Here is a 57671-nt window from a genome sequence, read left to right as displayed (position 1 = left end):
CCGGGCAACCCCGGGAATCCCGGCAACCCGGGCAACCCCGGGAACCCCGGGAATCCGGGCAACCCTGGGAACCCTGGGAATCCGGGCAACCCCGGTCAGCCTGGGAACCCCGGTGAGCCCGGCAACCCGGGGAACCCCGGCAACCCGGGTGAGCCCGGAAACCCCGGCACTCCTGGCAACCCCGGCACTCCCGGTAACCCCAGCACCCCCGGCACTCCGAACGAGCCCACCGGGCCCAACACCCCGGAGACCCAGACCGACACCCCGCAGAAGGACGACGAGCTGGCGCTCACCGGTGCCGCCCCGCTCGGGGCGATCATCCCCGCCGCCGGGGCGCTGCTGCTCGGTGGCGCGGTCCTCTACCGGCGCGCCCGCCGGGCCGCGTAACCGCCGCACCCGGGCCGCCGCACGCGCTCCCGCGCCCGGCGCCCCCACCGCGCGCCATGACCGTCCGCGCGCCCGGCCCTGCGGGGCCCGGCCATGAAGCGGGGCGGCCCTGAACCCAGGGCCGCCCCGCTTCCGGTCTCCGGTCCTCGTCCGGGCCTCCTCCGGGCCCGATGTCCGCGTTCCCCCGGTTCGCTGTCCTCCCGGCTGAGGGTCCGGGGCTACCAGGTGGCCCGGACCTGGCGGATGATCCGCCGTCGCAGGCGGACCCGGCGGCTGCCGTCCCGCATCAGGCTCAGGCGGTCCAGCTCCCAGTGTCCGTACTCGGCATGGTCGGTGAGCAGACGGGTGGCATCCTTGCGGGAGACCCCGCGAGGGACGTACACGTCGACGAATTCGTATTCCGGCATCGCATCTATTGTGCGGCCACCCGCCCGGTACGGATAGCGTCTGCACTATGTCTGATGCTGCGCAGCCCACCGCTGCCGAGGTACGTGCCGCCGCCGAGGCGGTCAAGGCCGCACTGGACCGGCACCTGGAGGCGGTGGAGAACCGCACCGGTGAAGACGACCCGGCCGTCCACGCGGCCTTCAACGCCCTGGCCGCCGCGGCCGAGGCCTACGACGAGCGCCTCTACGACCGGTACGACGAGGTCACGCCCTTCGAGATCCCGGGCGTGGAGGACTCCCTGCCGCCCTACCAGGGCCCGACCGAGCCGAACGCGCTGACGGTGCTGATCCGGCGGGACTACGCGGTGGTGGAGCCGCAGAGACTGCTGGCGCAGGCGCAGCGCGTCGCCGACCTGGACCGGGGTGAAGAGGACGAGGGCGCGGACGCCGTCGCCATGGTGGGCGCCAGCACCCACGCCGCGCTGGGGGTGCTGTTCGGCGAGTTCGAGCCGGACGAGATCGCCTCCCGGCACGCCGAGTTCGGCTTGGAGGAGGGCGACTCCACGCTCTGGGTCGCCGCCGCGGACGAACTGCCCGAGCCGGGGGAGTGGCTGAGCACCCCGTTCGACCAGGCCGAACCGGGCCGGGTGATCTGCCGGTTCGACGTCAGCGCGGTCTTCGACGAGGACGACTTCCAGGACACCCCCGGCCTGGCCCCCCGCCGCGATTCCGCCTGACGGCTCTCCTGCGACCGGGCCGCGGCCCTCACGGCGCCGCCGTCCCCATCGCACACCCCCCCCGGCCCGCCGCCCCGCCCAGGGGCGGCGGGCCGAGTCATGCCCGGTGCCGTGGCGCGCCGGAAGGGACCGCGTCGGGACCGCCCCGGCCCGTAGCCCCCTGCCCGTAGACCCGGGACCGAGGGCGGGCGAGCCCGGGGCGGGGTCCACCGGGGGCCCGGGCCCGTCTGTTCCCAGGGCCCGGCGGGTCGGCCGGGGTGGGCGTCAGTCGTCGGTCGCCGGGGCGAGCAGTCGGGTCAGCAGTTCGGTGAGCCGGGTGGTGCGAGGGCGGGGGAGGATCTCGGCGACCGCGCGGGGGAGGGCCTGGTCCACGCCGTGGACGACCGAGAGGTGCCGCTCGCCGCGGCCGAAGGCGGTGTAGACCCAGGCGCGGTCCAGCCCCGGGGCGGCGTCCCCCGGGAGCACCACCACGGCGGCCGGCCAGCGCGTCCCGGCCGCCTGGTGGGCGGTCAGGGCCCAGCCGTGCCGGACCGAGGACTCCACGGCGTCCTTGGGGACGGTGGTCCGGCCGGTCTCGCCGCAGTCCAGGTGCAGCCCCTCCGCGTCCGCCGAGACCACCATGCCCGGCACGGTCCGGCCCGGCGCGGGGGTGTACGCCACCCGGTCGCCCGGGTCGAACCCGCCGAACCGTCCGGGGCCCGGGTTGAGCCGCTCCTTCAGTGTCGCGTTCAGCGCCCGGGTGCCGGCCGAACCCCCGTGCCCGACCGTGATCACCTGGGTGTGCTCGACCGGCACACCGATCGCCCGGGGCACCGAGTCCGCCACCAGCTGCACCGTGCGGTGGACGGCCTCCCCGGCGTCCCGCACCGGGACGATCACCACCTCCTTGCCCGGAGCGGCCACCTGGTTCAGCTCACCGACCCCGATCCCGGAGACCAGCTCCCCGATCGGGCCGTGATCGGGGAGGCGGGAGGCTGCCTTGGGGCATACCCCGGCCGCGAGCACATCCGCGAAGACCCGGCCCGCGCCCGCCGACCACAGCTCACCGGGGTCACCGCTCAGCACCAGTCGGCAGCCGTCCGGCAGCGCCTCCACCAGCATCGCGGCCGTCTCCACGTCCAGCCTCGGGGCGTCCAGCACCACCAGCAGGTCCAGCGCCAGCGCCCCCTCCTCGTCCCGGCCCGGGCCGGCCGCACCGGAGAGCAGCCCGCCCACCGTCACCCGGGCCGCGCCCGCCTCGCCGGAGCCCTCACCGGGGCCGCCGCCGGGACGCGGGGTCCGTCGGACACCGTCGCCCGTGTACGCGGCCACCGTCGCCCGCAGCCCGCGGTCATGCGCCGCGTCGGCCAGGGCCACCGGCTCCCGGCGGGCCTCCTCGCCGCCGGTGTGCAGCACGAGCCCGTGCTCGGCGAGCGGACCCGCCAGCTCGGCCGGGCGCAGCTCGCGCCAGCGCTCCTCCGGGGCGGTGCGGGCGATCCGGGCCAGCCCGTCCGCCAGGCTCTCCTCCGCCATCGCATAGCGGTCGAGCCCGAGCAGGACCCGCCCCGGGGCGCGTCCGCCCTCGTCTCCTCCGGCCTCCGCCGTCTCCTCGCCCTCCGGGTCAGGATCCGGCTCCTCCTCGTGCTCGCCGTCCGCTCCCTCGCGGAAGACCAGCACCGCGCCCTCGGCCACGGTGTGCCGCACCGCCTCGTCCGGGTCGGGCACGCGCCGCTCGGCCAGCGCCGCCCGCACCTCGTCCGCGTCCACGGCGGTGTGCCCGCGCTCGGCGGCCTGCTGGAGCAGCCAGCCGGTGAGCGCCACCGCACGGCGGCCGTCGTCCGGACCGCACTCGGCACCGAGCAGCGCCCGGGCGAAGCCGTCGGCCTGCTCCGGCCGGAGCCCGGGCACCGCCAGCAGCCGCCAGGGGTCCTCCCGCAGGGCGTCCGCCGCCGTCTCCCCCAGCGCCTCGGCCACCCGGGCGGCGAACGCCTCGGGCGCCCCGCCCTCGGCCAGCACCGACCGCACCGCGGCCACCGCCTCCGGGCTGGCGGCGCGCCGGGCATCATGCGGCCGCCGCTCGGGCGCGGGGGCCGTGCGTACCGGCTCGGGGGCCGCCGGCCGGGGCGCGGACCCGCGCGGCGGGGGCGCGGGGGAGTCGTACAGGGCCGCCCCCGTCTGCTCACCGCTCTCCACCGCGCGCACCGCGGCCAGCAGATCGGCCGCGGAGCCGCTGAGCTTCCCGCCCGCCTGGAGCGGACCGCCCTTGGCCGCCTTGCGCTCCTCGATCCTGGCCCGCAGCTCCCGCTGGGCCGCCAGCTCCGCCTGCGCCTCCGACAGCCCCCCGGCCGAGGCGTCCGAGCCGCCCGGCTCCTTCTCGTCGGGCCCGGCCCCAGTCGAGGCCGGTGCCTCCGAGGCCGGTGCCTCCGAGGCCGGTGCCTCCAAGGCCGGTGCCTCCAAGGCCGGCTCCCCTCCCCGCTCCGGACCGGCCTCCGGCTCCGGACCGTCCGCCGACTCCGCCTCCGGCTCTGGACCGTCCGCCGACTCCGACTCCGGCTCCGACTTCTGCTGCGGGTCGGGCTCGGCGGGCGCGGCGTGCTCCTCCGCGGCCTGCTCCTCCGCCGCGGGCTCGTCGTCGCTGTCGCTCGGGTGGCCGGGGGTCTCCCCCCGGGGAAGCGCGGTCACAGGGTGCTCCAGTCCTGGTCGGGGTAGCGGTGCACGGGGGCCGAGACATCGTCCAGCGCCCGTCTGATCTCGTCAGGAAGACTAAGGGCCTCCACTGACAGCGCCGCCGTGAGCTGCCGCGCGTCGCGGGCGCCGACGATCGGGGCGGTCACCCCGGGCCGGTCCCGCACCCAGGCCAGGGCCACCTGGAGCGGGGTCGCCGCCAGTCCGTCCGCCGCGATGGTCACCGCCTCCACCACCCGGGCGGCGTCCTCGTCCAGATAGGGCTCGACAAAGGCCGCCAGCCGCTCCGAGGCGCCGCGCGAGTCGGCCGGGACGCCCTGGCGGTACTTGCCGGTCAGCACCCCGCGCCCCAGCGGGGAGGACGGCAGCAGCCCGACACCGAGGTCCCGGGCGGCGGGCAGCACCTCCCGCTCCACGCCCCGCTGCAGCAGCGAGTACTCCATCTGGGTGCTGGCCAGCCGGGCCCGGCCGCCACCCCCGGCGAGCTGCCAGGTCGCGGCCTTCGCCAGCTGCCAGCCGCAGTAGTTCGACACCCCCACATAGCGGGCCCGCCCGCTGCTGACCGCGATGTCCAGCGCCTGGAGGGTCTCCTCCAGCGGGGTGTCCGGGTCGAAGGCGTGCACCTGCCACAGGTCCACATAGTCGGTGGCCAGCCGGGCCAGCGAGGCGTCCAGCGCCGCCAGCAGATGCCCGCGCGATCCGTCGAACCGGCGGTCCGGGTCGGCCACGCTGCCGGCCTTGGTCGCTATGACCAGCTCATGACGGGGGATCAGCCGCTCCACGAGCTGCCCGAGCAGATACTCGGCCTCGCCGCCGCCGTACACGTCCGCCGTGTCGATCAGCGTGCCGCCCGCCTCCCAGAACGCCTTCAGCTGGTCGGCGGCGTCGTGCTCGCCGGTGTCCCGGCCCCAGGTGAGGGTCCCGAGCCCGATCCGGGACACACGCAGGCCGGTCCGGCCCAGATGCCTCTGCTCCATGGCGGCGAGATTACTGGCCGGAGGCGTACGGGCAGAGAGGCTGTGGACAACCGTGGGGAGAGACCGCCGCACCTTCGGGTGGGGCGCCTGTCCACAGCACCCGGCAAGGAGCGCCGGGGCCGGCTTGGCGGACCCGCCCCCTGACGGGACGGGGAGGGGCGCGCTAGGCTCCGCCCCCAGGACGTTACTGGTCAGTAAACGGTGTGTAAGGGGACCTGTATGCGGCTCGGCATCAACCTCGGCTACTGGGGCGCGGGCATGGACGGCGACAACCTCGCCGTCGCACAGGAGGCGGATCGCCTCGGGTACGACGTGTGCTGGGCCGCCGAGGCGTATGGCTCGGACGCGCCGACCGTGCTCTCCTGGGTCGCGGCCCAGACCGAGAACATCGACATCGGCTCGGCGATCATGCAGATCCCGGCCCGCCAGCCCGCGATGACCGCCATGACCGCGGCCACCCTGGACTCGCTCTCCGGCGGCCGCTTCCGCCTCGGTCTCGGCGTCTCCGGACCGCAGGTCTCCGAGGGCTGGTACGGGGTGAAGTTCGACAAGCCGCTGGCCCGCACCCGCGAGTACGTGGAGATCGTGCGCAAGGCGATGGCCCGGGAGCGGCTCACCCACGACGGCGAGCACTGGACGCTGCCGCTGCCCGGCGGCCCGGGCAAGCCCATCAAGCTCACCGTGCACCCGGAGCGCGAGCACATCCCGCTCTACATCGCGGCGATCGGCCCGAAGAACCTGGAGCAGACCGGCGAGATCGCCGACGGCGCGCTGCTGATCTTCCCCTCCGCCGAGCATCTGGAGGAGACCGCCCTGCGCCCGCTGCGGGCCGGGCGGGAGAAGGCCGGCAAGACCATGGACGGCTTCGACGTGGTGCCCACCGTGCCGCTGGCCGTGGGCGACGACGTCACCGGGCTCGCCGACATGTTCCGCCCGTACACCGCGCTGTACGTCGGCGGTATGGGCAGCCGGAAGCAGAACTTCTACAACCAGCTCGCCCAGCGGATGGGGTACGAGAAGGAGGCCGCCGAGATCCAGGAGAAGTACCTCGGTGGCGACAAGGCCGGTGCGGCCGCCGCCGTACCGCACTCGCTGATCGACCAGACCACCCTGCTCGGCTCGGTGGAGCGGATCGCCGAGAAGATGGCCGCCTACGCGGAGGCCGGGGTCACCACGCTGACCCTCGCCCCGGCCGGCTTCACCCTGGAGGAGCGGATCGCCGCCCTCCGCGCCGGCACCGAGGCCCTGGAGCACGCCGGGCTGGTGGACTGAGAGCGGGAAGAGGGCCCCGGGGCGTGTGCGGCTGACGCCCCGGGGCCGCACCCGGCCGGCCGGACGCGCGCGACACAGCCGGAGACGCGACAAAGCCGGAGACGGGGCACGCCGGAGAAGCGACACGCCGGAGACGCGGCACGCCGGAGACGCGGCACGCCGGAGACGCGCGACGCAGGCGCGGAGTCCGGACAGGTCTGCGGCCGTGGTGGGGGCTCGGGGTCATCCCCGCCACGGCCGTCGCGCTGCACAACGCCCCACTCGCCCCGGGGTTACGCAACCGGGCAGAGCCGATCGGCGCACTCCCGCGCCCGTCCTCGTTGCTTCACCCCTCGTACGGCATGCCGCCCGTCCCCGGCGGAGACGGATGGAAGCACGCAAGGAGACCGGGAAGCCCGGCGGTCCGGGCGTGCGCGTACGGAGGTGGCACCCATGCTGTCGGCCCGAAGCCTGTTCCAGGAGATCCTGGACCACGACGAGTCCTACCGGCTGTTCTGCTCCATCGCGGCCAGCGGGGAGGCCCAGGGCGGCTGGGAGAACGGGCGGATCGCCGCCCTCGTCCCCGAGGGCCTGCGGGAACTGGCCCCCAAGATCGCCCGGCACGGCGCGGACGAGGACAAGCACGGCCGGATCTTCCAGGGGCTGCTGCGCAAGCGGAGCCTCAAGTCCGCCCCCGTCCCCGCGGCCACCGACTACACCATGCTGCTGGAGCGGCGCGGCATCGGCCTCACCCACGACAAGCTGCGCCGGGACCAGCCGCTGACCGAGCGGGACATCGTGGTCTACCTCTGCCACAGCCGGGTCACCGAGCAGCGCGCCGCCGACCAGATGGACATGCTGGTCCGCTACTTCGGCGACCACCCCGAGGTCGGCAAGGCGATCCGGATGATCAGCCACGACGAGGACAACCACCTCGCCTACTGCCACGAGGAGCTGCTGCGGCTGGCCCGCGCCGGGCACGGCCGGTTCATCCTGCGCACCCTGCGCGAGTCCGCCCTCGCGGAGACCGCCGTCTACCGGGACGTCAGCCTCGCCGTCCTGGCGCACATGGGCCGCATCCTGCGCTGGCCCAAGGCCAAGTCGGCGCTGCTCGCCGCCGGTGTCCACGCCCTGTACGGCTACGAGCGGGCCGGCGGCTGGCGGCGGATGACCGAACTGCGGATGCCGGAGCGCCGCGACGCCCTCGGCGGCCCGGCGGAGCCCGAGCGCGAGCCCGCGCACGCCCCCGCGTACTGAACCGCTGCCGGGGTCACAGCCAGCCGCGCCGTTTGAACAGCCGGTGCAGGCCGATCACCGCCACCACCATCAGCAGCACCACCGCCGGGTAGCCCCACTCCTCCTTCAGCTCCGGCATGAACTCGAAGTTCATCCCGTAGACCCCGGCCACCATGGTCGGCACCGCCGCCATCGCCGCCCAGGCCGAGATCTTGCGCATATCGTCGTTCTGCCGCACGCCCATCTGCGCGAGATGGGCCGACAGAATGTCCGAAAGCAGCCGGTCCAGCCCCTCCACCTGCTCGGTCGCCCGGGTCAGGTGGTCGGCCACGTCCCGGAAGAACGGCTGCGCCTCCTCGCTGACGAACGGCACCCCGCCGCTCGCCAGTCGGGCCGTCGGGCCGGACAGCGGATTGGTGGCCCGGCGGAACTCCAGCACCTGCCGCTTGAAGGTGTAGATCCGCGCCGCGGTGTTCTTGGCGTCCCCGCCGGCCGGCTGGAACACCTCGGTCTCCAGCTCCTCCAGGTCCACCTGGAGCTCGCCCGCCACATCGATGTAGTGGTCCACCACCGCGTCGCTGATCGCGTACAGCACCGCCGTCGGCCCCTGCCGCAACACGTCCCGCTCCCGCTCCAGCCGGTCCCGTACCGCCGCCAGCGGGGCGCCCGCCCCGTGCCGCACGGTCACCACGAAGGAGTCGCCGACGAACACCATCAGCTCCCCGGTGGACACGGTGTCGCTCTCCGGCTCGTACACCACCGGCTTCAGCACCATGAACAGCGAGTCGTCGTACACCTCCAGCTTGGGCCGCTGATGCGCCTTCAGCGCGTCCTCCACGGCCAGCGGGTGCAGCCCGAACTCCTCGGTGACGTGCGTGAACTCCTTCTCCGTCGGTTCGTGCAGCCCGATCCAGAGGAAGGTGTCGCCACCGGACGCCCGGGCCGCGTCCAGCGCGTCGGAGAAGTCGTCCGAACCCTCGGTGCGGTGGCCGTCCTGGTAGACGGCGCAGTCGACGATCACAGCGCGTATTCTCCCTCCGGGCGCCGGGCCGCGCACCCGTCCGGCCGCCTACCCTGGCAGCCATGGCCACGTTGATCCTGGTACGGCACGGACGCTCCACCGCGAACACCGACGGCGTGCTGGCGGGCTGGACCCCCGGCATCGCCCTGGACGAGCGGGGCGCCGCGCAGGCCGCCGCGCTCCCCGGGCGCCTCGACGGGGTGCCGCTCGCCGCCGCCGTCTCCAGCCCGCTCCAGCGCTGCCGCGAGACCCTGCGCCCGCTGCTGGACGCCCGCCCCGCACTGCCCGTGCACACCGACGACCGGATCGGGGAGTGCCACTACGGCGACTGGTCCGGCCGCAAGCTCTCCGAGCTGTCCGGCGAACCGCTGATGGAGGTCGTCCAGCAGCACCCCTCCGACGCGGCCTTCCCCGGCGGCGAGTCCATGCGCGCCATGCAGGCCCGCGCCGTCGACGCGGTCCGCGAGTGGAACGCCCGGGTGGAGGCCGAGCACGGCCCGGACGCCGTGTTCCTCATGTGCTCGCACGGCGACATCATCAAGTCGGTCGTCGCCGACGCCCTCGGTATGCATCTCGATCTGTTCCAGCGCGTCCATGTGGACCCTTGTTCCGTGACCGCCATCCGTTACACCCGTCTGCGGCCATTTCTGCTGCGACTCGGCGACACCGGCGACCTCTCCGCGTTCGCCCCGCGCGAGCGGCCGGAGCAGGGACCGGATGCGGGCCGGGACGTCGCCGCGAGCGGGAACGCGGAGGTGGGCGGCGGCGCGGGCGCACCGTGATCCCTTCGCACAGTAGGGTGGACGGGCCCGAGGCGCCGTCGTCGCCTCACCGGCCGCGTATCGCCTCGGTGAGAGCACCGCGTGCCGGAGCACGGCCGGCCGCGAACTGAAGCAAGGGAGAGGGAACGTGTCCCGTCAGGTGTTCCTCTATGACCCACCGGAGCGTTTCGTGGCCGGCACGGTCGGGCTGCCTGGGCGCCGCACCTTCTTCCTCCAGGCGTCCGCGGGCGGCCGCACCACCAGCGTCGCCCTGGAGAAGACCCAGGTCGCCGCGTTGGCCGAGCGCATCGACGAACTGCTGGACGAGGTGGTGCGCCGCACCGGCGGCAACGCCCCGGTGCCCGCCGTCGCCACCTCCGAGGCCACCGACACCGCGCCGCTGGAGTCCCCCGTGGAGGAGGAGTTCCGGGTCGGCACCATGGCGCTCGCCTGGGACGGCGAGGACCAGCGGATGATCGTGGAGGCACAGGCCCTGGTCGAGCTGGAGGCCGACTCCGAGGAGGACCTGGCCGAGGCCGAGGAGCGGCTGCTCCAGGACGAGGAGAACGGCCCGCCGATGCTTCGGGTCCGGCTCACCGGCTCCCAGGCCCGGGCCTTCGCCAAGCGCGCCCTGGACGTGGTCAACGCGGGCCGCCCGCCCTGCCCGCTGTGCAGCCTGCCGCTCGATCCGGAAGGACATGTATGCCCGCGCCAGAACGGGTACCGGCGGGCGTGAGGCCGGCCGGCGACACGGGCCCGGTTCCGGATGCGGTGCCGGCCCCGGACGAGCTGCTGGAGGTGCTCGCCGAGGGCGAGCTGACCGTGCGCGGGCAGGTCCGGGAGGCGTCCAACGCGGTGCTGCTCTGCACCGCCGCGTACCGGGGGCGGGAGGTCGACTGCGTCTACAAACCGATCGCCGGAGAGCGCCCGCTGTGGGACTTCCCGGACGGCACGCTCGCCGAGCGCGAGGTCGCCGCCTACGCGGTCTCCGAGGCCACCGGCTGGGACCTGGTCCCGCCGACCGTGCTGCGGGACGGCCCGTACGGCCCCGGCATGGTGCAGCTCTGGGTGGAGAGCGACCCGGACGCGGAACTGCTCGCCCTGGTCGACGGCGACGAGCCCGGCGACGGCTGGAAGGCCATCGGGTACGCGCAGGTCGAGGAGGACCGCACCGCCCTGCTGGTGCACGCCGACGACATACGGCTGCGGCGGCTCGCCGTGCTCGACGCGGTGGTCAACAACGCCGACCGCAAGGGCGGCCATCTGCTGCCCGCGCCCGGCGGCCGGCTGCACGCCATCGACCACGGCGTCACCTTCCACACCGAGGACAAGCTGCGCACCCTGCTGTGGGGCTGGGCCGGCGAACCGCTGCCCGACGAGGCCCGCGACACCCTGGCCGGCCTCGCCGAGGCGCTCGCCCCGGCCGCCCCGCTCGCCACCCGGCTGGCCGAACTGATCACCCCGGACGAGCTCACCGCGCTCCGCGCCCGGGTGGCCGCCCTGCGCGCCTCCGGCCGCCACCCCGAACCGTCCGGGCAGTGGCCGGCCATCCCCTGGCCGCCCGTCTGAGACCGGGGACGGCGGGAAGACCGCACCCCCCGGGGCCCACCTCCCCGGGCGCATACCGCACGCCCCTCCGCAAGAGCGCCGCTCCGGCCACCGCGGTCCCTCCGCCCCGGTCCGACCCGTATCCGGTTCGTATCCGGACGCCGCGTCCGGTTAGGCTCATGAGCATGCATGCCTGGCCCGCTTCCGAGGTCCCCGCCCTGCCCGGCAAGGGCCGCGACCTCCGGATCCACGACACCGCGACCGACGGCCGAGTGACCCTCACCCCCGGTCCGGTCGCCCGTATCTACGTCTGCGGTATCACGCCGTACGACGCCACCCATCTGGGGCACGCGGCGACCTACAACGCGTTCGACCTCGTACAGCGTGTGTGGCTGGACACCAAGCGGCAGGTCCACTACGTCCAGAACGTCACCGACGTGGACGACCCGCTGCTGGAGCGGGCCGTGCGCGACGGCATCGACTGGGCGGTGCTGGCCGAGCGCGAGACCGCGCTGTTCCGCGAGGACATGACCGCCCTGCGGATGCTGCCGCCCCGGCAGTACATCGGCGCCGTCGAGGCGATACCCGGCATCGTCCCGCTGGTGGAGCGGCTCCGCGACGCGGGCGCCGCCTACGAGCTGGACGGCGACGTCTACTTCTCCGTCGAGTCCGACCCGCACTTCGGCGAGGTCTCGCACTACGACGCCGAGGCCATGCGGGTGCTGTCCGCCGAGCGCGGCGGCGACCCCGAGCGCCCCGGCAAGAAGAACCCGCTCGACCCGATGCTGTGGATGGCCGCCCGTGAGGGCGAGCCCAGCTGGGACGGCGCCAGCCTGGGCCCCGGCCGCCCCGGTTGGCACATCGAGTGCGTCGCCATCGCCCTGGACCACCTCGGCATGGGCTTCGACGTCCAGGGCGGCGGCTCCGACCTGGTCTTCCCGCACCACGAGATGGGCGCCTCGCACGCGCAGGCGCTCACCGGCGAGTTCCCGTTCGCCACGACGTATGTGCACGCCGGCATGGTCGCCCTGGACGGCGAGAAGATGTCCAAGTCCAAGGGCAACCTGGTCTTCGTCTCCACCCTGCGCCGCCAGGGCACCGACCCGGCCGCCATCCGGCTCGCCCTGCTCGCCCACCACTACCGGGCGGACTGGGAGTGGACCGACCAGGTGCTGCGGGACGCCGAGGAGCGGCTGGCCCGCTGGCGCGCCGCGGTCTCCCGCCCCGACGGGCCGTCCGCCGACGCCCTGCTGGAGGAGGTCCGCGAGGCGCTCGCCGACGACCTCGACTCGCCGGCCGCGCTCGCCGCGGTGGACCGCTGGGCCGCCGCCCAGCAGGCCGGGGGCGGCACCGACGAGAGCGCCCCCGGGCTGGTCTCCCGCACGGTGGACGCGCTGCTGGGCGTGGCGCTGTAAGAGGCGGATGCTACGAGAAGAGGGCGGCAACCCCGACGGGTGCCGCCCTCTTCCTCGTCACCGATCCGAACGCCCGTCACCGATCCGAACGCCGTACGCCGGGCCTGTGCTGCCCTCCGGCCCGGCCCCCGGCTCAGTCCTCCGCGCGCCCCTCGGACGAGTCGCCGTCCTCGCCCTCGCCCCTGTCCTTGGACCGGTCGCCGGGCGCGTCGCCCCTCTTGCTCTTGCGGGCCGTGCCCTTGGTGCCACGCGCCTTGCGTCCGCTCGGCCGCTCGGCGGCCTCCGCGTCCGTGTGCGCGCCCGCATCCACCGGTCGATCAGCCGCCGGTCCGTCAGCCGTCGCGCCACCGCCGGACTCCGCGTCCGCGGCCGTCCCGCCGTCCGGGCCGCCCTCGGCGGTCTCCGGCTCCGGGTCGGTCCGGCGGGTGGAGCGCCGGGTCCGGCCGCCGCGCGGGCGCCGGGGCGCGTCCTGGCCCCCGGTCTCGTGCTCGTCGGCCTGGTCCTCGCCGGTCCCGGCCTCGGCGGTCCCGGTCTCGCCGGTCCCGGCCTCGGGGGTGTCCTCCGCGGACTCCTCCGCCGACTCCTCGGCAGCGCCCCCGGCGTCCTCGCCGGCCGGCTCCGTGTCCCGCTGCTGCTCCGGCGACTGCTCCGGCGACTTCGGCTTCGGCGGCCGGGCGCGGCCCCCGGAGGGGTCGCGCAGATAGCCGGCGTCACCGGACTCGGTGGCGTGCCCCGCCCCGCCCCCGTCCCGGCGCCGCAGATAGCGCTCGAACTCGCGGGCGATGGCCTCGCCGGAGGCCTCCGGGAGCTCGGCGGTGTCCCGGGCCTCCTCCAGGGTCTGCACATACTCCGCGACCTCGCTGTCCTCCGAGGCCAGCTGGTCGACGCCGACCTGCCAGGCCCGGGCGTCCTCGGCCAGTTCGCCGAGCGGGATACGGAGGTCGATGAGGTCTTCGAGGCGGTTCAGCAGTGCCAGGGTGGCCTTCGGGTTGGGCGGCTGCGACACATAGTGCGGGACCGCCGCCCACAGGCTCACCGCCGGCACCCCGGCGTGGGTGCAGGCCTCCTGGAGGACACCGACGATGCCGGTGGGACCCTCGTAGCGGGTCTCCTCCAGGTCCATGGTGCGGGCCAGTTGCGGGTCGGAGGTCGCCCCGCTGACCGGCACCGGACGGGTGTGCGGGGTGTCGCCCAGCAGCGCGCCGAGGATCACCACCATCTCCACGCCCAGCTCATGGGCGAAGCCCAGGATCTCGTTGCAGAACGAGCGCCAGCGCATGGACGGTTCGATGCCCCGGACCAGCACCAAGTCGCGGGGCTTGTCCCCGCCGACGCGGACCACCGACAGCCGGGTGGTGGGCCAGGTGATCTTCCGCACCCCGCCCTCCATGAACACCGTGGGCCGGTTGACCTGGAAGTCGTAGTAGTCCTCGGCGTCGAGGGCCGCGAACACCTCGCCCTTCCACTCCCGCTCCAGGTGCGCGACCGCGGTGGAGGCGGCGTCGCCGGCGTCGTTCCAGCCTTCGAACGCGGCCACCATGACCGGGTCGATCAGCTCGGGAACCCCCGCGAGCTCGATCACCCAGGCCTCCTTCCGAAGTTCCGTACGTACGAACCAACCTTACGGGCAACGGCGGGCCCGCCCGCAGCCCCCGTACCCGTCCGGGTGCACTTCACCGGCCATTCCCACCTGCCGGAACCTGCCCGGAACCTGCCCGGAACCTGCCCGGAACCCGCTGACGAGGGCCCGGAAGGGCGGTCGGAGCGCCGACCGCAAGCCACTACCCACCAGGGCCGCCGCGAACCCCCGCCGGGACGTGCGGGAGGGGCCCGGGAAACGCGGTGGGGCGACTCCGTCGAAGGAGCCGCCCCACCGCGCCGTGTCCCGCTTCCCGTACTCCTGCCGGTCCGTCAGTTCCGGTCGCCGAGCACCGACTCGACCCCGGCGCGGATCTCGTCCGTGGCCAGGCCGCGGATCGTCAGCGTGGTCCGGCGGCGCAGTACGTCGTCCGCGGTGGCGGCCCACTCGTGGTCCCGGGCGTAGGCGACCTGCGCCCAGATCTCGGGCGCGTCCGGGTGGACCCGCTCGGCCAGCTTCGGGTTCTCCTGGGCCAGGCGCGCGATGTCGAAGGCGAGCGAGCCGTAGTGGGTGGCCAGGTGCCGGGCGGTGTCGGCGGCCATCCGCGGGCCGGGCGTGCCGCCGTCCACCAGCAGCCGGTGGGCGACCGCGTTGGGGTTGGCTATGCCCGGCAGCGGCAGCTTCTTCGGCAGGTGGGAGATGGGCTCCATGTCCTCGCCCAGCGGGTGGCCGGGGAGGGCGGCGAGCTTGTTCATCACGGTGCGGCCGATGTGGCGGAAGGTCGTCCACTTCCCGCCGGCCACCGACAGCATCCCGCCGCGGCCCTCGGTGACCACCGTCTCCCGCTTGGCCTTGGAGGTGTCCCCGGGGCCGCCGGGCAGCACCCGCAGGCCCGCGAAGGCGTAGGTGATCAGGTCGCGGGAGAGCTGCTGGTCGCGTACCGAGAAGGCGGCCTCGTCCAGGATCTGGGCGGTGTCCTTCTCGGTGACCGCGACCTCGCCCGGGTCGCCCTCGTACTCTTCGTCGGTGGTGCCGAGCAGCAGCATGTCCTCCCAGGGGAGGGCGAAGGTGATCCGGTACTTGTCGATCGGGGTGGCGAGCGCGGCCTTCCACGGGGAGGTCCGCTTCAGCACCAGGTGGGCGCCCTTGGAGAGCCGGATGGAGGGGGCCGCGTTCGGGTCCTCCATCTTCCGCAGGTGGTCCACCCAGGGACCGGTGGCGTTGAGGACGAGGCGGGCGTTCACGCCGAACTCCGCGCCGTCCATCCGGTCCCGCAGCTCCGCGCCGGTGACCCGGCCATTGGTGAACCGCAGCCCGGTGACCTCTGCGTGGTTGAGCACCACGGCCCCGGAGGCGACGGCGGCGCGGACCGTCATCAGCGCCATCCGGGCGTCGTTCATCTGGTCGTCGCCGTACACGGCCACGGCCTTGAGGTTCTCGGTGCGCAGCTCGGGCACGTCCTGCGCGGCCTTGGCGGGGCTGAGCAGATGGCCGACGCCGTCGCCGAAGGCGGAGAGCGCCGAGTAGGCGAAGACGCCCGCGCCGAGCTTGGCGGCGCCGTGCGGGCCGCCCTTGTACACCGGGAGGTAGAAGGTGAGCGGGTTGGCCAGGTGCGGGGCGACCTGGCGGGAGACCGCCCGGCGCTCGAAGTGGTTCTCCGCCACCAGCTTCACCGCGCCGGTCTGCAGATAGCGCAGACCGCCGTGGAGGAGCTTGGAGGAGGCGGAGGAGGTGGCGCCGGCGAAGTCGCCGGCGTCCACCAGGGCCACCCGCAGCCCGGACTGCGCGGCGTGCCAGGCGGTGGAGATGCCCAGGATGCCGCCGCCGATCACCAGGAGGTCGTACGTCGCCTTGTCGAGCTGCTCCCGGGTCTCGGCGCGACCGGGCAGCGAACCGGCGGCCGGGTGCGTCCCGTGCGAGGGGACGCTCTGCAGGGTGGTCATATCGCTAACTCCCGTTCCTACTTCTCTTCGTCGTCCAGCCAGCCCATGGAGCGCTCCACGGCCTTGAGCCAGCTCTTGTACTCGCGGTCCCGCTTGTCGGCGTCCATGCGGGGGGTCCACTCGGCGGCCCGGCGCCAGTTGGCGCGCAGGGCGTCGGTGTCCGGCCAGAAGCCGACGGCCAGGCCGGCGGCGTAGGCGGCGCCGAGGCAGGTGGTCTCGGCGACCATCGGGCGCACCACGGGTGCGTCCAGGACGTCCGAGAGGGTCTGCATCAGCAGGTTGTTGGAGGTCATGCCGCCGTCCACCTTGAGGGCGGACAGCTCGACGCCGGAGTCCTTGGTCATGGCGTCGGTGATCTCGCGGGTCTGCCAGGCGGTCGCCTCCAGCACGGCGCGCGCGATGTGCGCCTTGGTGACGTACCGGGTGAGTCCGGCGATCACCCCGCGGGCGTCGGAGCGCCAGTAGGGGGCGAACAGGCCGGAGAAGGCCGGCACGAAGTAGGCGCCGCCGTTGTCCTCGACGGAGGAGGCCAGGGTCTCGATCTCGGCGGCCGACTTGATCAGGCCCATCTGGTCGCGCATCCACTGCACCAGGGAGCCGGTGACCGCGATCGAGCCCTCCAGCGCGTACACCGGGGCCTGGTCGCCGATCTGGTAGCCGACCGTGGTCACCAGCCCGCTGTAGGAGTTGATGATCTTGTCGCCGGTGTTCAGCAGCATGAAGGTGCCGGTGCCGTACGTGGACTTGGCCTCGCCCTCGGCGAAACAGGTCTGGCCGAACAGGGCCGCCTGCTGGTCGCCGAGCGCGGAGGCGACCGCGACGCCGTCCAGCACGCCGCCCTTGACGGTCCCGTACACCTCGGCGGACGAGCGGATCTCCGGCAGCATGGCGAGCGGGACGCCGATGGAGGTGGCGATCTTGTCGTCCCACTCCATGGTGTGCAGGTTCATCAGCATGGTGCGGGAGGCGTTGGTGACGTCGGTGATGTGGACGCCGCCGTCGGTGCCGCCGGTGAGGTTCCAGACGACCCAGGAGTCCATGGTGCCGAAGAGGATGTCGCCGCGTTCGGCGCGCTCGCGCAGCCCCTCGACGTTGTCGAGCAGCCAGCGGGCCTTGGGCCCGGCGAAGTAGGAGGCCAGCGGCAGGCCGGTCTCCCGGCGGAAGCGGTCCTGCCCGACGTTGCGGCCGAGCTCCTTGCAGAGCGCGTCGGTGCGGGTGTCCTGCCAGACGATGGCGTTGTGGACGGGCTCACCGGTGTTCTTGTCCCACAGCAGCGTGGTCTCGCGCTGGTTGGTGATGCCGATGGCCTTGACGTCGGCGGCGGTGATGCCCGCCTTGTCGATGGCGCCGGCCACGACCTCCTGGACGTTGGTCCAGATCTCGGCGGCGTCGTGCTCCACCCAGCCCGGCTTGGGGAAGATCTGCTCGTGCTCCTTCTGGTCGACGGCGACGATGCGCCCGTCGCGGTCGAAGACGATGCAGCGGGAGGAGGTGGTGCCCTGGTCGATGGCGGCGATGAAGGGGCCGGTGGTGTGTGTGTCGGTCACGATGGCTCCGGTGGTGAGGAGGAAGGACGGCTCGAACTGCTCGGCGCTTTCCCTACCCGTACGCGTACGGATACGAGTCCGGATACGGTCCCGCGGTCGTCGTTACGCGAAGGCGAGGGAGTAGATACCCGCCGCGAGGGCGCCGCCCGCCAGGGGGCCGACGACCGGGATCCAGGCGTAGCCCCAGTCGGAGCCGCCCTTGTTCGGCAGCGGCAGCAGGGCGTGCACGATGCGCGGGCCGAGGTCGCGGGCCGGGTTGATGGCGTACCCGGTGGGGCCGCCGAGCGAGAGGCCGATGCCGACCACGACCAGGGCGGTGATCAGCGCGCCCAGGGTGCCCAGGCCCTTGCCGCTGTCGTTGAGGCCCTGGGTGAGCACGGCGAGCACCAGCACCGCGGTGCCGATGACCTCGGTGGCGAGGTTCTGCCAGGCGACCCGGACCTCCGGCCCGGTGGAGAAGATGCCGAGGACCGGGCCGGCGGGCTGCCGGGCGGTCGTGTCGTGCGGCCCCTCGATGGGCTCGTCCGCCAGGTCCCCGATGATCTCCCGGTCGGTGAGGTGGGCTCGGAACTGCCCGTAGTAGGCCACCCAGACCAGCGCGGCGCCGATCATGGCGCCCAGCAGCTGCCCGGCGAAGTACACCGGGACGTTCCCCCACTCGCCGTCCTTGACGGCGATGCCGACGGTGACCGCCGGGTTGAGGTGGGCGCCGGAGAGCGGAGCCGAGGTGTAGACGGCGGTGAGCACCGCGAAGCCCCACCCGAAGGTGATCGCCAGCCAGCCCGCGCCGCGGGCCTTGGAGCTCTTGAGCGTGACGGCGGCGCAGACTCCGCCGCCGAGCAGGATGAGTATGGCGGTCCCTATGGTCTCGCCGATGAAGATGTCGGAGCTGGACACCCGCGACTCCTTTGTCCTTCGTCCAGGGGAAGGCGAACCCCGGGTCCCTCCGGTGGTCCGCGCCCTCGGCTGAGGGCGGTAACCGGCCTCCTGGCGTTGTCCCACTCTAACGCGTATTGCCGGTAGGTGTTCGACAATGCCGACCGATGAACGGCAGTTTTGCTCCCTCGTAAACGTGACGTCAAGGCTTCGACCAGCCGAAACCCGTTCGTTACCGATGATGCGCCGCCCGCGCCGGACCTGCCCGGTGCGGGGGCTCCGGAGACCGGGTCGGAGGCACCGATGAGTTCCGTGCCGGGAGGCGGTCCACCCTCCCGAAGGCCCGCACACCCGGCGGGCGGCCGAGCCCGAGCAGCAAGGAGCACCGCCATGACCAGCGCGACCCCGTTCACGATGGAGAAGATCCGCCCCTGCCTCTGGTACGACGGCGAGGCCGAGGCGGCCGTCGACTTCTACGTCTCGCTCTTCCCGGACTCCGAGGTCCAGAAGGTCACCCGCTACACCGAGGAGGGCCCCGGCGAGCCCGGCTCCGTCCTCACCATCGAGTTCACCCTGGCCGGCCGCCAGTACATGGCCCTCAACGGCGGCCCGGAGTTCCGGTTCAACGAGGCGGTCTCGCTCTCGGTGGACTGCGGCACCCAGGAGGAGGTGGACGAGCTGTGGGACCGGTTCCTGGCGGGCGGCGGCGAGGAGAGCGTCTGCGGCTGGCTGAAGGACCGCTGGGGCCTGTCCTGGCAGATCGTCCCGACCCGTCTCGTCGAGCTCCTGGACGACCCCGACCCGGCCCGCGTCGCCCGCGTCTTCCGCGCCATGCTCAAGATGCGCAAGCTCGACGTGGCGACCCTGGAAGCGGCGTAACGGCGCGGGGCGCCGGGGGAGGGGGCCGCGGGCGGGGCGCCGGGAAGTGGGTGAGGGGCGCCAGGGAGTGGGCGGGGGTGCGCGCCTACGGGGGCAGGCCCCGTCGCGTACGCCTGTGCTGGTACGCCTTCGGGGGGTGCGGGCTCCGGGTCCGGTAGGGCGCGGACCCCTGCTCGTACGCCTAAGGGGTGCGGGCTCCGCGTACGTACGCCCGGCGGTGCGGCCAGGCCTCAGGCCGTACGTCCTGGGGCGCGCGCCCATGCCCGTACGTCTCCGGGGCCGGTACGCCGTGGGGGCGCGCACCTCGTTCCCGTACGCCTTCGGGGCTGCCGACCCCGTCCCCGTACGCCCTCGTGGGCGCGGAACCCGTCCCCGTACGCTCCGGAGGTACGGGCCCCAGGGCCGCGTGCTGCCGTACGCCGTCAGGGCCCCCGGCCCGCCGCCGGGCCCGCCGCCGCACAGGCGGCCCCGGTATCCGCCGCCGCACAGGCGGCCCCCGCTGCCGCAGAGGCGCCCCCCTAGAACCGCCCCGCGCCCAGGTCCCGGGAGACCGCGCGGGCGCAGTCGCGTACCGCGGCGACCAGGCCGGAGCGGAGTTCGCCGCCCTCGCAGATGCGCTCCACCGCGCCGGTGATGGCCACCGCGCCCACCGGCATCCGGCGCCGGTCGTGGATGGGCGCGGCCACCGAGGCGACCCCGTCCCAGGTCTCCTCCACGTCCGCCGCCCAGCCGCGTGCCCGGATCAGGTCGAGCAGCTGCTCGAAGTCGGCCAGCGCGGTCACCGTGCGCGGGGTGAACGCCTCCCGCTCCACCTCCACCACCTCGCTGTGCGCCACCGGGTCGTACGCCGACAGCACCTTGCCCAGCGCGGTGGAGTGCAGCGGCTGCATGGCACCCACCTCCAGCACCTGGCGGCTGTCGTCCGGCCGGAAGACGTGGTGCACCACCAGCACGCCCTGCTGGTGCAGCACCCCCAGGTGCACGCTCTCCCCGCTGGAGCGGGCCAGGTCGTCGGTCCACACCAGGGCCCGGGCGCGCAGCTCGTGCACGTCCAGATAGCTGTTGCCGAGCCGCAGCAGCTCCGCCCCCAGCTGGTAGCGCCCGGACGCGGGGTCCTGCTCCACGAACCCCTCCGCCTGGAGGGTGCGCAAGATGCCGTGGGCGGTGCCCTTGGCGAGCTCCAGCGAGGAGGCGATGTCGGACAGCCCGAGTCTGCGCTCCCCGCCCGCGAGCAGACGCAGCATCGCCGCCGCCCGTTCAAGCGACTGGATGTTCTTCGGCATCGCCCGGCCCTTCTTCCACGGTTCGACAATGCTGAACAGTATCGGCCGTTGCCGACCACCGGCCACCTGCGAAGAGTCCCCTCCACGCCCGGTGCCCACACTCCGTCCGCCGACATCGGCGTCCAGCAGGTGAACTCGATGTCCATGGGGGCAGACGCATGGTTAGGCTGGCCCGGTGCGTCCACGGGCCCGCCGAAGACGCAAAGCCGACAGCCGTCGCACCCCAGGGAGTACCTTCCATGGCCTCGTTGCCGACCCCTTCCGCCGACAGCACTCAGGATTCCGACGCCAGGTCCCGCGCCGCCGCCCTCCGTGAGGCGCTCGCCACCCGTGTCGTGGTGGCCGATGGTGCCATGGGCACCATGCTCCAGGCGCAGGACCCCTCGATGGAGGACTTCCAGCAGCTGGAAGGCTGCAACGAGGTGCTCAACGTGACCCGGCCGGACATCGTGCGCTCGGTGCACGAGGAGTACTTCGCGGTCGGCGTGGACTGCGTGGAGACCAACACCTTCGGCGCCAACCACGCGGCCCTGGGGGAGTACGACATCCCCGAGCGGGTCTTCGAGCTCTCCGAGGCGGGCGCCCGTATCGCCCGGGAGAGTGCCGACTCCTTCACCGCGAAGGACGGCCGCGGCCGCTGGGTGCTCGGCTCCATCGGCCCCGGCACCAAGCTGCCCACCCTGGGCCACGCCCCGTACACCGTGCTGCGCGACGCCTACCAGCAGAACGCCGAGGGCCTGGTCGCCGGCGGCGCGGACGCCCTGCTGGTGGAGACCACCCAGGACCTGCTGCAGACCAAGGCCGCCGTGCTCGGCGCCCGCCGGGGCCTGGAGGCCGCCGGGATCGACGTACCGCTGATCGTCTCCGTCACCGTGGAGACCACCGGCACCATGCTGCTCGGCTCCGAGATCGGCGCCGCGCTCACCGCGCTGGAGCCGCTGGGCATCGACATGATCGGGCTGAACTGCGCCACCGGCCCGGCCGAGATGAGCGAGCACCTGCGCTATCTGGCCCGCCACTCCCGTATCCCGATCTCCTGCATGCCCAACGCCGGCCTGCCGGTGCTCGGCAAGAACGGGGCGCACTACCCGCTGACCGCCCCCGAGCTGGCCGACGCCCAGGAGTCCTTCGTCCGCGAGTACGGTCTGTCGCTGGTCGGCGGCTGCTGCGGCACCACCCCCGAGCATCTGCGCCAGGTCGTGGAGCGGGTCCGCGACCTCACCCCGGGCGAGCGCACCCCGCGCCCCGAGCCCGGCGCCGCCTCCCTCTACCAGACCGTCCCCTTCCGCCAGGACACCTCCTACCTGGCCATCGGCGAGCGGACCAACGCCAACGGCTCCAAGAAGTTCCGCGAGGCCATGCTGGAGGCCCGCTGGGACGACTGCGTGGAGATGGCCCGCGACCAGATCCGCGAGGGCGCGCACATGCTCGACCTCTGCGTGGACTACGTCGGCCGGGACGGCGTCGCCGACATGGCCGAGCTGGCCGGCCGGTTCGCCACCGCCTCCACCCTGCCGATCGTGCTGGACTCCACCGAGGTCGACGTCATCCAGGCCGGTCTGGAGAAGCTGGGCGGCCGCGCGGTGATCAACTCGGTGAACTACGAGGACGGCGACGCGCCCGACTCCCGGTTCGCCAAGGTCACCCGGCTCGCCCAGGAGCACGGCGCCGCGCTGATCGCGCTCACCATCGACGAGAACGGCCAGGCCCGGACCGTCGAGGACAAGGTCGCCATCGCCCACCGGCTGATCGAGGACCTCACCGGCAACTGGGGCATCCACGAGTCCGACATCCTCGTCGACTGCCTGACCTTCACCATCTGCACCGGCCAGGAGGAGTCCCGCAAGGACGGCATCGCCACCATCGAGGCGATCCGCGAACTCAAGCGCCGCCACCCGGACGTGCAGACCACCCTCGGCCTGTCCAACATCTCCTTCGGCCTCAACCCGGCCGCCCGGATCCTGCTCAACTCCGTCTTCCTGGACGAGTGCGTCAAGGCCGGGCTGGACTCCGCCATCGTGCACGCCTCCAAGATCCTGCCCATCGCCCGCTTCGACGACGAGCAGGTCACCACCGCCCTCGACCTGATCTACGACAAGCGCGCCGAGGGCTACGACCCCCTCCAGAAGCTGCTGGAGCTCTTCGAGGGCGTCGACACCAAGTCGATGAAGGCCGGAAAGGCCGAGGAACTGCTGGCCCTGCCGCTGGACGAGCGGCTGAAGCGGCGGATCATCGACGGCGAGCGCAACGGCCTGGAGGCCGACCTGGACGAGGCCCTCGCCGAGCGCCCGGCACTGGACATCGTCAACGAGACCCTGCTCGACGGCATGAAGGTGGTCGGCGAGCTGTTCGGCTCCGGCCAGATGCAGCTGCCGTTCGTCCTCCAGTCCGCCGAGGTGATGAAGACCGCGGTGGCCTACCTGGAACCGCACATGGAGAAGTCCGACGACGAGGGCAAGGGCACCATCGTGCTGGCCACCGTCCGCGGCGACGTCCACGACATCGGCAAGAACCTCGTCGACATCATCCTCTCCAACAACGGCTACAACGTGGTCAACCTCGGCATCAAGCAGCCGGTCTCGGCCATCCTGGACGCCGCCGAGGAGCACCGCGCCGACGTCATCGGCATGTCCGGGCTGCTGGTGAAGTCCACGGTGATCATGAAGGAGAACCTGGAGGAGCTGAACCAGCGCGAGCTGGCCGCCCGGTACCCGGTGATCCTCGGCGGCGCCGCCCTCACCCGCGCCTATGTCGAGCAGGACCTGCACGAGATCTACCAGGGCGAGGTCCGCTACGCCCGGGACGCCTTCGAGGGCCTGCGGCTGATGGACGCCCTGATCGCCGTCAAGCGCGGAGTGCCCGGGGCGAGCCTGCCCGAGCTGAAGCAGCGCCGGGTCAAGGCCTCCGCCGGGGGCGGTGTGCTGGTGGAGGAGCGCGAGCCGGAGACCGGCGTCCGCTCCGACACCGCCACCGACAATCCGATCCCCGAGCCGCCGTTCTGGGGCACCCGGGTCGCCAAGGGCATCCCGCTGAAGGACTACGCCTCCTGGCTGGACGAGGGCGCGCTCTTCAAGGGCCAGTGGGGCCTGAAGCAGAACCGCGCCGGGGACGGCCCCTCCTACGAGGAGCTGGTGGAGTCCGAGGGCCGGCCCCGGCTGCGCGGCTGGCTGGAGCGGCTGCACACCGAGAACCTGCTGGAGGCGGCCGTGATCCACGGCTACTTCCCGTGCGTCTCCAAGGGCGAGGACCTGATCCTGCTGGACGAGGCGGGCAACGAGCGCACCCGCTTCACCTTCCCCCGCCAGCGGCGCGGCCGGCGGCTCTGCCTGGCCGACTTCTTCCGCCCCGAGGAGTCCGGCGAGACCGATGTGGTCGGCCTCCAGGTCGTCACCGTCGGCTCGAAGATCGGCGAGGCCACGGCCGAGCTGTTCGCCGCCGACTCCTACCGGGACTACCTGGAGCTGCACGGGCTCTCCGTCCAGCTCGCCGAGGCGCTGGCCGAGTACTGGCACGCCCGGGTCCGCGCCGAACTCGGCTTCGGCAAGGAGGACCCGGCGGACGTGGAGGACATGTTCGCCCTGAAGTACCGGGGCGCGCGCTTCTCGCTGGGCTACGGGGCCTGCCCCGACCTGGAGGACCGGGCCAAGATCGCCGACCTGCTCCAGCCGGAGCGGATCGGGGTCCACCTCTCCGAGGAGTTCCAGCTGCACCCCGAGCAGTCCACCGACGCCATCGTCATCCACCACCCCGAGGCCAAGTACTTCAACGCCCGCTGAGTCCTGCCCCGCTGAGTCCTGCGCGGGATATCGAGGGCGTACGAACCGCACACGACGTACACTGGTCGGTCCAGTACAGGTCGGTCGCTCTTCCCCCGGGAGCCGTACGGGTCCGCCCCGCGCGGCCCCTTTCGGGAAAGGCGGCCGGCCTTCTCGTCCCCCGACCGGCCCCGAATGCCCCGACGTCCCCGAACGTCCCCCGAACGACCCCCGATGGAGGTGTGCCGGATGACCAGCACGGTCCCCGCGTCCCTGACCCGTACGGCGGAGGGCTCCGCCCTCCAGGCGGTCTTCCTCGACATGGACGGCACGCTCGTCGACACCGAGGGCTTCTGGTGGGACGCGGAGGTCGAGGTCTTCGCCGAGCTCGGCCATGAGCTGGACGAGGCCTGGCGGGACGTGGTGGTCGGCGGCCCGATGAGCCGCAGCGCCGGATACCTCATCGAGGCCACCGGCGCCCGGATCACCCTGCCCGAGCTGTCCGTGCTGCTCAACGACCGCTTCGAGCAGCGCATCGCCCGCGGGGTGCCGATGATGCCCGGCGCCGAGCGCCTGCTGACCGAGCTGGCCGCGCACCAGGTGCCCACCGCGCTGGTCTCCGCCTCGCACCGCCGGGTGATCGACACCGTGCTGCGCTCGGTCGGCCGCGACCGCTTCACCCTCACCGTGGCCGGCGACGAGGTGGCGCGCACCAAGCCCCACCCGGACCCCTATCTGCTGGCCGCCCGTGGCGTCGGCGCCGACCCGCTGCGCTGCGCCGTCATCGAGGACACCGCGACCGGGGTCGCCTCCGCCGAGGCCGCCGGCTGCCGGGTCGTCGCCGTCCCCTCCGTCGCCCCGATCGCCCCCGCCACCGGACGGGTCGTGGTCGGCTCGCTGGAGGAGGTCGACCTCGGCTTCCTCCGCTCCCTCATCACCAGCCTCAACTAGCACCCGCCGCCGGCACCCCCGGGCCCGTACACCTCCCCGTACGGGCCCGCGCCCGTACCCCCGCACTCCCACCCACCGGCACCGGCCGGACGTCCTCCGTGACCGCCCGTACCCGCCCCCTCTCTGCCCCTTCCCTCCCCCGCGTGAGTTTCGTCACCCAGCGTGTCGCTACCGGAAGGTGAAGAACGCCCCACCTGCCCGTAAACGGCACACGCGACCCTCACCCATCTGTCCCGTTTGATCATCCGATGCGCGAATCATTCCGCTGCATAGCAATCGAACCGACCGCATCCCTCATCACTGTCCGGTGCCACCGCTCCCGGCCGGCGTCCAGGACCCGTGGCGTATCCCACTACTCTCTGCTCCAGGACTTCGCCGCAGACCTCCCCTCCCCGCACGGCCCACCAGGCCCGCGGGGGCACCGGAACGATCGCCTGTGCCCGGCCCCCGGCCGATCGCCCCGCCCCACCGGGCGGCGCGGCGAGGTGAGAACACCGCCGTACCGCGTGCCGGATGAGGAGAACGTCCCCCATGAACCGCAAGACCCTGGTGCTGCCGGCCCTACTCGGCCTGCTCGCCCCCGTGCTCGTCGCCTGCGGCAGCACCGGCAGCGCCTCGGGGGACGGCACCATCGTCGTCGGCACCACGGACCAGTTCACCGCGACGAAGGACGCCTCCGCCCCCTTCGACCCGGCGTTCGCCTATGACACCGGCGTGTGGAACGTGCTCCGCCAGACCGTCCAGACCCTGATGCACGTGCCGCGCGGCGGCGGTGTCCCGGTGCCCGAGGCCGCCTCCCAGTGCACCTTCACCGACCGGACCAGCGAGAGCTACCGCTGCACCCTCCGCTCCGACCTGGCCTTCTCGGACGGTACGCCGATCACCGCCGAGGACGTGAAGTTCTCCATCGAGCGGGCGCTGGCCATCGACTCCGACAACGGCGCGGCCGGGCTGCTCTCGGGCATCGACACCATCGAGACCAAGGGCGAGGACGAGGTCGTCTTCCAGCTCAAGGGCCCCGACGCCACCTTCCCGTACAAGCTCTCCACCCCCGTCGCCGGCATCCTCAGCAAGGACGCCTACGACGGGAAGAAGCTCCGCGACGGCTTCCAGGTCGACGGCTCCGGCCCGTACACCATGCAGCCCACGGTCAGCGGCGATCAGGCCACCAAGGTGGTCTTCACCAAGAACGAGCACTACAAGGGCGATATCAAGCTCCGCAACGAGCGCGTCGAGCTGCGCTCCTTCGACAGCGCCGAGGCGATGGGCGAGGCGCTGAAGGCCGGCGAGATCGACATGATGACCCGGACCATGTCCCCGGAGCAGATCAAGGACCTCACCGACAAGCCCGCCCAGGGCATCGAGATCACCGAGGTTCCCGGCCTGGAGATCCGCTACCTCGGCTTCAACACCAAGGCCGGCTCGGCGAAGGACAAGGCGGTGCGCCAGGCCATGGCCGCCGTGGTCGACCGAGGGCAGATCGCCGGCGGGGTGTACGGGTCCACCGCCACGCCGCTCTACTCGCTGATCCCGTCCTCCATCGCCACCCACACCAACTCCTTCCTCAACAAGTACGGCGAGCCCAGCCGCACCAAGGCGCAGAAGATCCTGAAGGACGCCGGGGTCACCGCCCCGGTCGCCCTCACCCTGCACTACACCACCGACCACTACGGCTCCGGCACCAAGGCGGAGTTCGAGGCGCTGCGCGACCAGCTGAACGCCACCGGGCTGTTCCAGGCGCGCATCGAGGGCGCCAAGTGGTCGGAGTTCCGCCCCGCCCAGAAGCGCGGCGACTACCCGGTCTACGGGCTCGGCTGGTTCCCCGACTTCCCGGACCCGGACAACTACGTCGCCCCCTTCCTCGACGCCGACAACTTCCTCGGCACCTCCTACGTCAGCGACACGGCACGCGGACGGCTCATCCCCGAGTCCCGGCGTGCCGCCGACCGCACCGCCGCCACCCCCGCCTTCGAGCAGATCCAGGACATCGTCGCCGACGACGTCCCCGTGCTGCCGCTGTGGCAGGGCAAGCAGTACGTCGCCGCCCGCGACGGGCTGACCGGCGTCGAGTGGGCGCTGAACACCTCCTCGGACCTCCAGCTCTGGGAGCTGGGCCGGGGCAACGCCTGACCCTGCTGTACCCGGCCGGGCACACGGGCCCGACCGGATTCAAGATCAACAAGGCAAGGTTCCTGTGAAGGCACACAACAAGTGGCTGACCGCCCCGCTCGCCGCCGGCCTGGCCGCCGCCCTGCTGAGCGGCTGCGGCACCGAGGACGGCGGCGGCGCCGGCGGCGGCGAAGGCTCCGTGGTCGTCGGCATGTCCGACAAGGTGCTGGCCACCGACCCGGCCGCCGGCTACGACCCCGGCTCCTGGCTGCTGTTCAACAACGTCTTCCAGTCCCTGCTGAGCTTCCCCAAGGGCGCCTCCGTGCCCCAGCCCGAGGCCGCCGAGAAGTGCGGCTTCGAGGGCGGCAGCAAGGTGTACCGCTGCACCCTGCGCGACGGGCTGACCTTCAGCAACGGCAATAGCCTCACCGCGAAGGACGTCAAGTTCTCCTTCGAGCGCGCCCTGAAGATCGACGACGCCAACGGCCCGGCCCCGCTGCTCTCGGCCATCGACACCATCGAGACCCCCGACGACAAGAACGTCGTCTTCCGCCTCAAGGTGCCGGACGCCACCTTCCCCAGCAAGATCGCCTCCGGCGCCGGCTCCATAGTCGACCACCGCTCCTACGCGGAGGGGAAGCTGCGCGACGACAAGCAGGCCGTCGGCTCCGGCCCGTACAAGCTGGACTCCATCGACGACACCCAGGCGGTCTTCTCGCCCAACCCGAGCTACAAGGGCACCGCCGAGGTCAAGAACGCCGGCGTCACCCTGAAGTTCTACAACGGCGACCGCAAGGCCCTCGGCAAGGCGCTGGAGAAGAGCGAGGTGGACATCGCCTACCGAGGCCTCGCCGCCTCCGAGATCGCCGCCATGCAGGCCTCCACCGCCACCCCGGACAAGGGCATCGAGGTCGTCGAGGGCTCCAGCGCCGAGGTCCAGCACCTGGTCTTCAACATGGCCGACCCCATCGCCGGCAAGGCCGAGGTGCGCAAGGCCATCGCCTACCTGGTCGACCGCGACGCCCTCGTCCAGCACATCTACCGCTCCACCGCCACCCCGCTCTACTCGATCATCCCCGCGGGCATCGCCGGCCACAACACCGCCTTCGTCGACGCCTACGGCGCCCAGCCGCAGCCCGACAAGGCCAAGGCCGTCCTGGACTCCGCCGGCTACGGCCCCTCCAACAAGGTCAAGCTGACCCTCTGGTCCACCCCCAGCCGCTACGGCCCCTCCACTGACGAGGAGTTCCGGGCCATCGCCGACCAGCTCAACGACAGCGGGCTGTTCGAGGCCGACGTGAAGTCGGTGGAGATCGACCAGTACGAGAAGGACATCAAGGCCGGTAAGTACGGCGTCTACGTCAAGGGCTGGGTCCCCGACTACCCGGACCCGGACAACTTCACCCAGCCGTTCTTCGGCGAGGGCAACGTCCTCGACAACCGCTACCACAACAAGAAGATCAGCGAGACCCTCGTCCCGCGCACCTCCGCCACCGCCGAGCGCACCGCCACCGAAGAGGACTTCGGCAAGCTCCAGGACCTGGTCGCCGAAGAGGTCCCCATCCTCCCCCTCTGGCAGGGCAAGCAGTACGCCGTCGCCCGCGACGGCGTCACCGGCCTGGAATGGACCCTGGACGCCTCCACCGTCTTCCGCTTCTGGGAGATCAAGAAGGCCTGACCTTCGCCTGGGTGGCCTGACCCGCTACATGCCCAAGGGGCGCCCTCCGCCAAGGGGGGCGCCCCTCGGCGCGTTCGGCTCCTCGTTCATCCGCCACGTGATGACGGTGGATGCCTGCCCTGCCTGAGGATCAGTTGCGTCTGCTTGACTCTCGCGCCACTGGTCGATGAGCGCGGGAGCGCAGCAGTGAAACGCTCAGCCCTGCTGACGTCTGGCCGCCACCAGCCCTGCGAGGAGCGCATCGAGGTCTCCCGTGTACACGATCACTTCCTCGCCCTCTCCCGGTGGGTCGAAGCGGGCGAAGAAATCATCGAGGGCCTCGGGGGTGACCATGAGGGCGTTGGCGTCCTCACGCTGGTTGCGCTCGGCCAGGCGCCGCAGCAACTCGGCGCGGTCGGCGGGGAGGTACACGACCAGGGGATGGCCGCCAGCCTCTCGGGCGGCCTGCCGCCAGGCGTCTCGTTCGGTGCGGCGCCACAGCCCGTGGTCCAGGACGACGTCGTTCCCGGCCTCGATCTCGCTGACGAACCGGTGCCGGACCATCTCGACCACGGGCCGCTCACGCTCGAAGTAAGTGTGTTCGGCGTAGTCCACGCCGTAGCGACCATGGAGGCGGTGCACCTCCTCATCGACGGACAGCCGGGTGAAGCCGTGGCCGGCCAGAGCTTGGGCGACCGTGGTCTTCCCGGATCCGGTCAGACCGGCCAGGAGAACGGCGAGGGGCACGTGGCCATCCCTTCCACGACGAGGCTGCGCGAGTATCGGGAAGTGTCTCAGTCCTGGCCGCTGTGGGCCTGTGGCCGCCAGGTGGTGTAGATGCTCCGGGCCTCGGCGGGCCAGTCGAAGGGCATCCGGTCCAGGCTCACTCGGCGGAAAGCGAACCGCGGGTCGCTGACGTTGATCGTGCCACCGTGCCTGCCGACGTGTGCCAGCAAGCGGCCCGCCTCATCGCGGACGGCCGGCGTGTGCTCCTCCCAGGTACCCGAGGAGAAGTGCTGGATCCGGCGGCGGAGGTCGTCCAGGATGCCCGAACGCCACTTGAAGTGGTGGACGGCGCAGAGGCGGTCGGCGTCGGGCCGGTGGCTGGGGGAGCGGTGGTTGCCGGAGGCCACGGCCACGTTGTGACGGGCGAGCACGATCTTTCGGGGATCTCCGCGCAGTAGTCGGTGGGTGAGATGGCCGCCGAGAGGATAGGCGGTGTCGAGTCCGCCTTCGGGGTGCCAGGTGGTCAGGCGTCCGCTCCCGGCGACGCGGTCGAGCATCAACCCGCCGACCACGTGGTGGCCGGACTCGTCGGCCTGGGTGATCACCTCGCCGAGTGGGGCGGGGTACTGCTGGAACTCATCGACATCCGCGAGTAGGTGCCAACCGGGTCCGGCCCGATGCCGCAGTGAGTCTCGAAGCTCGGTGTTGGTGTGTTCGTGCCACGGTCCGGTGCTGGTGCCGCTGGGGATGATGCCCAACTCACGGGCGGCGGCTTGGAGCTCGTGTCGTCGGACGTCGGAAACGTGGTCGGGGAAGTGGAAGGCGATCAGGAACCGCTCGACACCCAGACACCGGTAATGGCGGACCCAGGCGGCCAGCAACGGCGGCTCGACAGGTCCTACGACGGCGATCAAGGTGGGAGGCAGGTGGGGCAGGGCATTCAGGACTCCTTCCTACGCAAGCCGGAGAAGGTTCTGGAGAGGAAGTCGGCCTGTCCGGCGGCCGACCGCATCCCCAGCAGTTCGGGGGCTTCGGGACCCGGCAGTGGGAGGGGCCGGCGGATGGCGCTGTGCAGGGCATCGGCGAGAGCGGCCGGGTCACCGGCGGGAAAGGTCAAGGCCCAGGGCCGGTCCCTGAGGCGGTCGGTGAGAGCGCCGTCGTGTTCGGAGACGATCAGGGGGACGCCGAGACCAGCGGCGTCCATCACGAGCCCGGATTCCTTACCTGTCCCCGCGTGGCGGCTGACGAGGGTGGCGTCAGCGGCGGCGTACACCAGCCGCAGCGCGGCCTCGCTGACCGGGCCCGGGATGGCATGCACCCGGAGGCGGGGCAGGGCCCGCCACCGCTCCAGGACGGTTTCGTCGAGCGGGGAGCCGGTGACCACGAGGTTCAGGAGCTTCTTCAGCCTGGCCAGGGCCGCGTCGATGACGGTGATGTCCTTGTAGGGCCACCAACCACCCACCAGGCAGACCACGGCCTCGGCGGCCGGAATGTCGAACGCGGCCCGGCCGCCCTCGCGCTCAGCAGCGGACAGGCGGCGGCCGCCGTCCACCGCGAAGCAGCCGACCACCGCGGGCAACTCAGGAAAGGCCGCGGCAAACTGGTCGGCGATGGCCCGCGTTGGATACACCGCGACCACCCGCCCCTCGCCTCGACGGGCGAGCCGGCCAAGCAGCCGTAGGACAGCATCCTCGGTGGTGACCAGCTCGTGGACGAACCGCAGGTGCGGTTGACCGCCCAGGAGGGCGGCGGCCCCGTGCAGCGCCTCGCTCGCGGTCAGGATGACCACCGCGTTGGCGTCGGGCTCCAGCCGGCGGGCGGCCCGCAGCGCGGACCCCTCGGTGAGACAACGGGCGAGGAGGGCGATCTGGTGCGGCAGCCGCCGTAGTCGGCGTGGCCAGCGACGCGACCGGAACAGACGCTGTCCGATCGCGGCGAAGGCGGCCGCCATCCGAGCGGTGGCCAGCAGGACGCTCCCCGCCCACCCGTCGGGTCCGGTGAGTAGCCGGGCGCCCGCCTCGCGCAGGGCGTGGACCGACTCGGAGGCGATCCCGCGCGGAGCGATGACCAGGCTGCCGGGCCGGGCCTGGGCAAGAGCCACCAGCGTGCGCTGGTGGTGCCCGCCCAGGCGGTTCGCGTACGGCTCGATGAGCACCAGCGGACCGGTCACCCCGCCACCGCCTGGTCTCCATGAGCGGAGGTGAACCGCTTCCACAGCCAGGCGGGGTCGTTGAGGTGGTCGAACCGTTGCGAGTCGCGGGCGGCCTCGCCGGCGAAGGCGACGCCCTCCCGGGCCCCGGCAGCGGCGTAGGCGGCGAACTCGCCGTTGCGGCTCGTCGTCCATGCTTGAATCCGCTGGCGGGCTTCGTCGTCGGCCATCCCGTACTCGCTGCCACGGGAGAGCATCGCGCACTCACGGAAGCCCGCCTTCCAGGAGTGGAAGGGGCTCTGGTTGAACCGCGTGATCCCCGCCTTGTCCCGGGCGAACTCGATCCGGCCGGGCAGTGCCGCGAGCACGTCCACGGCCTCGCCCATCTCCCGGAGGGCACTACAGCGGATCAGCTTCAGTCCGCCGTAACCGTAGGTCAGACCGTTGACCGGGTTGACCACCCGCCACACCCGCATGGACACGCCCTCGTCCAGCGGTTCAACGGCGGCCACATCGAAGTCGGTGTCGATGGCGAAGTCACCGTCGGCGAGCAGGAACTGCTCGCGGTCGACGAGTTCGGCGCACAGCCGGTAGGCCCGGCGCATCCCCTGCACGCCGTGCAGGCGCTTGACGGTGCCGCCCAGGGTGCGCTGGAGCCGGGAGTGCAGGGAGTTGGCCATCGGCTCGTCGTACGAGAGGAGGACGGCGTCGAAGCCGGTCACGAGACGGCCTCCAGATAGCGGGGGGGGGGCGATCCGGTCGGGGGCGAACTCGGTGGTGGAGGCGTGGGCCCGCTTGGCGTGCACGGCGTGAAACTCGTCGTCCGTGGCAAGGCGCTCGGCCAAGGCGACGGCCTCAGCCGATGTGCCGAAGCACAGCTCTGGGTCGATGTGCTCTGCGAGCCAGCCGAGCCGGGGCGAGATGACCGGCAGGCCCATGCCCTGACAGTCGATGACGCTCATCGACCAAGGGCAGCCCGGCCGGAACGGTGCGATACCGAAGCGGGCACCGGCCAGCAGGTTCCGGTAGCGGACGCGGTCACCGCGGTCGGAGACGACCTGCACGTGAGGCAGCGCGGCAAGCTGGTCACGCATCCTCTCCGGACTGCCGTCGAGGCTTGTGCGTTCGGCTCGACGCTGGCCGAACAGGTCCATCACGCGCAGCCGCACCGTACCGGAAGCCACGAGGTCGCCGGCCAGGTCCACGAACTGTCCCGTCCCGTAGTGCGCGTAGAGCCGGTGGTTGTAGATGCCGATCGCCCCCTCGGATCCGGTGACCGGCGGAGCGACGGCCGGATCGCGGACCAGACGCTCGTCGCGGGGAGCGGGCACGATCCGCAACCGGTCATCCAGGTCCACGGTCATCCGGGCGGCTGCGGCCGATACCCATGAGGCGGCCGTGGGGATGTGGACCATCACCCGGTCGCACGCCGCCAGGCCGGCCGCGAATGCCAGCAGCACCGGCCTGCCCAGTCCCGCGTCGTCCAAGGACGAGTCCAGGAGGAGCCGGTCCTCGGCGAACGAGAACGGCAGGTAGTGGCAGTAGCCCGCCAGCAGGGCGTCCGATGCGGCCTCCAGCAGGGCCGTACGGATCGCCGGGGCCTCCTCGATCTGGTTGGCCACGACCACGTCCGGTCGCTCAGCTCGGATCAACGCCACCAGTTCGTCGATGTCGGTCGAGAACCGGGCCCGGTACTTCGTTCCTGGCACCTTGGTCTGGCGGTAGCCGCAGCGACCGTCCCCGGCTGCGGCCGGAGCGGCGACGGTCACCTCGGCGCCGGCGTCGATCAGAGCCGGAGCCAGCAGATCCGCGAAGATCCATCCCGAATCCGCCGACAGCCGGTCGGGGTTGGAGATGTTCAGTAGGTACAACACACGCATGCCGCGTCGCCTCCTTCATCAGCCCGGATGCGCGTCGATCCGGGTCGCTGAGGGAAGGAAAGCGGCGACATGGCCCGTGACGGGATGATGAACTGGCATCACTCACGGCTCATTCATGGTCACCAGCACGCGACGCGGGGCGAGGCTCGATGGAAGCGCACAACGAGGAGATCACCGTCGAGCAGGCGGCGAAGGACTTCGCGGCCGAGATCATGAGGTGGCGGGAGGTACGCGGCCTGTCCAAGCGGGCGTTAGCCCAGCTCATGGGCTTCGACCCCTCCTATGTCAGTCACATGGAGTCCGGCCGCACCAAGCCCGGCGAGGAGTTCGCCCGCCTCGCCGACGACGCCCTGAACACCGGGAAGGCGATCTGGCGCCGCTGGCGCGACTACGAGCAGGCCCGCACCCGCAACAGGCCCACGCCCGCCACCCCGCCGACTCCGCACCGACCCGAGCAGTCATACGCGACGGGTTCCGCCCTCCTTGTCGAGCACGACGCCGCCCACCTGACGTACGACGGCCGCTCCTACCGGCTCACCATGCGCAGGTTGCTGCGGAACATCGGCACCGAGCCGGTGACCCGCTACCTGGTGCGCATCTCCGTCGACCGCTACCCCGGCGACCCCGAGCAGTCCAACACTCATTACCGAGCCCACCCGTTGACCTGGGAGGAGCTCAGCCTGACGGCCACCTGCCGCGGCGAGGCGATGCGCCGAGAGGTCAAGCACGACCGTGACGCCTTCAAGGAAGTCTGGCTGCTGTTCGACAACGAACACGGTCGCTTCCCCCTCTACCCGGGCGAGTCCGTGTGGATCGAGTACGCGTACACCGTCGCCGACGACAAGTGGGGCAACTGGTTCCAGCGGGCCGTCCGCCTGCCCACCGAGCACCTTGAAGTCCAGCTCTCCTTCCCGGCCGCGCTCGACCCTGTCGTCTGGGGCACCGAGACCTCCATGACCGCCGAGGCTGCCCCACTGCGGACCGCGCCCGTTCAGAGCGGCGACGGTGAACTACGACGATTCACATGGATCACGGCCACACCCGCGCTGCACGCTCGGTACCGTCTTGAGTGGCGGTTCCGGGCCCGGCCCGAACGCGACAGGGATCAGAAGGAGTTCAGGTGAGCGTGGTGCGCCCCAGCCAGCAGATGCGAGACCTCGGAGTCGTCCAGCTCGGCGCCGGCATCCTCACCGAACCGGCCCGCGCCTTCGACCTGCCCGCCGAGCGCGACGAGGCCGAGCGCATCACCGACGAGCTGTTCGCCGCTATGGAGCGGATCGTCCAGGTCCACCCCTTCGCCAAGGGCATGGGCATCGCCGCCCCGCAGATCGGCATCAGCCGAGCCGCTGCCGTCGTCCAGCCGCCGGACGACGCCCCCGCCATCATCCTCCTCAACCCAAGAATCGCCGACTGTTCCGACGAAACGGACGAGCAGTACGAGGGCTGCCTCAGCTTCTTCGACGTCCGCGGCCGCGTCCCCCGTCCCCTGAAGATCACCGTCGAGACCATGTCACTGACCGGCGAGTCCGCCATTACCGCGTACGACCGGGCCCTCGCCCGCTTGGTCCACCACGAGATTGACCACCTAGACGGCCTGCTGTACCTCACCCGTATGAGGGAGAGCGTGGGACCAATCCCAGTAGAAGAATACCGGCAGACTGGACGGGCATGGACATACTAGGTCGCCTACCGGTGGCAAAAGTGTTTGCTTTTACGGAATCCTCGCGCAGCCGAGCTCCGAGTTGGCGGGATGATAAACCTACCGTGATTGTGGCTTAATGTCATTCTTGAATATTCTCGTTCACTAACGGGGCTACCTCATCTCGTCGCCCGTCTTCCTCCTGCATCAAGCTGAGGTGTGAAGCTTGACTAATCGAATACGACGACAACATACTGTCTCCAGATTCTATTTGAACGGATTTTCGGACGATGCTGGAAGGGTGCGCAGGGTTGCACTTCCCGGAAGTTCTGGACCCGTTCTCTCGACGGGCGACGCGAGTGTAATTAAGGACTTCTATACGGTAACGCTCCCGGATGGGTCCTTGTCGGATTTCTTCGAGAGGGCCTTCAGTAAAATTGAGGGTTCGGCCGCCGAAGCGCTGAAGCTAATCCTTTCTGGGGTTTGGCCTATCTATGGCGAGCGCCGGAAGTCTTTCTCTACCTGGGTTGCGCTGCAGTACTTGAGGGCTGAGCAGGTGCGGCAAAGTCAAACCAATCACAACGCGCAATTCATCCGACTGATTGTTGGAGTCTCTGGGAAAGAGGCGTTGCGCTCACACATTCAAAAGGCCGAGTGTCGGGACGTTTCCGATGAGGAGCTCGACATCGAGTGGCGTGACCTCACGAAACCAGGTGGTCCCGACATGGCAGCCGATGCGAACGATCATATTCAGTTGCTGGGGGACCTCCTACCCGGAACTTCTGCCTACATCAATGACTGCCAGTGGACGCTGTTCAAGTTCATGCGCCGCTCTATAAGCACGTCCGACCACCCGGTTTCCCTTGTTGTTGCCCCCGACTATCCAGCGTGGCGGGGGGTGGGTATCTTCACGGCTGACCTGTTCTTGGTCCCACTTAATCGTCGTCACGCCCTAATAATCCGACCCAAAAACCTCCGGGAGAACGTGCAGATCCCTGACTTCACTGTCGAGGGGACGACTGCGATTGCACGAAGCATCAACCAGGAAACGGCCATGGGGGCTCGAAAGTGCATCTATCATCATCCTGAAGAATTGCCACTCGAGGGGATACGTCTGCCGCATCCTCTAGCGCGCGACCACCCTCCAGTGCCTGGCATTGATGCACTCGTCAGCGAGAGAGGGCTTTTCAGTGGGATTCCGGAAGCAAGCTTGCAGGCCATGTCGCAGGCAGGCCCTCCCGGGGATCGAAAGAGTGGCATGACGCTTGACGACCTGGCTTGGCCAATTCCCGGTCGCCGTCGACCGGCTGCTGACAAGTGAGGCCGGCAGTCGTCCGGCGGATGTGACCGACCGTGGTACAGCACCCCAGTCCGCACACAGTCCGCAGGACACCCGATCATGACCGTCGCACCCCATCGCCAGCCATCAGCAAAAGGCCAGGTCAGCGCCCCGTAGGGGAGATCCCCGCAGGTCACCGACCCGGCCTGTTACTAGGAGATCAAGAAGGCCTGACCTTCGCCTGGGTGGCCTGACCCGCGGTTTCGCCGGTCAGGCCGCCCGGCCATCCGCACCCAGTCCCCTGTCCGCCGAGCACGGCGTCCATGACCCGGGTGCGGTCTTCTTCCCCGGCACGGGGCGTGCACCGTGCCCGGCGGCCGTCGAGCATGATGCGGGGATGACCGACCAGGCTTCTTCCCTCACCGTTTCGCCGTTCCCGGTACGGGTGTTCGATGAGGAGCGCGTGCCTCTGCTCATCGGCGGCCCGACGACAGCAGTACGCCACATGGTGGGACGCGCCGGAGTGGTGATGGGCCCGGGTGGCATGGTGATCACCTTGGACGCGCACGACGCCGGCGACAGGAGCGGCGTGGGGAACGCCGGGACGGTCCGTCTGGTCGGGCCTGCCCCCGCGACGGTCACCGAGCGGCTGATGGGTACGGCCTGGGATGGGGACCGGCACATGTCGCCGATCCACATCGCGGTCCGTACAGGAGACGAAGTCCTGTATCTGGGCACCGCGCATGTGGGCCGGGCCGGCACTGTGGACGGTGTGCTCAGCGACTGCGAACTGCTCCTCGACACGCCTTTGAGCAAGGACCTCCTCGACCGGGTGCGGCCGCGGTCAGCGCCGGTTGTCCTACCGGATCTGGCCTGGCTCGGGGCCGTGAACGGTGACCGTGCGGCGGCGCTTGAGCAGTTCCTCAGGGGCTGGTACCCGGCCACGGGCGGCACCGAGCTGCTTTCCTCCGCGGCATCACGCCTGCCGGAAGGCTTGCGGCAGCTGTACCGGATCTCGGTGCGGCGGCCGGGCGTGCTGGGCACCCAGAACAGGATCCTGCCCGAGTCGGACCTGCTCAGCGATCCGCTCGGAGAGACACTGGTCTTCGGCGTCGAGAACCAGGGCGGGTTCTTCTGGTCGCTGCTGTGGACGATGGAGAACACCGAGAGCGATCCGACCGTCTGGTTCCGCGAGAACGACGAGGAACCGGTTGCCGAACAGGAACCGCTCAGCGGATTCCTGCTGCAGTTCTCCCTGTTCGAGGCAGCCCTGGGCGCCGATTACCTGGCCCTGCCCCGCAAGCTCGGGGCAGCGCAGATGGAGCGGTTCACTCAAGCACTGCACCCTGTGCCTCTTCGCCCCTTCTGGCCATGGGCACCCACTCACTTCTATGTGGCTCCCGGCCTCGTGGTGCGGGTCAGTAGCGAGGACGGCGAAGAATTCGACGTCTGGGCCGGCGCGACCCATCGCAGCGCCCTGGACCAGTGGGCAGACCTCCCTGTCGACTGGATGCGCTTCGACGGGTGACCGGCACAGCATCAGCGTCACGGAGCACACCGTGCACACTGTCCACCTCACATACACCGTCCACATCACGGACGCCGAGACGAAGGGACGTGCCCCCATGTGCCGACCCCAGGGACAGAGCGGCGCCCGTGTCGAGGCGCAGCGGTTGGAGGATCTGGCGCGGCTGCGCCGGATTCGGGACCGGATCGACCGGGAGTACGCGCGGCCGCTGAACGTGGAGGCGCTGGCGCGAGGGGAGAACATCTCCGCCGGGCACCTCAGCCGGCAGTTCCGGGCCGCGTACGGGGAGTCGCCGTACGCGTATCTGATGACCCGGCGCATCGAGCGGGCCGCCGCGCTGCTGCGGCGCGGTGATCTGAGCGTCACCGAGGTCTGCTACGCCGTGGGCTGCGCGTCGCTGGGCACGTTCACCACCCGTTTCACCGAGCTGGTCGGGATGTCGCCCGGGGCCTTCCGGCGCCGGGCGGCGGACGCGGGGGCCGAGAGCGTTGAGGCCGAAGGGCCGGTGATCACGCTGGAGGGGATGCCGGCCTGTGTGGCGAAGCAGGTGACCAGACCGGTCAGGAATCGAGAAGCCGGGGCGGGGGAGCAGCGCCTAGCGTGAGGGGCATGACCTCGTACTCCGGTACGAGCTGACGAAAGGAACCGCCATGCCGCGCACCAAGCCCTCCGCCGACAGCGCCGACACCTCCGCCGAGGAGTACGGCGGGTTCACCGCCGAGGAGCGGGCCGCGATGAAGGAGCACGCCAAGGAGCAGAAGCAGGCGGCCAGGCGGCGCGGCACCAAGGCCGAGAAGGAGGCCGCGGCGGAACGGGACATGCTGGCCAAGATCGCCGAGCTGCCGGAGGAGGACCGGGTCCTCGCCGAGCGGATCCACGCCCTCGTCAAGGCCGCGGCCCCCACGCTGGCCGGCAAGCTCTGGTACGGGATGCCCGCCTACACCAAGGACGGCAAGGTCCTCTGCCACTTCCAGGCCGCGCAGAAGTTCGGCACCAGATACGCCACGCTCGGCTTCAGCGACGAGGCGGCGCTTGACGACGGCGCCCTGTGGCCGACCGCCTTCGCCCTGAGGGAGCTGACCCCGGAGGTGGAGGAGCGGATCACCGCCCTGGTGAAGAAGGCCGTCGGCTGAGGGCGACGCGGAAAACCGCAGGTCCGCGGGGGCGTGCCGGGCGGGCCGTGGGGGGGACGGCTACTGGGCGCCGGGGCGCACCAGGCCGCTCTCGTAGGCGTAGACCGCGGCCTGGACGCGGTCGCGCAGGCTCAGCTTGGTCAGCACATGGCCGACATGGGTCTTCACCGTGGTCTCGCTGACGAACAGGTCCGCGGCGATCTCCGCGTTGGACAGGCCGCGGGCGACGAGCTTGAGGACCTCCACCTCGCGGTCGGTGAGGGTGTTCAGGGCGTCCGGGACCGGCTGCTCACCGGTGGGCAGGTGGTCGGCGTACTTGTCCAGCAGTCGGCGGGTGATGCTCGGGGCGAGCATCGCCTCACCGGCGGCCACCACCCGGATCGCCTGTACCAGCTCGCCGGCCGGGGCGTCCTTCAGCAGAAAGCCGCTGGCCCCGGCGCGCAGCGCCTCCACCACGTACTCGTCGAGGTCGAAGGTGGTCAGCACCAGCACCTTCGCCGGACCGTCCCGACCGGGGCCGGTGATCTGGCGGGTGGCCTCCACACCGTCCATCCGCGGCATCCGGATGTCCATCAGCACCACGTCGGGCTGGAGCGCCCGGACCTGGTCGAGCGCCTGGAGACCGTCCCCGGCCTCGCCCACGACCGCGATGTCCTGCTCCGCCTCCAGGATCATCCGGAAGCCGGTGCGCAGCAGGGGCTGGTCGTCGACCAGCAGGACGCGGATGGTCACGGATACTCCTTCATTCGGCTGACCTTGCCCATTCTGCCTTGGGGCGTACGGGCCGTGGCATCCGCCCGGGGGTGGAGCCCCGGGGGGAGCAGCCCGGGGGAGAGGCGACAGGGTCAGCCGGAGCGCTGGGAGGGGAGCACCGGCAGGGGATAGACCGGGGGAGTGCCGCCGAACTCCGGGCAGTGCTCCTGGTGATCACACCAGCCGCACAGCTTCGTCGGCCGGGGCCGCCAGTCGCCGGTCGCGGTGGCGTGCGCGATGGCGTCCCACAGCGCCAGCAGCCTCCGCTCCACCCGCCGCAGGTCCGCCTCCACCGGGTCGTAGGTCAGCACCTCGCCGCTGCCCAGGTACACCAGCTGCAACCGGCGCGGGATGACCCTTTTCAGCCGCCAGACCACCAGCGCGTAGAAGGTCATCTGGAACAGCGCCCCGTCCCGGTACTCCGGGCGCGGGGCCTTGCCCGTCTTGTAGTCGACGATCCGCACCTCGCCGGTGGGGGCCACGTCCACCCGGTCGATCACCCCGCGCAGCTTCAGCCCCGAGTCGAGCTCCGCCTCCACGAACAGCTCCCGCTCGGCGGGCTCCAGCCGGGTCGGATCCTCCAGCGTGAACCACCGCTCCACGAGCGCCTCGGCCTCGCCCAGCCAACGGGCCAGCCGCGCGCCCTCCGGGTCGCCGGCGAACAGCGCCGCCAGCTCCGGCCGCGCCTGAAGCAGCTTCGCCCACTGCCCGGGCAGCAGCTCCTTGGCCCGCGGAACGGTCCGCTCCGCGGCCGGGGCGTCGAACAGCCGCTCCAGCACCGCGTGCACCAGCGTGCCGCGGGTCGCCGCCTCGCTCGGCTTCTCCGGCAGCCGGTCGATCACCCGGAAGCGGTACAGCAGCGGGCACTGCATGAAGTCGTTCGCCCGGGAGGGGGAGAGGGACACCGGCGCCCGCGCCCCGACGGTGACCGGACGGACAGCGTCCGGACCGACGGTGATCGGGGCGCCCGCATCCGGTCCGCCGGTGACCGGACCGTCGGCCTCCTGAGTGCCGCCATCCGACTCGGAGGACGGCTTGGGCTCGGCCGGGGCGGCCACCGCGACCGCCGAGGCCGGGGCCGGGTCCGGGGCCGAAACCGGGCCGGGGCCCGGCTCCAGGTCCGGGGCCGCGGAGTGCGCCGGAGCGGCGGCGGTGCCGCCACCCTCCGGGCCGTGCTCCGCCTCGGGCTCGCCCGGCTGCGGACGGGGACTCGTGCTCATGGTGAAGAACCCTACGGCCCGCCACTGACAGCGAGCGGCATACCATCGACGCCAGAACCCCCCACACTGCATGATCGTGGTGTGACGTCTCACACCGAAGGGACCTCGTGAACAAGGACGACGAGAGCGGCGGGCACCCCCGCCCGCGGTCCGACTCCACGGCGGAACACAGCTCCGGTGACCGGTCCCCCGGCGACCAGCCCCAAGGCGGCGGCAAGCCGCGGCGGACCGGGGAGGGCGGCGGCCTGCTGATGGGCCGCCCCTTCGGCGTGCCGGTCTACGTCGCCCCCAGCTGGTTCCTCGTCGCCGCCCTCATCACCTGGGTCTTCGGCGACCAGATCGAGCGCGTCCTGCCCGAGCTGGGCAACCTCCGCTACCTCGTCTCCCTCTTCTTCGCGGTCGCCTTCTACGCCTCCGTACTCGTCCACGAACTGGCCCACACCATCGCCGCGCTCCGCTTCAAGCTCCCGGTGCGCCGTATCCAGCTCCAGTTCTTCGGCGGCGTCTCCGAGATCGAGAAGGAGACCGAGACCCCCGGCCGCGAGTTCGTCCTCGCCTTCGTCGGCCCGCTGCTCTCCCTGGTCCTCGCCGGGGTCTTCTACGCCGCCCTCTACGCGGTCGAGCCCGGCACCGTCCCCGGGGTACTGGTCGCCGGGCTGATGGTCTCCAACCTGATCGTCGCCGTGTTCAACCTGCTGCCCGGGCTGCCGCTGGACGGCGGCCGGATGCTGCGCGCCGTCGTCTGGAAGATCACCGGCAAGCCCATGAGCGGCACCATCGCCGCCGCCTGGATCGGCCGCGCCCTCGCCGTCGCCGTCCTGATCGGGCTGCCGCTCATCACCCACACCGGCATCCTCGGCAACGACAGCGGGGACATCGGCGGCATGGAGACCGTCACCGACGCCCTGCTCGCCGCCATCCTCGCCGCGATCATCTGGACCGGTGCCGGCAACAGCCTGCGGATGGCCCGGCTCCGGGAGCACCTGCCCGAGCTGCGCGCCCGCGCGCTGACCCGCCGCGCCGTCCCGGTCGCCGCCGACACCCCGCTCTCCGAGGGGCTCCGCCGCGCCAACGAGGCCGGCGCCCGCGCCCTCGTCGTGGTCGACGGCCAGGGCGAGCCCACCGCCATCGTCCGGGAGACCGCCATCGTCGGCGTCCCCCAGCACCGCCGCCCTTGGGTCGCCGTCGGCGGCCTCGCCCAGGACCTCGCCGAGGGCATGCGCATCCCCGCCGAACTCGCCGGCGAACCCCTCCTCGACCGGCTCCGCTCCCACCCCGCCACCGAGTACCTGGTGACCGAGGAGAGCGGCGCGGTCTACGGGGTGCTGTCCACCGCCGACGTGGAGCGCGCCTTCGTCCAGGCGATGGCCCGCAAGTCCGACTGAGCGGCCGGCCGGAAACCGGCAGACAACCCGCCGGGAGCAGGCCGTACGGCGGGGTGCCGGAGGCGGCCGGAAGGGGCCGTGTGCCCTTGATAAGCTGCCCGTATGTCCGAACCGACCGGTGCCGCCCGCCGACGCGGGCCCTTCAAGGTCGGGGACCAGGTCCAGCTCACCGACCCCAAGGGACGCCACTACACGTTCACGCTCGAAGCCGGGAAGAACTTCCACACCCACAAGGGTTCTTTCCCGCATGACGAGCTGATCGGCGCCCCCGAGGGCAGTGTTGTCCGAACCACGGGAAACGTCGCCTACCTCGCGCTGCGCCCCCTGCTCCCCGACTATGTCCTGTCCATGCCCCGCGGCGCCGCCGTGGTCTACCCCAAGGACGCGGGGCAGATCCTGGCCTTCGCCGACATCTTCCCCGGCGCCCGCGTCGTGGAGGCCGGGGTGGGCTCGGGCTCGCTCAGCAGCTTTCTGCTGCGCGCCATCGGCGACCAGGGCATGCTCCACTCCTACGAGCGCCGCGAGGACTTCGCCGAGATCGCCAAGGGGAACGTCGAGCGCTACTTCGGCGGCCCCCACCCGGCCTGGCAGCTGACCGTCGGCGACCTACAGGACAACCTCGTCGACACCGATGTGGACCGGGTCATCCTGGACATGCTCGCCCCCTGGGAGTGCCTGGAGGCCGTCTCCAAGGCCCTCGTCCCCGGCGGCATCGTCTGCTGCTACGTGGCCACCACCACCCAGCTCGCCCGGACCGTGGAGTCCATCCGCGAGATCGGCTGCTACGCGGAGCCGCAGCCCTGGGAGTCGATGATCCGCAACTGGCATGTGGAGGGCCTGGCGGTACGCCCGGACCACCGCATGATCGGCCACACCGGCTTCCTGGTCACCGCCCGCCGCCTCGCGGACGGCGTCGAGCCGCCGATGCGCCGCCGCCGTCCGGCCAAGGGCGCCTACGGCGAGGACTACGAGGGCCCCAACAGCCAGCCCCGGGGCTGACCCCGCCTCCACCCCGCACCACGCACCCCGCATTACGCAGGCAACACCGCGACGCCGCCGCCGAGTTCCCCGACGACCGGGAGAACCCGGCGGCGGCGCCCCCATGTTCGGGCCGTCTTCGCGCCTGCTTCACCCGTCCCCGCCATGTCCGGCCGATGAGCCCGTATGGCACGATGCTGGCCACCTCCCGACCGCCGCCACCCCCTCCGCCTGCCGTCCGGACCCCAGGAGCAGCCCGCGTGCCCAGCCCCGCCGCGCCCGCCCACACCCGTACCCGACCGTGGCAGTGGCTCGCCACCCTCGCGGCGACGGCCGCGGTGGTCGCCGGCGCCGCGCTGCTGGACACCGGGGCGGGCACCGCCACCGCCACCCCGCCGGCCCGGACCCCCGCACCGGCGCCCGCACCGGCCCCGGGGGCGGCCTCGGTCCCGTACCCCCTGGACTGCGCCGGCGCCCCCACCACGGTGGTCCGCCGGGCCTCGGGCGACCTCGACGGCGACCGGCGGCCCGAGACGGTCGCCGAGGTCCGCTGCGCCGCGGGCTCCGGCACCCCGCCGAGCGGGCTGTACGTCCTGGCGGGCGACGGGAAGGGCGGCGCCCGGGTGGTGGCCACCCTGGTGGACCCGGCCGAACGCCTCAGCCTCGGCGCCCTGAGCGCGGACGGCGGCGCGGTCACCGCCGTGCTGCTCGGCTACTCCTCGGTGAGCGTGCCCCGGTGCTGCCCGGACACCCGGGAGACGGTCACCTGGCGCTGGCGCAACGGCGCCTTCCTCCGTACCGGAAAGGACACGGGGAGCGGGAGCGGGGCCGGGCTGCCGAGGGCCGTCTGAGAAGGGCCCGCCCCTCCCCGTAGCCCACCAGGAACGGCACCGGGTACGACGACGGCCCGTACCCGTGCACCACGGATACGGGCCGGAGGCCGTGGCGGAACCCGCCTCAGCGGGGCGCCGGGACGGTCACTCCGCGTCAGGACCGTAGACCTCGACCCTGTCCGAAACGCGCCGTACATGGATGCAGTCGCCGGGACACTCCTTGGCGGAGTCCACCACGTCCTGGAGCAGCGGCAGCGGTACCGGTGTGGTCGCCCCGCTGTCCTGGAGCAGCTCGTCGTCGGCGCTCTTCACATACGCCAGACCGTCGATGTCCAGCTCGAAGACCTCGGGGGCGTACTGCGCGCAGATCCCGTCCCCGGTGCACAGGTCCTGGTCGATCCAGACCTCCAGCGCCTGGTCGGCGCCCTCGGCCCGAGCGTCCTGCTGCACGGTCATATCTCCCAGCTCCGTCGGTTAAGTCCGGCCACCCCCGCAGGGTGTTGGCCCACCCGACGATACAACCGACCGCTTTCGAACGCCGATGGGTGGGTATCCCCCTGGCAGTGAGGGGCAGCGCAAGGGTGAAGATCGGACACTCCCCCAGGTCTTTGTGATCTAGGGGTTTCAATCATCACCCACCCAGGTAGGGTCAGGAAGCGTCCAGCTCCCCTTGGAGGAGGTGAGGACCGTGGCAGCCCACGACGACGACATCAACCGCGGCATCCGGCCGGGGCGGGGGTCTGAAGACCCCGCCGGTCAGGTTGCCTACCTAGAGCAGGAGATCGCCGTCCTGCGACGCAAGCTCGCCGACTCTCCGCGCCACACGAGGATTCTCGAGGAGCGGATCGTCGAGCTGCAGACCAACCTGGCCGGCGTGTCCGCGCAGAACGAACGCCTGGCGAACACGCTCCGTGAGGCCCGCGACCAGATCGTGGCCCTCAAGGAGGAGGTCGACCGGCTGGCGCAGCCGCCCGCCGGCTTCGGGGTCTTCCTGACCGCGAACGAGGACGGCACCTGCGACATCTTCACCGGGGGCCGCAAGCTCCGGGTGAACGTGAGCCCCAGTGTCGACCTGGAGGGCCTGCGGCGCGGCCAGGAGGTCATGCTCAACGAGGCGCTCAACGTGGTCGAGGCCATGGAGTTCGAGCGGGCCGGGGACATCGTCACCCTCAAGGAGATCCTGGAGGACGGCGAGCGGGCCCTGGTGCTCGGGCACACCGACGAGGAGCGGGTGGTACGGCTCGCCGAGCCGCTGCTGGACACCACCATCCGCCCCGGCGACGCCCTGCTGCTGGAACCCCGCTCCGGCTACGTCTACGAGGTCATCCCCAAGAGCGAGGTCGAGGAGCTCGTCCTCGAAGAGGTCCCGGACGTCGACTACGACAAGATCGGCGGCCTGGGCAACCAGATCGAGCTGATCCGCGACGCGGTCGAGCTGCCCTACCTCTACCCCGACCTCTTCAAGGAGCACGAGCTGCGGCCGCCCAAGGGCATCCTGCTCTACGGCCCGCCCGGCTGCGGCAAGACGCTGATCGCCAAGGCGGTCGCCAACTCGCTCGCCAAGAAGGTCGCCGAGGTCACCGGGCAGCCCGCGGGGAAGTCGTACTTCCTCAACATCAAGGGCCCCGAGCTGCTGAACAAGTACGTCGGCGAGACCGAGCGGCACATCCGCCTGGTCTTCCAGCGGGCCCGTGAGAAGGCCTCCGAGGGCACCCCCGTCATCGTCTTCTTCGACGAGATGGAGTCCCTCTTCCGCACCCGCGGCTCCGGTGTCAGCTCGGACGTGGAGAACACCATCGTCCCGCAGCTGCTCGCCGAGATCGACGGTGTGGAGGGCCTGGAGAACGTCATCGTCATCGGCGCCTCCAACCGCGAGGACATGATCGACCCCGCGATCCTGCGCCCCGGCCGCCTCGATGTGAAGATCAAGATCGAGCGTCCGGACGCGGAGGCCGCCAAGGACATCTTCGCCAAGTACCTGACCTCCTCGCTCCCGCTGCACGCGGACGACGTCTCGGAGCACAGCGACTCCAAGCCGGCCGCCGTCCACGCCATGATCCAGTCGGTCGTGGAGCAGATGTACGCGGAGTCCGAGGAGAACCGGTTCCTGGAGGTCACCTACGCCAACGGTGACAAGGAGGTCCTGTACTTCAAGGACTTCAACTCCGGCGCCATGATCCAGAACATCGTGGACCGGGCGAAGAAGATGGCCATCAAGGCCTTCCTCGACCACAACCAGAAGGGCCTTCGGGTCTCCCACCTCCTCCAGGCCTGCGTGGACGAGTTCAAGGAGAACGAGGACCTGCCCAACACCACCAACCCGGACGACTGGGCCCGCATCTCCGGAAAGAAGGGCGAGCGGATCGTCTACATCCGCACCCTCGTCACCGGAAAGCAGGGCGCCGACACCGGTCGCTCCATCGACACGGTCGCCAACACCGGCCAGTACCTGTAGTCAGTCGCCTTCCGGCTGCGGGTGCCCCCGACCATCCCCGCCCCTCCGGGCGGGGGGAGGGCATCCGCAGCCGGTTGGCGTCTACGGGGCCCCGGCCCGCCACCAGGGTCGTGATCGCCCCGCACCACCGTCGTGATCAAGCCGCGGGGACCCCGCGGTACCACCGCACAATGACGCAATCGATCTCCCCACCAGCGCAGAGGCGTTCTAGGCTCGTCCGTACCGCCGGGTCGCGCAGTGCGGGGACGGACACCGCACATCGCATCGGAGCACCCAGCGGTACTTGAGCGCCGTTCCCGGCAGGGGAGCGCCGCCGGGCAAGGAGGGCCGCATGACCGTACGGCGAGTAATGGGCATCGAGACGGAGTACGGGATCTCCGTCCCCGGCCACCCGAACGCCAATGCCATGCTCACCTCGTCCCAGATCGTCAACGCCTACGCGGCGGCGATGCACCGGGCGCGCCGCGCCCGCTGGGACTTCGAGGAGGAGAACCCGCTGCGGGACGCCCGCGGCTTCGACCTCGCCCGTGAGGCCGCCGACTCCAGCCAGCTCACCGACGAGGACATCGGCCTGGCCAACGTGATCCTCACCAACGGCGCCCGGCTCTACGTGGACCACGCCCACCCCGAGTACAGCTCGCCGGAGATCACCAACCCGCGCGACGCCGTGCTCTGGGACAAGGCCGGCGAGCGGATCATGGCCGAGGCCGCCGAACGGGCCGCCGCCCTGCCCGGCGCCCAGCCGATCCACCTGTACAAGAACAACACCGACAACAAGGGCGCGTCCTACGGCACGCACGAGAACTACCTGATGAAACGGGAGACCCCGTTCTCGGACATCGTGCGCCACCTCACGCCGTTCTTCGTCTCCCGGCAGGTCGTCACCGGCGCCGGCCGGGTCGGCATCGGCCAGGACGGCCGCGAGCACGGCTTCCAGATCAGCCAGCGCGCCGACTACTTCGAGGTCGAGGTCGGCCTGGAGACCACCCTCAAGCGGCCCATCATCAACACCCGCGACGAGCCGCACGCCGACGCCGAGAAGTACCGCCGCCTCCATGTGATCATCGGCGACGCCAACCTCTCGGAGATCTCCACCTACCTCAAACTGGGCACCACCGCCCTGGTGCTGTCCATGATCGAGGACGGTTTCGTCACCGTCGACCTCGCCGTCGACCAGCCGGTACGCACCCTGCACCAGGTCTCCCACGACCCGTCCCTCCAGTACCTGATCACCCTGCGCAACGGCCGCACACTCACCGCGGTGCAGCTTCAGATGGAGTACTGCGAGCTGGCCCGTAAGTACGTGGAGAACCGGTTCGGCGCCGACGCCGACGCGCAGACCATGGACGTGCTGGACCGCTGGGAGGACACCCTGCGGCGGCTGGAGACCGACCCGATGAGCCTGGCCGGCGAGCTGGACTGGGTCGCCAAGCGGGAGCTCATGGAGGGTTACCGGCGCCGGGACGACCTGGACTGGGACGCGGCCCGGCTGCACCTGGTGGACCTCCAGTACGCCGACGTACGCCCCGACAAGGGCCTCTACAACCGGCTGGCGGCCCGCGGGCGGATCAAGCGGCTGCTGACCGAGGACGAGGTCGAGCGGGCCCGCACCAACCCTCCGGAGGACACCCGCGCCTACTTCCGCGGCCGCTGCCTGGAGCAGTACGCCGACGATGTGGCCGCCGCCTCCTGGGACTCGGTGATCTTCGACCTGCCGGGCCGGGACTCGCTCCAGCGGGTGCCCACCCTGGAACCGCTGCGCGGGACGAAGGAGCACGTCAAGGACCTGCTGGACCGCTGCCGCAGCGCCGAGGAGCTGGTCCGCGTACTCTCCGGCAACTGAGCCGGAAGCGTTTCCCGGCCGGCACCGGCCGGAGGGTGCAAAAGGCCCCCGGCCGGGAATCATGACCATGGCCCCCGGACGCCGGGATCCTCGCCGAGGAAACCGGTCAAGGAAACCGGGGGCCGTTGTCGGACCCTCCTTGTAGGGTCTGATCTTGAAGGACCGAACCAAGCGGGCATACCGAGCGGGGTGAGGGATATGGCGACCAAGGACACCGGCGGCGGTCAGCAGAAGGCCACGCGTTCCACCGAGGAGACCGAGGAGCAGACGCAGGACGCGCAGGCCTCCGAGGAGCTCAAGGAGCGCCAGGAGAAGCTCTCCGACGACGTCGACTCCGTCCTGGACGAGATCGACGACGTCCTGGAGGAGAACGCCGAGGACTTCGTGCGCTCCTTCGTGCAGAAGGGCGGGCAGTAGCCCGCGGCGGAGGGCCGCCGCAAGCCCATCCGCGCGGACGGGCGGTAAGCCGTCCACGGGGGCCGGCGGGCGCCCGTCAGCATGGGCGGGCGTAACCCGTCCGCACGGGCGGATGGGCACCCGTCCCGGAGGGCCGGAGGCGATCCGGCCCCTCGGACGGGCGGCGGCCGCGCCCCCGCCGCCTGGCTGCCGGCGGTCAAAGCCGCCGGCACCAGGGCGGATGAGCGGCAGCAGCGCGGGTAAGGTCCCGTGCACAGCACGCATGATCGGCCCGACCGCCGCGGCGCGGCGGGCCGCCGCCTCTTTCGGAAGGAAACGCGTGGAAGCCAACCCTCGTAGCACCGGGCGTCTGCCGGCGGCCTTCCTGACGCCGGGCTCCTCGTCCTTCATGGACTTCCTGTCCGACCACTCGCCGGAGCTGCTGCCCGGCAAGCGCACCCTGCCGCCGGTGCAGGGCGCCATCGAGGCCCCGCACGGCACCACGATCGTGGCCGCCTCCTTCCCCGGCGGCGTGGTGCTCGCCGGCGACCGGCGCGCCACCATGGGCAACATGATCGCCCAGCGCGACATCGAGAAGGTCTTCCCCGCCGACGAGTACTCCGCGGTCGGCATCGCCGGCACCGCCGGCCTCGCGGTGGAGATGGTCAAGCTGTTCCAGCTGGAGCTGGAGCACTTCGAGAAGGTCGAGGGCGTCCAGCTCTCCCTGGAGGGCAAGGCCAACCGCCTCTCCACCATGATCCGCGGCAACCTCGGCATGGCCATGCAGGGCCTGGCCGTCGTCCCGCTCTTCGCCGGCTACGACGTGGACCGCGACAAGGGCCGCATCTTCAGCTACGACGTCACCGGCGGCCGCTCCGAGGAGCAGCAGGGGTACGCGGCCACCGGCTCCGGCTCCATCTTCGCCCGCGGCTCGCTGAAGAAGCTCTACCGCGAGGACCTCACCGAGGAGCAGGTGATCACCGCCGTCGTCCAGGCGCTCTACGACGCCGCCGACGACGACTCGGCCACCGGCGGCCCCGACGTGGCCCGCCGGATCTACCCCATCGTCACCGTGATCACCGAGGACGGCTTCCGCCGCCTCACCGACGCCGAGTCCTCCGAGATCGCCCGCTCCATCCTGGAGCGCCGCCTCGCCGAGCCGGACGGCCCGCGCGCCGCACTGCTGTGACGTTCCCGCAACCGCCGCTGCGCGGTGCGCCCGCTCCCACGCCCCTGAAGAAAGGAACGGACAGCCGGTGACGACGCCGTTCTATGTCTCGCCCGCCCAGGCCATGCAGGACCGGGCGGAGTACGCCCGCAAGGGCATCGCCCGCGGCCGCAGCCTCTGCGTGCTGCAGTACGCCGACGGCATCGTCTTCGTCGGCGAGAACCCCTCCCGCGCCCTGCACAAGTTCAGCGAGATCTACGACCGGATCGGCTTCGCCGCGGCCGGCAAGTACAACGAGTACGAGAACCTCCGGATCGGCGGCGTCCGCTACGCCGACCTGCGCGGCTACACCTACGACCGGGACGACGTCACGGCCCGCGGCCTGGCCAACGTCTACGCCCAGACCCTGGGCACGATCTTCTCCAGCGCCGGTGAGAAGCCCTACGAGGTGGAGCTCGTCGTCGCCGAGGTCGGCACCTCCCCCGAGGGCGACCAGATCTACCGCCTCCCGCACGACGGCTCCATCGTCGACGAGCACGGCTCGGTCGCGGTCGGCGGCAACGCCGAGCAGATCAGCAGCTTCCTCGACCAGCGCCACCGGGACGGCATGTCCCTCGCCGAGGCCCTGAAGCTGGCCGTGCAGGCGCTCTCCCGGGACACCAACGGCGGCGAGCGGGAGATCCCCGCCGAGCGCCTGGAGGTGGCCGTACTGGACCGCACCCGCCCCCAGCAGCGCAAGTTCAAGCGCATCGTCGGCCGCCAGCTCTCCCGCCTCCTGGACACCGACTCCGCCGCCACCGCCCCCACCGACGCCCCCTCCGACGAGGAGCCCGAGGACTAGCCCCCGCGGCCGGCAAGCAGCCGGAGGGTCGGCCTCCGGCGGATCAGGGGCCGGGGCAGCTTCCGTCCTCCATCCCCACCCACTCACTGGGCGCCCCCGGACCGCGGCACCCCGCGGTCCGGGGGCGCAGGGCGTTACGGGGCCGGGGGCGAGATGCTCTCGGGGGCCCCGCTTGGAGGCCCAGCCCTCGGTCGGGCCCGGCCCGTCGGTGCGGAGCAGGCCCGGGTGGGACCGGGCTCGTGGGTCCGAGGCAGGCCCGGGTGGGGCGCCGGCACATCCGGCCTGGTGCGGGCAGACCGGGCGCCGCCAGCGCGGTAGGGCGGTATGGCGAACTCTCGCCACTTCCGCGGAACCGGCACTTCCGCCCACCCCCCACTCGTTGCCTGAGTAGGAAGGAGGCACCGAGGGCGAGACAAGGGGCATGGGGGTACGGACGCCAGCCGGGAATGGCCCCGGGGTAGCCGGAAAGGTTTCGGGGTCAGCCGTCGCCCGGGGTAGCCGGAAAAGGTTCCGGGGTCAGTCGCCGCCCGGCGCGGGGCCGGTGGAGCCGCGGGGGACCAGGGCGACAGGGAGGTCGGCGGCGGCCGGCGGGTCCCCCGCCAGCACGGCGAGCAGGGCCTCCATGCCGCGCGCGCCCACCTGTTCGGCGGGCAGGGCGACCGTGGTCAGCTCGGGCTCGACGGCCGACGCCAGCGCCAGGTCGTCGAAGCCGGTGACGGAGACGTCCTCCGGGACGCGCAGCCCGAGCCGCCGCACCGCCTTGCAGGCGCCCGCGGCCATGATGTCGTCGTCGCAGACCACGGCCGTGGGGCGCGGACCCGGGGCGGAGAGGGCGCGCTCGGCGGCCTCCAGCGCGGCTGTGACGTTCAGCGGGGCGGAGGCGGTGCGCAGCGAGACGCCGGGGAGGCCGTCCAGCCGGGCGGCCAGCACCCGGGCGCGCTCCACGAAGGTCCAGGAGGGGACGGCCGAGGAGAGGTGCAGAAAGCGGCGGTGGCCCAGGCCCAGCAGGTGGTCGGCGATCTGGCGCACCCCGTCGGCGATGGCCAGGTTGACGCAGGCCGCCGCGTCCGGGTCGGCCGGGTCGCTGTCCAGCATCACCAGCGGCAGATCGGTGCCCCGGATCATCCGCAGCGCCGCGGCCGCCATCGAGGAGGCGATCACCCCGTCCAAGGAGGCCCGGGCCGAGTCGAACGGGTCGCGGGCCGGGCCGATGCCCTCGGGGGAGGGGTACAGCACGACGCCGAAGTCATGGCGTTCGGCGACCGCGGCCGCACCGGTGTAGACCCGGGCGAAGAACTCGTTGGTGAGCGCCGGGACCACCAGCAGGGCGGTGCGGGTGCGCCCGAGGCGCAGGCTGCGGGCGGCCTGGTTGGGCCGGTAGCCCAGCTCCGCGGCGGCGGCCCGTACCAGCTCGGCGGTGCGCTCGGAGACCCGTCCGCGCCACTTGTCCCCCAGCACCAGCGAGACCGTGGCCTGGGACACCCCGGCGGTCCGGGCGACGTCCCGGCTGGTGGGCTGGGAGGAGGAGCGGGCGGCCGGGGGGCGGACGGAGGCTTGGGGGCGGCTCCGGGGAGCGGGGTCGGTCGGGAGGCGGTCCGAGGGGGAGGAGGGCTGGTCCGCCGACGGTGAGGCCGGGGGCTGCTCCGGTGAAGGCTGGTGCTCGGCCGGAGGGGGGTGCTCCGATGAGGGCTGGTCCTCGGCTGAAGGGGGGTGCTCCGCTGGGGGGGAGGGGGGTGGCGGAGGGGTGGGGGAGTCCGCGGGGGGTGGCTGGTCCGCCGGGGGGTGGTGCACGCACGCCTCCGCGTTGTGGGTCGGTGCCGGTGGGTCGGTCGCGGGGTCCGGACGGGGCCGTTCGGGCGTGGCCGGAACGGGCCGCGGAATGGACCGCGGGGATGCCGACATGGTACGTATGGTGGAGGAGTTATACGTAAAACCCCGCCGAGCGGCTGGGGGAGAGGGGTGGCGCATGGGCGGCGCGGCGGGCGGATATGCCGAACTTCTGAGGGCACCGCACGCGCTGCGCCTGCTGGTGGGCACCCTGGTCGGCCGGTTGCCGAACGGCACCGGACCGATCGCGATCATGGTGTTCACCCGGGCCGAGGGCGGCAGCTACACCCTGGCCGCCGGGCTGTCGGCCGTCTACGGACTCGGGAACGCCATCGGGCAGCCACTGCTGGGGCGCGCCGTCGACCTGTACGGCCAGCCGCGGGTGCAGTTCCCCGCCGCGCTGCTGTCCGCGCTGGGGATGACGCTGCTGGTGGCGGTCGGCACCGATCCGCTGGCGCCGGCCTACGCGGCGGTCGCGGTGGCCGGGCTGTTCACCCCGCCGCTGGAGGGCGGCCTGCGGGCGCTGTGGCCGAGCGTGCTGGGCAAGCCGGACCAGGTCCACCGGGCGTACGCGCTGGACGCGGTCGCCCAGGAGGTCATGTTCACCGTCGGCCCGCTGCTGATCACCCTGCTGGTCGCGCTCTGGTCGCCGGCCGCCGCCCTGCTGGTGGTCAACGGCCTGGGAGTGCTCGGGGCGCTCTCCGTGGTGGTTTCCCGGCCCTCCCGCAGCTGGCGCAGCGCGCCGCGCGAGGCGCACTGGCTGGGCGCGCTGCGCTCGCCGGGGCTGCTCGCCCTGCTCGGCTCGTTCTTCTTCGTGGGGCTGGCCCTGGGCTCGATCACGGTCGCCGGCTACGCGTACGCCGAGGAGGCCGGACGGGAGGCCGTGTACGGGTGGCTGATGGCGGCCCTGGGGCTGGGCGCCCTGGTGGGCGGGACGCTGTACGGGGCGCGCCAGTGGGCGGGCCCGGCCGAGCGGCGGCTGCGGGTGCTGGTGGGCCTGCTCGCGGTCTGCTACCTGCCGCTGATGCTCACCCCGGGCACCGCCGCGATGACCGCGCTGGCCGCGCTCTCCGGGGTGTTCCTGGCGCCGGTGCTGGCCTGTGCCTTCGTGGTGGTGGACCGGCAGGCCCCGCGCGGCACGGTCACCGAGGCGTTCTCCTGGCTGGTCACCACCTTCGGGGTGGGCGCGGCCGGCGGTTCGGCCGTCGCCGGGCCGATGGTCGAATGGTCCGGCACCACCGCCGGGTTCGCCGTCGCGGGCGCCGGCGGGTTCGCCGCGCTGCTGGTGCTGCTGGTGACCGTCCGGGTCCTGGCGGCTCCACCGCCCTCGGCCGCCGTTGTGGCCGCTTCTGAAGCGAGCGGTGCGGAAAATGATCGAATCGAGGGCGCCGAAGCCGGTTTCAGCGAACCGCATCAGGCGTAATGTCTAGTCATGGACCGCCGCATTTTCGGGCTGGAGAACGAGTACGGCGTCACGTGCACGTTCAGGGGACAGCGCCGACTGTCTCCTGACGAAGTGGCGCGCTACCTCTTCCGCCGTGTCGTGTCATGGGGCCGCAGCAGCAACGTCTTCCTGCGCAACGGCGCCCGCCTCTATCTGGACGTCGGCTCGCATCCGGAATACGCCACCCCCGAATGCGACAACGTGACCGAGCTCGTCACCCACGACAAGGCCGGTGAGCGCATCCTTGAGGGGCTGCTCGTCGACGCCGAGCGCCGCCTGCACGAGGAGGGCATCGCGGGCGACGTCTACCTCTTCAAGAACAACACCGACTCGGCCGGGAACTCCTACGGCTGCCACGAAAACTACCTCGTCGCCCGGCACGGCGAGTTCTCCCGCCTCGCGGACATCCTCATCCCCTTCCTGGTCACCCGGCAGCTGCTGTGCGGCGCCGGCAAGGTGCTCCAGACCCCGCGCGGTGCCGTCTACTGCGTCAGCCAGCGCGCCGAGCACATCTGGGAGGGCGTCAGCTCCGCCACCACCCGCTCCCGGCCCATCATCAACACCCGCGACGAACCGCACGCCGACGCCGAGCGCTACCGCCGGCTGCACGTCATCGTCGGCGACTCCAACATGTCCGAGACGACCATGCTGCTCAAGGTCGGCGCCACCGACCTGGTGCTGCGCATGATCGAGGCGGGCACCGTCATGCGCGACCTCACCCTGGAGAACCCGATCCGGGCCATCCGCGAGGTCAGCCACGACATCACCGGCCGCCGCAAGGTCCGCCTGGCCAGCGGGCGCGAGGCCTCCGCGCTGGAGGTGCAGCGCGAGTACTACGAGAAGGCCGCGGACTTCGTCGACCGGCGCGGCATCCGCACCGGCACCGTCGCCCAGGTCCTGGAGCTGTGGGGCCGCACCCTCGACGCCATCGAGGAGGAGGACCTCGACCGGATCGGCACCGAGATCGACTGGGTCATGAAGTACAAGCTGCTGGAGCGCTACCGCGCCAAGCACAACATGACCATGTCGAACCCGAGGGTCGCGCAGATAGACCTCGCCTACCACGACATCCACCGCCGCCGGGGCCTGTACTACCTGCTGGAGAAGAGGGGCCAGGCCGCCCGGATCTGCAACGACCTGAAGATCTTCGAGGGCAAGTCGGTGCCCCCGCAGACCACCCGGGCTCGGCTGCGCGGCGACTTCATCCGCCGCGCCCAGGAGCAGCGCCGGGACTTCACCGTCGACTGGGTCCACCTCAAGCTCAACGACCAGGCGCAGCGCACCGTGCTGTGCAAGGACCCCTTCCGGTCGGTGGACGACCGGGTGGAGAAGCTGATCGCCGGTATGTGAGGGCGGTGAGCGGCCGGTACGGCGAGAGGGCCGGCGACTGACCGGTACGGCCGCAGAGCCGGTGAGCGACCAGTACGGCGGGAGGGCCGCCCGGGACACTCCGGGTGGCCCTCCCGCCGTCTGTCCGTCGTCTCCCGCCGTCTCCCGGCCGGCAGCGGCGGATACGGGCCCCGGCGGAGGGAGTCGGGCCGGTGGGCCGCACACCGGACAGGGGGAGTAAGTACAGTTGCGCGACATCCCTCGTCCACTCGACCCCACAGATTACGAGGCATCCCGTGCGACGTCGCTCACTGCTCTTCGCCGCCCCCGCCGGCCTGCTCGCCCTCGCCGGCTGCGGCGACGGTTCGTCCGACAAGGCCGAGACCGGGGACAGCCCTTCCTCGCCCGCGCCCCAGGATTCGGCGAAGACGGTGGACGGTCCGCTGCCCGCCATCACCGCCGGCACCAAGTTCGGTGAGAAGCCCACCGTCGCCAAGGGGCCGGGCAAGCCGTCGGCGGACCTCGCGGTCAAGACGGTCGTGGAGGGCAGCGGACCGCGGGTCGCCAAGGGCGATGTCCTCCAGTTCGACTACCTCGGCCAGATCTGGGACAGCGCCAAGGTGTTCGACAACTCCTACGATCGCGGCGTGCCGCTCACCATGGCCATCGGCGTCGGCCAGCTCATCCCTGGCTGGGACCAGGCACTGCCCGGCAAGCGGGTCGGCAGCCGAGTGGAGCTGGCCATTCCGCCGGCCCTCGGCTACGGCACCCAGGGCAACCCGCAGGCCGGCATCAAGGGCACCGACACCCTGGTCTTCGTGGTCGACATCCGCGACGCCTTCAGCGGCAAGAGCTCCGCCAAGGGCAAGGCGGTGCCGCAGGACGACGCGGCGCTGCCCAAGGTCGGCACCAACACCGACGGCAAGGCCCCCTCCATCGAGGTGCCCAAGGGCGCCGCGCCCAAGAAGCTGGTCGCCGAGTACATCCTGGAGGGCGACGGCGAGGCGGTGAAGCCGACCGACAAGCTGCTGCTCCAGTACAAGGGCGTGCTGTGGGACGGCGGCAAGGAGTTCGACTCCAGCTACAAGAGCGGTGAGCTGGCCCAGTTCCCGCTGGCCAACCTCATCAAGGGCTGGCAGCAGGGCCTGGCCGGCAAGAAGGTCGGCAGCCGCGTGATGCTGGTCGTGCCGCCGGAGCTGGGCTACGGCGACAAGGCATCCGGGGACATCCCGGCCAACTCCACTCTCGTCTTCTCCCTCGACATCCTCGCCAAGCTGTAGGACGGGTACGCGAGGATGTAAGACTGTGCCGGTTTGACCGATCAGCACACCGGTACCAGCGATCAGCACACCGGTACACCAGCCAAGGAGCACGTTTCCGTGAGCATCGAGAAGCCCGAGGTCGACTTCCCCGGCGGCGAGCCGCCGAAGGACCTGGAGATCAAGGACATCTGGGAGGGCGACGGCCGGGAGGCCAAGGCCGGGGACACGGTCAAGGTCCACTACGTGGGCGTGGCCTTCTCCACCGGTGAGGAGTTCGACTCCTCCTGGAACCGCGGCACCCCGCTGCAGTTCCAGCTCGGCGTCGGCCAGGTCATCCCGGGCTGGGACAAGGGCGTCCAGGGCATGAAGGTCGGCGGCCGCCGCCAGCTGGTCATCCCCGCGCACCTCGCCTACGGCGACCGCGGCGCCGGCGGCCGGATCGCCCCGGGCGAGACCCTGATCTTCGTCTGCGACCTGATCGACGTCTGACCGGTCCCGGCCGCGGGGACGACCCTTCCCCGCACCCGGTGAACAGCCCCCGCCGTCCGCACGCCCGTGCGGACGGGCCGGCCGCCGGCGTGTCGCCCGTCGCCGGGGCGCCGTTGGCGCCCGGCTTCGCCGCGTCGATCCGGGCGTCCGCC

46 protein-coding genes and 2 pseudogenes (1 of these 48 running past the window's edge) are annotated in these 57671 nt (G+C 71.7%); 31 read left to right on the top strand and 17 right to left on the bottom strand.

The features are described 5' to 3' along the window. Positions 1-387 carry the final stretch of a chaplin gene (locus ABZ945_RS23680; protein ID WP_361272880.1) on the top strand. It extends 486 nt beyond the left edge of the window, so 387 of the gene's 873 nt are visible here — the last part of the coding sequence; its start codon lies beyond the left edge, outside the window; the stop codon is at positions 385-387. Positions 388-605: 218 nt separating this feature from the next. Here the strand turns inward: ABZ945_RS23680 and ABZ945_RS23675 are convergent, their stop codons facing one another. Next, positions 606-794, bottom strand: coding sequence for a DUF5703 family protein (locus ABZ945_RS23675; protein ID WP_007380901.1), 189 nt, complete (start codon positions 792-794; stop codon positions 606-608). Between the two features lie 47 nt (positions 795-841). Here ABZ945_RS23675 and ABZ945_RS23670 point away from each other — a divergent pair, with 47 nt between their 5' ends. Then, positions 842-1510 (top strand): hypothetical protein, encoded by a 669-nt coding sequence (locus ABZ945_RS23670; protein ID WP_361272877.1) that lies wholly within the window; start codon positions 842-844, stop codon positions 1508-1510. 264 nt (positions 1511-1774) lie between these two features. On the opposite strand, the gene ABZ945_RS23665 is transcribed toward ABZ945_RS23670, so the two are convergent. Both ABZ945_RS23665 and ABZ945_RS23660 read right to left on the bottom strand, forming a co-directional pair. Continuing rightward, a complete protein-coding gene (locus tag ABZ945_RS23665; protein WP_361272875.1) occupies positions 1775-4171 on the bottom strand; it encodes a helix-hairpin-helix domain-containing protein in 2397 nt (798 codons plus the stop codon). Continuing rightward, positions 4168-5151 (bottom strand): aldo/keto reductase, encoded by a 984-nt coding sequence (locus ABZ945_RS23660; protein WP_361272872.1) that lies wholly within the window; start codon positions 5149-5151, stop codon positions 4168-4170. The genes ABZ945_RS23665 and ABZ945_RS23660 overlap by 4 nt, the downstream gene beginning before the upstream one ends. Before the next feature lie 219 nt (positions 5152-5370). Between ABZ945_RS23660 and ABZ945_RS23655 the strand changes: the two genes are divergently transcribed. After that, complete coding sequence (locus ABZ945_RS23655; RefSeq protein WP_361272870.1) at positions 5371-6423, top strand: LLM class F420-dependent oxidoreductase; 1053 nt, start codon at positions 5371-5373, stop codon at positions 6421-6423. A 432-nt stretch (positions 6424-6855) separates the two neighbouring features. Then, positions 6856-7659 (top strand): ferritin-like domain-containing protein, encoded by an 804-nt coding sequence (locus tag ABZ945_RS23650; RefSeq protein ID WP_361272868.1) that lies wholly within the window; start codon positions 6856-6858, stop codon positions 7657-7659. A 13-nt stretch (positions 7660-7672) separates the two neighbouring features. On the opposite strand, the gene corA is transcribed toward ABZ945_RS23650, so the two are convergent. Further along, positions 7673-8668: a magnesium/cobalt transporter CorA gene (corA, locus tag ABZ945_RS23645; RefSeq protein ID WP_361272956.1), complete on the bottom strand. Its 996-nt coding sequence runs from the start codon at positions 8666-8668 to the stop codon at positions 7673-7675. Between the two features lie 53 nt (positions 8669-8721). Between corA and ABZ945_RS23640 the strand changes: the two genes are divergently transcribed. The 4 genes from ABZ945_RS23640 to mshC all read left to right on the top strand — a co-directional run bounded on the left by ABZ945_RS23640 (position 8722) and on the right by mshC (position 12383). After that, entirely contained in the window at positions 8722-9441 is a 720-nt protein-coding gene (locus tag ABZ945_RS23640; protein ID WP_361272866.1) for a histidine phosphatase family protein, read from the top strand. Positions 9442-9568: 127 nt separating this feature from the next. Continuing rightward, positions 9569-10156, top strand: a complete 588-nt coding sequence (locus tag ABZ945_RS23635; RefSeq protein ID WP_361272864.1) for a DUF3090 domain-containing protein — start codon at positions 9569-9571, stop codon at positions 10154-10156. Further along, positions 10123-10989, top strand: a complete 867-nt coding sequence (locus ABZ945_RS23630; protein ID WP_361272862.1) for an SCO1664 family protein — start codon at positions 10123-10125, stop codon at positions 10987-10989. Before ABZ945_RS23635 ends, ABZ945_RS23630 begins: the two co-directional genes overlap by 34 nt. Before the next feature lie 164 nt (positions 10990-11153). After that, positions 11154-12383, top strand: a complete 1230-nt coding sequence (gene mshC / locus ABZ945_RS23625) for a cysteine--1-D-myo-inosityl 2-amino-2-deoxy-alpha-D-glucopyranoside ligase (protein WP_361272859.1) — start codon at positions 11154-11156, stop codon at positions 12381-12383. Between the two features lie 742 nt (positions 12384-13125). Here the strand turns inward: mshC and ABZ945_RS23620 are convergent. The 4 genes and pseudogenes from ABZ945_RS23620 to ABZ945_RS23605 all read right to left on the bottom strand — a co-directional run. Next, positions 13126-13965: pseudogene (locus ABZ945_RS23620) on the bottom strand (PAC2 family protein); the annotation flags it as partial. A gap of 329 nt (positions 13966-14294) precedes the next feature. Next, positions 14295-15905, bottom strand: a complete 1611-nt coding sequence (locus ABZ945_RS23615) for a glycerol-3-phosphate dehydrogenase/oxidase (protein WP_361272857.1) — start codon at positions 15903-15905, stop codon at positions 14295-14297. A gap of 17 nt (positions 15906-15922) precedes the next feature. Continuing rightward, entirely contained in the window at positions 15923-17452 is a 1530-nt protein-coding gene (glpK, locus tag ABZ945_RS23610) for a glycerol kinase GlpK (RefSeq protein ID WP_361272855.1), read from the bottom strand. A 102-nt stretch (positions 17453-17554) separates the two neighbouring features. Continuing rightward, complete coding sequence (locus ABZ945_RS23605; RefSeq protein WP_361272852.1) at positions 17555-18349, bottom strand: MIP/aquaporin family protein; 795 nt, start codon at positions 18347-18349, stop codon at positions 17555-17557. 369 nt (positions 18350-18718) lie between these two features. On the opposite strand from ABZ945_RS23605, the gene ABZ945_RS23600 reads away from it, so the two are divergent. Beyond that, complete coding sequence (locus tag ABZ945_RS23600) at positions 18719-19207, top strand: VOC family protein (RefSeq protein ID WP_361272850.1); 489 nt, start codon at positions 18719-18721, stop codon at positions 19205-19207. A 518-nt stretch (positions 19208-19725) separates the two neighbouring features. Here ABZ945_RS23600 and ABZ945_RS23595 read toward each other — a convergent pair. After that, the gene (locus ABZ945_RS23595; RefSeq protein ID WP_361272847.1) at positions 19726-20490 is read right to left on the bottom strand and encodes an IclR family transcriptional regulator; all 765 of its coding nucleotides are present in this window, start codon (positions 20488-20490) and stop codon (positions 19726-19728) included. 239 nt (positions 20491-20729) lie between these two features. Here ABZ945_RS23595 and metH point away from each other — a divergent pair, with 239 nt between their 5' ends. The 4 genes from metH (at position 20730) to ABZ945_RS23575 (ending at position 28983) form a co-directional block, all read left to right on the top strand. Beyond that, entirely contained in the window at positions 20730-24266 is a 3537-nt protein-coding gene (metH, locus tag ABZ945_RS23590) for a methionine synthase (RefSeq protein ID WP_361272845.1), read from the top strand. 228 nt (positions 24267-24494) lie between these two features. Then, complete coding sequence (locus ABZ945_RS23585; RefSeq protein WP_361272841.1) at positions 24495-25196, top strand: HAD family phosphatase; 702 nt, start codon at positions 24495-24497, stop codon at positions 25194-25196. Between the two features lie 531 nt (positions 25197-25727). Continuing rightward, positions 25728-27326 carry an ABC transporter substrate-binding protein gene (locus ABZ945_RS23580; RefSeq protein WP_361272839.1) on the top strand — a complete coding sequence of 533 codons (1599 nt, stop codon included), beginning with the start codon at positions 25728-25730 and terminating at the stop codon, positions 27324-27326. Between the two features lie 64 nt (positions 27327-27390). Next, positions 27391-28983, top strand: coding sequence for an ABC transporter substrate-binding protein (locus ABZ945_RS23575; protein WP_361272836.1), 1593 nt, complete (start codon positions 27391-27393; stop codon positions 28981-28983). A gap of 195 nt (positions 28984-29178) precedes the next feature. Here the strand turns inward: ABZ945_RS23575 and ABZ945_RS23570 are convergent, their stop codons facing one another. The 4 genes from ABZ945_RS23570 to ABZ945_RS23555 are packed head-to-tail and all read right to left on the bottom strand — an operon-like array spanning position 29179 to position 33717. Beyond that, positions 29179-29709 (bottom strand): ATP-binding protein, encoded by a 531-nt coding sequence (locus ABZ945_RS23570; protein ID WP_361272834.1) that lies wholly within the window; start codon positions 29707-29709, stop codon positions 29179-29181. A gap of 47 nt (positions 29710-29756) precedes the next feature. After that, positions 29757-30602 (bottom strand): glycosyltransferase family 2 protein, encoded by an 846-nt coding sequence (locus ABZ945_RS23565; protein WP_361272831.1) that lies wholly within the window; start codon positions 30600-30602, stop codon positions 29757-29759. A gap of 26 nt (positions 30603-30628) precedes the next feature. Then, the gene (locus ABZ945_RS23560; RefSeq protein WP_361272829.1) at positions 30629-31858 is read right to left on the bottom strand and encodes a glycosyltransferase; all 1230 of its coding nucleotides are present in this window, start codon (positions 31856-31858) and stop codon (positions 30629-30631) included. Then, complete coding sequence (locus ABZ945_RS23555; RefSeq protein ID WP_361272826.1) at positions 31855-33717, bottom strand: hypothetical protein; 1863 nt, start codon at positions 33715-33717, stop codon at positions 31855-31857. Before ABZ945_RS23555 ends, ABZ945_RS23560 begins: the two co-directional genes overlap by 4 nt. 149 nt (positions 33718-33866) lie before the next feature. Here ABZ945_RS23555 and ABZ945_RS23550 point away from each other — a divergent pair, with 149 nt between their 5' ends. The 6 genes from ABZ945_RS23550 to ABZ945_RS23525 all read left to right on the top strand — a co-directional run bounded on the left by ABZ945_RS23550 (position 33867) and on the right by ABZ945_RS23525 (position 39296). Continuing rightward, on the top strand, positions 33867-34841 hold the full coding sequence (locus ABZ945_RS23550; protein WP_361272823.1) for a helix-turn-helix transcriptional regulator: 975 nt from the start codon (positions 33867-33869) through the stop codon (positions 34839-34841). Further along, entirely contained in the window at positions 34838-35398 is a 561-nt protein-coding gene (locus ABZ945_RS23545) for a peptide deformylase (RefSeq protein WP_361272821.1), read from the top strand. Before ABZ945_RS23550 ends, ABZ945_RS23545 begins: the two co-directional genes overlap by 4 nt. A 184-nt stretch (positions 35399-35582) precedes the next feature. Further along, positions 35583-36677, top strand: coding sequence for a DUF4238 domain-containing protein (locus ABZ945_RS23540; protein ID WP_361272818.1), 1095 nt, complete (start codon positions 35583-35585; stop codon positions 36675-36677). A gap of 355 nt (positions 36678-37032) precedes the next feature. Then, the gene (locus tag ABZ945_RS23535) at positions 37033-38163 is read left to right on the top strand and encodes a hypothetical protein (protein ID WP_361272816.1); all 1131 of its coding nucleotides are present in this window, start codon (positions 37033-37035) and stop codon (positions 38161-38163) included. 97 nt (positions 38164-38260) lie between these two features. Beyond that, positions 38261-38767, top strand: coding sequence for a helix-turn-helix transcriptional regulator (locus ABZ945_RS23530; protein ID WP_361272813.1), 507 nt, complete (start codon positions 38261-38263; stop codon positions 38765-38767). A 46-nt stretch (positions 38768-38813) separates the two neighbouring features. Then, on the top strand, positions 38814-39296 hold the full coding sequence (locus tag ABZ945_RS23525; RefSeq protein WP_361272811.1) for a hypothetical protein: 483 nt from the start codon (positions 38814-38816) through the stop codon (positions 39294-39296). A gap of 60 nt (positions 39297-39356) precedes the next feature. Here ABZ945_RS23525 and ABZ945_RS23520 read toward each other — a convergent pair whose 3' ends face one another. Continuing rightward, complete coding sequence (locus ABZ945_RS23520) at positions 39357-40028, bottom strand: response regulator transcription factor (protein WP_361272808.1); 672 nt, start codon at positions 40026-40028, stop codon at positions 39357-39359. A gap of 113 nt (positions 40029-40141) precedes the next feature. Then, positions 40142-41269 carry a PD-(D/E)XK nuclease family protein gene (locus tag ABZ945_RS23515; RefSeq protein ID WP_361272805.1) on the bottom strand — a complete coding sequence of 376 codons (1128 nt, stop codon included), beginning with the start codon at positions 41267-41269 and terminating at the stop codon, positions 40142-40144. Positions 41270-41520: 251 nt separating this feature from the next. On the opposite strand from ABZ945_RS23515, the gene ABZ945_RS23510 reads away from it, so the two are divergent. The 3 genes from ABZ945_RS23510 (at position 41521) to ABZ945_RS23500 (ending at position 44483) form a co-directional block, all read left to right on the top strand. Further along, positions 41521-42654, top strand: a complete 1134-nt coding sequence (locus ABZ945_RS23510; protein ID WP_361272954.1) for a site-2 protease family protein — start codon at positions 41521-41523, stop codon at positions 42652-42654. A 102-nt stretch (positions 42655-42756) separates the two neighbouring features. Next, positions 42757-43653: a tRNA (adenine-N1)-methyltransferase gene (locus ABZ945_RS23505; RefSeq protein ID WP_248635053.1), complete on the top strand. Its 897-nt coding sequence runs from the start codon at positions 42757-42759 to the stop codon at positions 43651-43653. 239 nt (positions 43654-43892) lie between these two features. Beyond that, positions 43893-44483, top strand: coding sequence for a hypothetical protein (locus ABZ945_RS23500; RefSeq protein WP_361272803.1), 591 nt, complete (start codon positions 43893-43895; stop codon positions 44481-44483). Positions 44484-44609: 126 nt separating this feature from the next. Here the strand turns inward: ABZ945_RS23500 and ABZ945_RS23495 are convergent, their stop codons facing one another. After that, positions 44610-44921, bottom strand: coding sequence for a ferredoxin (locus tag ABZ945_RS23495; protein WP_361272801.1), 312 nt, complete (start codon positions 44919-44921; stop codon positions 44610-44612). Positions 44922-45153: 232 nt separating this feature from the next. On the opposite strand from ABZ945_RS23495, the gene arc reads away from it, so the two are divergent. From arc to prcA, 5 genes are all read left to right on the top strand, one after another. Further along, positions 45154-46920 carry a proteasome ATPase gene (arc, locus tag ABZ945_RS23490; RefSeq protein WP_248635056.1) on the top strand — a complete coding sequence of 589 codons (1767 nt, stop codon included), beginning with the start codon at positions 45154-45156 and terminating at the stop codon, positions 46918-46920. A gap of 331 nt (positions 46921-47251) precedes the next feature. After that, on the top strand, positions 47252-48763 hold the full coding sequence (gene dop / locus ABZ945_RS23485) for a depupylase/deamidase Dop (RefSeq protein ID WP_361272797.1): 1512 nt from the start codon (positions 47252-47254) through the stop codon (positions 48761-48763). Positions 48764-48961: 198 nt separating this feature from the next. Next, positions 48962-49180: a ubiquitin-like protein Pup gene (locus ABZ945_RS23480; protein ID WP_361272794.1), complete on the top strand. Its 219-nt coding sequence runs from the start codon at positions 48962-48964 to the stop codon at positions 49178-49180. Positions 49181-49499: 319 nt separating this feature from the next. After that, complete coding sequence (gene prcB, locus ABZ945_RS23475; protein ID WP_248635058.1) at positions 49500-50348, top strand: proteasome subunit beta; 849 nt, start codon at positions 49500-49502, stop codon at positions 50346-50348. A 67-nt stretch (positions 50349-50415) separates the two neighbouring features. After that, positions 50416-51168, top strand: a complete 753-nt coding sequence (prcA, locus tag ABZ945_RS23470) for a proteasome subunit alpha (protein ID WP_361272791.1) — start codon at positions 50416-50418, stop codon at positions 51166-51168. Positions 51169-51684: 516 nt separating this feature from the next. Here the strand turns inward: prcA and ABZ945_RS23465 are convergent. Then, positions 51685-52689, bottom strand: a pseudogene (locus tag ABZ945_RS23465) (LacI family DNA-binding transcriptional regulator); the annotation flags it as partial. 445 nt (positions 52690-53134) lie between these two features. Between ABZ945_RS23465 and ABZ945_RS23460 the strand changes: the two are divergent. The 4 genes from ABZ945_RS23460 (at position 53135) to ABZ945_RS23445 (ending at position 57519) form a co-directional block, all read left to right on the top strand. Then, on the top strand, positions 53135-54418 hold the full coding sequence (locus tag ABZ945_RS23460) for an MFS transporter (protein WP_361272789.1): 1284 nt from the start codon (positions 53135-53137) through the stop codon (positions 54416-54418). Between the two features lie 9 nt (positions 54419-54427). After that, positions 54428-55789: a Pup--protein ligase gene (gene pafA, locus ABZ945_RS23455; protein ID WP_361272786.1), complete on the top strand. Its 1362-nt coding sequence runs from the start codon at positions 54428-54430 to the stop codon at positions 55787-55789. 275 nt (positions 55790-56064) lie between these two features. Then, complete coding sequence (locus tag ABZ945_RS23450) at positions 56065-57048, top strand: FKBP-type peptidyl-prolyl cis-trans isomerase (RefSeq protein WP_361272784.1); 984 nt, start codon at positions 56065-56067, stop codon at positions 57046-57048. Positions 57049-57147: 99 nt separating this feature from the next. Continuing rightward, complete coding sequence (locus ABZ945_RS23445) at positions 57148-57519, top strand: FKBP-type peptidyl-prolyl cis-trans isomerase (RefSeq protein ID WP_361272781.1); 372 nt, start codon at positions 57148-57150, stop codon at positions 57517-57519. The last annotated feature ends 152 nt before the right edge of the window (positions 57520-57671 follow it).

The sequence above is a fragment of the Streptomyces sp. NPDC046887 genome, from assembly GCF_040644755.1.
Taxonomy (GTDB): domain Bacteria; phylum Actinomycetota; class Actinomycetes; order Streptomycetales; family Streptomycetaceae; genus Streptomyces; species Streptomyces lichenis.
This window is presented reverse-complemented; position numbering and strand designations above follow the sequence as displayed.

Coding starts and splice junctions, on each gene's coding strand:
- ABZ945_RS23675 (WP_007380901.1), bottom strand. CDS start 794: ATGCCGGAATACGAATTCGTCGACGTGTACGTCCCTCGCGGGGTCTCC.
- ABZ945_RS23670 (WP_361272877.1), top strand. CDS start 842: ATGTCTGATGCTGCGCAGCCCACCGCTGCCGAGGTACGTGCCGCCGCC.
- ABZ945_RS23660 (WP_361272872.1), bottom strand. CDS start 5,151: ATGGAGCAGAGGCATCTGGGCCGGACCGGCCTGCGTGTGTCCCGGATC.
- ABZ945_RS23655 (WP_361272870.1), top strand. CDS start 5,371: ATGCGGCTCGGCATCAACCTCGGCTACTGGGGCGCGGGCATGGACGGC.
- ABZ945_RS23650 (WP_361272868.1), top strand. CDS start 6,856: ATGCTGTCGGCCCGAAGCCTGTTCCAGGAGATCCTGGACCACGACGAG.
- ABZ945_RS23640 (WP_361272866.1), top strand. CDS start 8,722: ATGGCCACGTTGATCCTGGTACGGCACGGACGCTCCACCGCGAACACC.
- ABZ945_RS23630 (WP_361272862.1), top strand. CDS start 10,123: ATGCCCGCGCCAGAACGGGTACCGGCGGGCGTGAGGCCGGCCGGCGAC.
- mshC (WP_361272859.1), top strand. CDS start 11,154: ATGCATGCCTGGCCCGCTTCCGAGGTCCCCGCCCTGCCCGGCAAGGGC.
- ABZ945_RS23615 (WP_361272857.1), bottom strand. CDS start 15,905: ATGACCACCCTGCAGAGCGTCCCCTCGCACGGGACGCACCCGGCCGCC.
- ABZ945_RS23600 (WP_361272850.1), top strand. CDS start 18,719: ATGACCAGCGCGACCCCGTTCACGATGGAGAAGATCCGCCCCTGCCTC.
- ABZ945_RS23595 (WP_361272847.1), bottom strand. CDS start 20,490: ATGCCGAAGAACATCCAGTCGCTTGAACGGGCGGCGGCGATGCTGCGT.
- metH (WP_361272845.1), top strand. CDS start 20,730: ATGGCCTCGTTGCCGACCCCTTCCGCCGACAGCACTCAGGATTCCGAC.
- ABZ945_RS23585 (WP_361272841.1), top strand. CDS start 24,495: ATGACCAGCACGGTCCCCGCGTCCCTGACCCGTACGGCGGAGGGCTCC.
- ABZ945_RS23580 (WP_361272839.1), top strand. CDS start 25,728: ATGAACCGCAAGACCCTGGTGCTGCCGGCCCTACTCGGCCTGCTCGCC.
- ABZ945_RS23555 (WP_361272826.1), bottom strand. CDS start 33,717: ATGCGTGTGTTGTACCTACTGAACATCTCCAACCCCGACCGGCTGTCG.
- ABZ945_RS23550 (WP_361272823.1), top strand. CDS start 33,867: ATGGAAGCGCACAACGAGGAGATCACCGTCGAGCAGGCGGCGAAGGAC.
- ABZ945_RS23535 (WP_361272816.1), top strand. CDS start 37,033: ATGACCGACCAGGCTTCTTCCCTCACCGTTTCGCCGTTCCCGGTACGG.
- ABZ945_RS23530 (WP_361272813.1), top strand. CDS start 38,261: ATGTGCCGACCCCAGGGACAGAGCGGCGCCCGTGTCGAGGCGCAGCGG.
- ABZ945_RS23525 (WP_361272811.1), top strand. CDS start 38,814: ATGCCGCGCACCAAGCCCTCCGCCGACAGCGCCGACACCTCCGCCGAG.
- ABZ945_RS23515 (WP_361272805.1), bottom strand. CDS start 41,269: ATGAGCACGAGTCCCCGTCCGCAGCCGGGCGAGCCCGAGGCGGAGCAC.
- ABZ945_RS23510 (WP_361272954.1), top strand. CDS start 41,521: ATGGGCCGCCCCTTCGGCGTGCCGGTCTACGTCGCCCCCAGCTGGTTC.
- ABZ945_RS23505 (WP_248635053.1), top strand. CDS start 42,757: ATGTCCGAACCGACCGGTGCCGCCCGCCGACGCGGGCCCTTCAAGGTC.
- ABZ945_RS23495 (WP_361272801.1), bottom strand. CDS start 44,921: ATGACCGTGCAGCAGGACGCTCGGGCCGAGGGCGCCGACCAGGCGCTG.
- dop (WP_361272797.1), top strand. CDS start 47,252: ATGACCGTACGGCGAGTAATGGGCATCGAGACGGAGTACGGGATCTCC.
- ABZ945_RS23480 (WP_361272794.1), top strand. CDS start 48,962: ATGGCGACCAAGGACACCGGCGGCGGTCAGCAGAAGGCCACGCGTTCC.
- ABZ945_RS23460 (WP_361272789.1), top strand. CDS start 53,135: ATGGGCGGCGCGGCGGGCGGATATGCCGAACTTCTGAGGGCACCGCAC.
- pafA (WP_361272786.1), top strand. CDS start 54,428: ATGGACCGCCGCATTTTCGGGCTGGAGAACGAGTACGGCGTCACGTGC.